Source organism: Enterococcus sp. 3C7_DIV0644, from assembly GCF_002141235.1.
GTDB lineage: Bacteria > Bacillota > Bacilli > Lactobacillales > Enterococcaceae > Enterococcus_D > Enterococcus_D entomosocium.
This window is the reverse complement of record NZ_NGLK01000001.1, coordinates 1,771,730-1,829,400: the sequence shown is the minus strand read 5'-3', so window position 1 is coordinate 1,829,400 and position 57,671 is coordinate 1,771,730. Positions and strand designations below refer to the sequence as shown.

The 57,671-nt window shown below is 44.3% G+C and carries 43 protein-coding genes and 1 riboswitch (2 of these 44 running past the window's edge); of the genes, 33 read left to right on the top strand and 10 right to left on the bottom strand.

The window, feature by feature from the left end; translation table 11 throughout:
- Together A5877_RS08595 and thiT are read left to right on the top strand one after the other, a co-directional pair.
- A protein-coding gene (locus A5877_RS08595; RefSeq protein WP_008381705.1) for a ribose-phosphate diphosphokinase crosses the window boundary here: on the top strand, window positions 1-680 show its 3' portion. 295 nt of this gene lie to the left of the window's left edge; only the last 680 of its 975 coding nucleotides appear in the window; the start codon falls outside the window, past its left edge; the stop codon is at window positions 678-680.
- Between the two features lie 181 nt (window positions 681-861).
- A riboswitch (TPP riboswitch) is annotated at window positions 862-963 on the top strand.
- Window positions 964-1,015: 52 nt separating this feature from the next.
- A complete protein-coding gene (thiT, locus tag A5877_RS08590) occupies window positions 1,016-1,588 on the top strand; it encodes an energy-coupled thiamine transporter ThiT (RefSeq protein ID WP_008381706.1) in 573 nt (190 codons plus the stop codon).
- A 54-nt stretch (window positions 1,589-1,642) separates the two neighbouring features.
- Here the strand turns inward: thiT and A5877_RS08585 are convergent, their stop codons facing one another.
- Window positions 1,643-2,431: a hypothetical protein gene (locus A5877_RS08585; protein WP_005232973.1), complete on the bottom strand. Its 789-nt coding sequence runs from the start codon at window positions 2,429-2,431 to the stop codon at window positions 1,643-1,645.
- Window positions 2,432-2,662: 231 nt separating this feature from the next.
- On the opposite strand from A5877_RS08585, the gene A5877_RS08580 reads away from it, so the two are divergent.
- The 18 genes from A5877_RS08580 to gor all read left to right on the top strand — a co-directional run bounded on the left by A5877_RS08580 (window position 2,663) and on the right by gor (window position 22,728).
- The gene (locus A5877_RS08580) at window positions 2,663-3,379 is read left to right on the top strand and encodes a class A sortase (RefSeq protein WP_005232974.1); all 717 of its coding nucleotides are present in this window, start codon (window positions 2,663-2,665) and stop codon (window positions 3,377-3,379) included.
- A 75-nt stretch (window positions 3,380-3,454) separates the two neighbouring features.
- Entirely contained in the window at window positions 3,455-5,119 is a 1,665-nt protein-coding gene (locus tag A5877_RS08575; RefSeq protein ID WP_016621103.1) for a patatin-like phospholipase family protein, read from the top strand.
- Window positions 5,112-5,327, top strand: a complete 216-nt coding sequence (locus A5877_RS08570; RefSeq protein WP_005230288.1) for a YdbC family protein — start codon at window positions 5,112-5,114, stop codon at window positions 5,325-5,327. Before A5877_RS08575 ends, A5877_RS08570 begins: the two co-directional genes overlap by 8 nt.
- 27 nt (window positions 5,328-5,354) lie before the next feature.
- Window positions 5,355-6,239, top strand: a complete 885-nt coding sequence (locus A5877_RS08565; RefSeq protein WP_008381708.1) for a YicC/YloC family endoribonuclease — start codon at window positions 5,355-5,357, stop codon at window positions 6,237-6,239.
- 13 nt (window positions 6,240-6,252) lie between these two features.
- Window positions 6,253-6,534, top strand: coding sequence for a hypothetical protein (locus A5877_RS08560; RefSeq protein WP_005230307.1), 282 nt, complete (start codon window positions 6,253-6,255; stop codon window positions 6,532-6,534).
- Window positions 6,535-6,658: 124 nt separating this feature from the next.
- A complete protein-coding gene (gmk, locus tag A5877_RS08555; RefSeq protein WP_005230308.1) occupies window positions 6,659-7,273 on the top strand; it encodes a guanylate kinase in 615 nt (204 codons plus the stop codon).
- Between the two features lie 5 nt (window positions 7,274-7,278).
- Window positions 7,279-7,584, top strand: a complete 306-nt coding sequence (gene rpoZ, locus A5877_RS08550) for a DNA-directed RNA polymerase subunit omega (RefSeq protein ID WP_005232977.1) — start codon at window positions 7,279-7,281, stop codon at window positions 7,582-7,584.
- Window positions 7,585-7,712: 128 nt separating this feature from the next.
- Window positions 7,713-10,115 carry a primosomal protein N' gene (priA, locus tag A5877_RS08545; RefSeq protein WP_086316705.1) on the top strand — a complete coding sequence of 801 codons (2,403 nt, stop codon included), beginning with the start codon at window positions 7,713-7,715 and terminating at the stop codon, window positions 10,113-10,115.
- Window positions 10,116-10,125: 10 nt separating this feature from the next.
- Window positions 10,126-10,617 carry a peptide deformylase gene (gene def / locus A5877_RS08540; RefSeq protein WP_005230314.1) on the top strand — a complete coding sequence of 164 codons (492 nt, stop codon included), beginning with the start codon at window positions 10,126-10,128 and terminating at the stop codon, window positions 10,615-10,617.
- Window positions 10,610-11,563 (top strand): methionyl-tRNA formyltransferase, encoded by a 954-nt coding sequence (gene fmt / locus A5877_RS08535; protein ID WP_008381712.1) that lies wholly within the window; start codon window positions 10,610-10,612, stop codon window positions 11,561-11,563. The genes def and fmt overlap by 8 nt, the downstream gene beginning before the upstream one ends.
- Window positions 11,553-12,911: a 16S rRNA (cytosine(967)-C(5))-methyltransferase RsmB gene (gene rsmB / locus A5877_RS08530; protein ID WP_086316704.1), complete on the top strand. Its 1,359-nt coding sequence runs from the start codon at window positions 11,553-11,555 to the stop codon at window positions 12,909-12,911. The genes fmt and rsmB overlap by 11 nt, the downstream gene beginning before the upstream one ends.
- A gap of 14 nt (window positions 12,912-12,925) precedes the next feature.
- Window positions 12,926-13,666 carry a Stp1/IreP family PP2C-type Ser/Thr phosphatase gene (locus tag A5877_RS08525; RefSeq protein ID WP_005230317.1) on the top strand — a complete coding sequence of 247 codons (741 nt, stop codon included), beginning with the start codon at window positions 12,926-12,928 and terminating at the stop codon, window positions 13,664-13,666.
- A complete protein-coding gene (pknB, locus tag A5877_RS08520; protein WP_086316703.1) occupies window positions 13,663-15,666 on the top strand; it encodes a Stk1 family PASTA domain-containing Ser/Thr kinase in 2,004 nt (667 codons plus the stop codon). Before A5877_RS08525 ends, pknB begins: the two co-directional genes overlap by 4 nt.
- Window positions 15,667-15,889: 223 nt before the next feature.
- The gene (locus tag A5877_RS08515) at window positions 15,890-16,357 is read left to right on the top strand and encodes a CtsR family transcriptional regulator (RefSeq protein WP_005230319.1); all 468 of its coding nucleotides are present in this window, start codon (window positions 15,890-15,892) and stop codon (window positions 16,355-16,357) included.
- Between the two features lie 5 nt (window positions 16,358-16,362).
- The gene (locus tag A5877_RS08510; RefSeq protein WP_008381720.1) at window positions 16,363-18,843 is read left to right on the top strand and encodes an ATP-dependent Clp protease ATP-binding subunit; all 2,481 of its coding nucleotides are present in this window, start codon (window positions 16,363-16,365) and stop codon (window positions 18,841-18,843) included.
- Window positions 18,844-19,112: 269 nt separating this feature from the next.
- On the top strand, window positions 19,113-20,033 hold the full coding sequence (locus A5877_RS08505; RefSeq protein ID WP_016612060.1) for a peptidase U32 family protein: 921 nt from the start codon (window positions 19,113-19,115) through the stop codon (window positions 20,031-20,033).
- 13 nt (window positions 20,034-20,046) lie between these two features.
- A complete protein-coding gene (locus A5877_RS08500) occupies window positions 20,047-21,288 on the top strand; it encodes a U32 family peptidase (protein ID WP_008381725.1) in 1,242 nt (413 codons plus the stop codon).
- 93 nt (window positions 21,289-21,381) lie between these two features.
- Window positions 21,382-22,728 carry a glutathione-disulfide reductase gene (gor, locus tag A5877_RS08495; protein ID WP_086316702.1) on the top strand — a complete coding sequence of 449 codons (1,347 nt, stop codon included), beginning with the start codon at window positions 21,382-21,384 and terminating at the stop codon, window positions 22,726-22,728.
- A gap of 164 nt (window positions 22,729-22,892) precedes the next feature.
- On the opposite strand, the gene A5877_RS08490 is transcribed toward gor, so the two are convergent.
- From A5877_RS08490 to A5877_RS08475, 4 genes are all read right to left on the bottom strand, one after another.
- Window positions 22,893-23,879, bottom strand: a complete 987-nt coding sequence (locus A5877_RS08490) for a polyprenyl synthetase family protein (protein WP_176257019.1) — start codon at window positions 23,877-23,879, stop codon at window positions 22,893-22,895.
- A gap of 11 nt (window positions 23,880-23,890) precedes the next feature.
- A complete protein-coding gene (locus tag A5877_RS08485) occupies window positions 23,891-24,451 on the bottom strand; it encodes a Gx transporter family protein (RefSeq protein ID WP_005232987.1) in 561 nt (186 codons plus the stop codon).
- 10 nt (window positions 24,452-24,461) lie between these two features.
- Complete coding sequence (locus tag A5877_RS08480; RefSeq protein WP_034878211.1) at window positions 24,462-24,869, bottom strand: NusG domain II-containing protein; 408 nt, start codon at window positions 24,867-24,869, stop codon at window positions 24,462-24,464.
- A gap of 206 nt (window positions 24,870-25,075) precedes the next feature.
- Entirely contained in the window at window positions 25,076-27,016 is a 1,941-nt protein-coding gene (locus A5877_RS08475) for an NAD(P)/FAD-dependent oxidoreductase (protein ID WP_005232989.1), read from the bottom strand.
- Between the two features lie 270 nt (window positions 27,017-27,286).
- On the opposite strand from A5877_RS08475, the gene pplA reads away from it, so the two are divergent.
- The 3 genes from pplA to menA all read left to right on the top strand — a co-directional run bounded on the left by pplA (window position 27,287) and on the right by menA (window position 30,527).
- Complete coding sequence (gene pplA / locus A5877_RS08470; protein ID WP_061053492.1) at window positions 27,287-28,225, top strand: extracellular electron transfer flavoprotein PplA; 939 nt, start codon at window positions 27,287-27,289, stop codon at window positions 28,223-28,225.
- 259 nt (window positions 28,226-28,484) lie between these two features.
- Complete coding sequence (locus A5877_RS08460; RefSeq protein ID WP_086316699.1) at window positions 28,485-29,561, top strand: FAD:protein FMN transferase; 1,077 nt, start codon at window positions 28,485-28,487, stop codon at window positions 29,559-29,561.
- 12 nt (window positions 29,562-29,573) lie between these two features.
- Window positions 29,574-30,527 (top strand): 1,4-dihydroxy-2-naphthoate polyprenyltransferase, encoded by a 954-nt coding sequence (gene menA / locus A5877_RS08455; RefSeq protein WP_005230333.1) that lies wholly within the window; start codon window positions 29,574-29,576, stop codon window positions 30,525-30,527.
- A gap of 333 nt (window positions 30,528-30,860) precedes the next feature.
- On the opposite strand, the gene A5877_RS08450 is transcribed toward menA, so the two are convergent.
- Window positions 30,861-31,823, bottom strand: coding sequence for a biotin--[acetyl-CoA-carboxylase] ligase (locus tag A5877_RS08450; RefSeq protein WP_086316698.1), 963 nt, complete (start codon window positions 31,821-31,823; stop codon window positions 30,861-30,863).
- A gap of 433 nt (window positions 31,824-32,256) precedes the next feature.
- Between A5877_RS08450 and rpoB the strand changes: the two genes are divergently transcribed.
- Together rpoB and rpoC are read left to right on the top strand one after the other, a co-directional pair.
- Entirely contained in the window at window positions 32,257-35,874 is a 3,618-nt protein-coding gene (rpoB, locus tag A5877_RS08440) for a DNA-directed RNA polymerase subunit beta (RefSeq protein ID WP_008381746.1), read from the top strand.
- An 87-nt stretch (window positions 35,875-35,961) separates the two neighbouring features.
- Entirely contained in the window at window positions 35,962-39,612 is a 3,651-nt protein-coding gene (gene rpoC, locus A5877_RS08435; RefSeq protein WP_034871965.1) for a DNA-directed RNA polymerase subunit beta', read from the top strand.
- Window positions 39,613-39,826: 214 nt separating this feature from the next.
- On the opposite strand, the gene A5877_RS08430 is transcribed toward rpoC, so the two are convergent.
- On the bottom strand, window positions 39,827-41,245 hold the full coding sequence (locus A5877_RS08430) for a helix-turn-helix domain-containing protein (protein ID WP_086316696.1): 1,419 nt from the start codon (window positions 41,243-41,245) through the stop codon (window positions 39,827-39,829).
- Between the two features lie 295 nt (window positions 41,246-41,540).
- Here A5877_RS08430 and A5877_RS08425 point away from each other — a divergent pair, with 295 nt between their 5' ends.
- Window positions 41,541-47,399 carry an FctA domain-containing protein gene (locus tag A5877_RS08425; protein ID WP_086316695.1) on the top strand — a complete coding sequence of 1,953 codons (5,859 nt, stop codon included), beginning with the start codon at window positions 41,541-41,543 and terminating at the stop codon, window positions 47,397-47,399.
- 81 nt (window positions 47,400-47,480) lie between these two features.
- Here the strand turns inward: A5877_RS08425 and A5877_RS08420 are convergent, their stop codons facing one another.
- Window positions 47,481-48,152 carry a prepilin peptidase gene (locus tag A5877_RS08420; RefSeq protein WP_086316694.1) on the bottom strand — a complete coding sequence of 224 codons (672 nt, stop codon included), beginning with the start codon at window positions 48,150-48,152 and terminating at the stop codon, window positions 47,481-47,483.
- Between the two features lie 125 nt (window positions 48,153-48,277).
- On the opposite strand from A5877_RS08420, the gene A5877_RS08415 reads away from it, so the two are divergent.
- Window positions 48,278-48,766, top strand: coding sequence for a Dps family protein (locus A5877_RS08415; protein WP_005230382.1), 489 nt, complete (start codon window positions 48,278-48,280; stop codon window positions 48,764-48,766).
- A gap of 40 nt (window positions 48,767-48,806) precedes the next feature.
- Here A5877_RS08415 and argH read toward each other — a convergent pair whose 3' ends face one another.
- On the bottom strand, window positions 48,807-50,186 hold the full coding sequence (argH, locus tag A5877_RS08410) for an argininosuccinate lyase (RefSeq protein WP_086316693.1): 1,380 nt from the start codon (window positions 50,184-50,186) through the stop codon (window positions 48,807-48,809).
- A gap of 54 nt (window positions 50,187-50,240) precedes the next feature.
- Window positions 50,241-51,455 (bottom strand): argininosuccinate synthase, encoded by a 1,215-nt coding sequence (locus tag A5877_RS08405; protein ID WP_005233014.1) that lies wholly within the window; start codon window positions 51,453-51,455, stop codon window positions 50,241-50,243.
- Between the two features lie 406 nt (window positions 51,456-51,861).
- Here A5877_RS08405 and rplM point away from each other — a divergent pair, with 406 nt between their 5' ends.
- From rplM to A5877_RS08375, 6 genes are all read left to right on the top strand, one after another.
- Window positions 51,862-52,308, top strand: a complete 447-nt coding sequence (rplM, locus tag A5877_RS08400; RefSeq protein ID WP_301280258.1) for a 50S ribosomal protein L13 — start codon at window positions 51,862-51,864, stop codon at window positions 52,306-52,308.
- Between the two features lie 15 nt (window positions 52,309-52,323).
- On the top strand, window positions 52,324-52,716 hold the full coding sequence (gene rpsI / locus A5877_RS08395; protein WP_003128901.1) for a 30S ribosomal protein S9: 393 nt from the start codon (window positions 52,324-52,326) through the stop codon (window positions 52,714-52,716).
- Window positions 52,717-53,117: 401 nt separating this feature from the next.
- Window positions 53,118-53,873, top strand: a complete 756-nt coding sequence (locus tag A5877_RS08390) for an AAA family ATPase (RefSeq protein WP_176273445.1) — start codon at window positions 53,118-53,120, stop codon at window positions 53,871-53,873.
- A 31-nt stretch (window positions 53,874-53,904) separates the two neighbouring features.
- Complete coding sequence (locus tag A5877_RS08385) at window positions 53,905-54,177, top strand: hypothetical protein (RefSeq protein WP_086316691.1); 273 nt, start codon at window positions 53,905-53,907, stop codon at window positions 54,175-54,177.
- The gene (locus A5877_RS08380) at window positions 54,158-55,576 is read left to right on the top strand and encodes an LlaJI family restriction endonuclease (protein ID WP_086316690.1); all 1,419 of its coding nucleotides are present in this window, start codon (window positions 54,158-54,160) and stop codon (window positions 55,574-55,576) included. Before A5877_RS08385 ends, A5877_RS08380 begins: the two co-directional genes overlap by 20 nt.
- A gap of 1,092 nt (window positions 55,577-56,668) precedes the next feature.
- Window positions 56,669-57,671, top strand: partial view of an alpha-glucuronidase gene (locus A5877_RS08375; protein ID WP_086317450.1) — the 5' portion only. The gene runs 956 nt beyond the window's last position; 1,003 of the gene's 1,959 nt are visible here — the first part of the coding sequence; its start codon is at window positions 56,669-56,671; its stop codon lies beyond the right edge, outside the window.

Below are 57,671 nucleotides of genomic sequence, written 5' to 3'. Positions count from 1 at the left end.
GTTATGCAAGACAAGACCGCAAAGCGCGATCAAGAGAACCAATCACCGCAAAACTTGTAGCAAACATGATCGAAAAAGCCGGTGCGAACCGTATGGTTACACTGGATTTGCATGCTTCACAGATTCAAGGGTTCTTTGATATCCCAGTTGACCACTTGATGGGTGCACCATTGATCGCCAACTACTTCTTGGAAAGAGGCATTCAAGGCGATGACGTCGTAGTCGTTTCACCAGACCACGGTGGCGTGACTCGTGCCCGCAAATTAGCTGAGTTTCTTAAGTCACCAATCGCGATCATCGACAAACGTCGTCCGAAAGCCAACGTAGCGGAAGTCATGAATATCATTGGTCATGTTGAAGGCAAAACTTGTGTCTTGATCGACGATATGATCGATACTGCTGGTACCATCACATTGGCTGCGAATGCGTTGAAACAAGCAGGTGCCAAAAGTGTTTACGCCTCATGTACTCACCCTGTCTTGTCAGGACCTGCCTTGGAACGAATCGAAGATTCGGCCATTGAGCATCTAGTTGTGACAGATTCGATTTACTTGCCAGAAGACCGTAAGTCGAAAAAAATCGATGAGATCAGTGTTGGTGCCTTGATGGGCGAAGCGATCAAACGAATCCATGAGAACAAACCAGTAAGTCCACTGTTTGAATCAAAATTATCAATTTAATCGTGCCTCATAAGCATGAGAACAACAGCCAATGGTCGGTCTTTAACCGCTCATTGGTTGTTTTTTTCTGAGGAGTTTCAGGATGTTTTTAGAAAAAACGATCGCAGTCATGTTTCTTTTCACCAATTTATGGTATTCTTGAAAGTGACTTGCGAAACGCAAGCACAAAATAAAATAGAATCTAATCACAAAGGGGAGTCTGCAAAGGCTGAGAATGAGAGTACTCTAAACCCTTCGTACCTGTTTCGATCATGCGAACGTAGGAATTGTGACGAGTTGAAGTGTCTAACACTTCTCCTTTGTGAATTGTGATGATTCTAAAGGAGGAGTTTTTTTTGAAACGAAAAATGTCGCTGCAAGTGTGGACGGAAGGAACGATGATTGCTGCTATCGGGGTCGTCTTGTCGTATATCCCGATCCAGACAGCCAATTCCAGTATCGACTTGTCTCTAGGGCTCGTGCCCTTGGTCTTGTATTCGTATCGTCGCGGGGTGCTGCCGGGAATGACGGCGGGATTTATGTGGGGCTTGCTGAATATTTTGATTGGTAGCGCCATGCGTAACTTTATCACCGTTCCACAGATCATCTTTGAATATCCCTTTGCCTTTGCTTTTGGCGGGATGGGCGGCTTGTTTGCTAATAAAATCCAGCAAGCGATCCGTCAAAACAGCAAAACCGTTACGTGGTATGTCGTCTTAGGGGGCATCGTGGCGGTGATTAGCCGTTGGTTTTGGCATTATTGGGCAGGGGTTTTTGTCTGGGGAATGTACGCACCAGAAGGACAAAGCCCGTATCTGTATTCCTTGATCTTCAATGGAACATCGGTCATCATCAATATCGTTTATGTGGGCGTTGTATTAGGTCTCTTAGTTAAGGCAGCCCCGAAATTATTTGTGCCGAAAGCTTAGTTTTAGAAATGAAATCATAAAAAATGTCTTGATGCTCTTTGAAAAAGAGAAGCATCAAGACATTTTTTTGTCGAAAAAGCCAAAAGCCAAATCTTCTTGATCAATTTCCAACGACCAGTTTTTTTTGCTGGCTGAGTAGCGCAAAACTGCAATTTGATCTAACTCTTTTTGATTGACCAATGTGCTTTTCAAGCCAGCATCTTCTGACAGATAGATCGGAATCGTATAAGTTTTATCGATCAGTTGTTCTTGTGTCAGACAGAAGACGATGCCTTCTTGCATGATTCCCCGCAACTCTTTCAGCAAATTAAAATCGAGTTTTTCCACCGGTGTTGCTTTTTTAAAAAAGGAGAGGCGATCATTGATTTTTTCTAAGACGATGCGGGTGATCCGATCCGCCAAGATTCGGTAATATTCATCTAAGTAGCGATAATAAACGCGGGAACGTGCATCTTTTAAGTCAAAGAAAACAAAGTTATTTTGCAGTTTGTAAAAGAAAGGGGAGTGGAGGTGTGTCTTCATGTGGCCAAAATATAACAATTCGGAGATCTCTAAAGGCGTCAATTCTTTGACCATCTCGTAATCATTAAAATCGATCCACTTCATTTCTTCGGCAATGCGACCTTTGTTGATTTGCTGAAAAAACAGTTGGACATCTTCCATTCCGCGTATCACTTTTAAGCCCGTATGACCGTCGAATTCGCCGAAATCACTGGAAGGATCAAGCAAGAGCAAATTCTTGGGCTGATGGACGATGCTCTTGTTAAAATCTTGGGGGGCAAGCCCGCGGGTCAAGACGGCATTGCTGGTTGTATCAATATGTACGTAAATCGTGTTAGACATGCCGATCGATCCCTCCTATATACTAAGTTCATTCTACAACAAAGCGCTGAAAATTGCTTGTATCTTTTCGTTTAAAGTTATATTACAAAATAACAGAAAAAACAATTTTTAAGTTCCCTTTTTCGACAAAAAAAGGCAAATCTTGTCTTTTCGTAAAAAAACTGGCCAAAATTGGCGTCTTTATGAGGATTTTGGTATGATAAAAGAAGAAACTAATGGAGACGAGAACCTATGAGAAAAAAGAAAAGCAGACTTTCGAATTGGCTGAGCAATCTCTTTTTGCTTGTGCTGTTATTGATTGGTTTAGCATTGATTTTTAATAATCAAATCAAAAATTATTTTATTAAACAAACAGGTGAAGCATACGCAGTCGGCACCATTGATCGTAGTGAGGTCGAAAAAAATATGGAAGCGGAAGCGACCTTTGATTTTGATGCCGTGGAGCCGGCAAGTTCAGAAGCAGTCTTACGGGCGCAGCTGAGCAACAAAGCTTTGCCAGTGATCGGCGGCGTGGCGGTTCCCAGTGTTGGGATCAATCTGCCGATTTTTAAAGGCTTGGCCAACGAGGCCTTGCTGTATGGTGCTGGTACGTTAAGTCCCACCCAAAAAATGGGGGAAGGCAATTACGCGTTAGCTAGCCATCGCGCTCAATCGCCAGAGCTCCTGTTTACACCATTGGATGATGTCGCGATCGGGGCGGCTATCTATGTGACCGATCTGGAAAATATTTACACGTATACTGCGACTTCTTCTGTGCGGGTCGACCCGACCGATGTTTATTTGCTTGACGAAGTAGAAGGCCGCAAAATGATCACGCTGATCACCTGTGGGGAAATGGGCGGTGTCACCCGTCGTGTGATCCAAGGTGATCTGGAATCTGTAACGCCTGTCGACGAAGCAACGGATGAGATGTTGGCAGCATTCAACATGGCACAACGAACATTTTAATCAAAAGAATAGCTCGAGTGGTACGGCAGCTGGCGTGTCATTCGTCTATTCTTTTTTGCATAAGGAGGCGTCTTGATGAAAGTGAAAAAACTGACTTCGATCGATTTTCTTGCACAAAGGGCAGGATTTCAAGAAAGCCGACTCGTCTTTTCCTTTTTTGAGTCGCATTCAAAAGCGCGACGAGCCTTTCTAGCCGATATAGCACAGCAGGGCTGGCAGATCGACAGCCGTTACGGACGTCTTTACCTTGCTGGGCAGTTTGATTTTGACCAAAAGACACTGACTATCACCAATCTGCTGGTGGAAGCGGCCGCCGAGTTTACTTGGAAACAACTGCTGGCCGTGACAGAAAACTTCGCCCGCAGTCGCTTTGTAGCAGCCGTCTTGTGGCAGCTTCCTCATCGGCCCCCCTTGGCTGAGTGGTTTATCCAGCAAGGGTATCAGGTGGTCCCTCAAGGGTATCAAAAAGCGCTAGCTTATCAGACGGCGCTGGTTTTAGGCGGTGGCGGTGCTCACGGGGCGTATCAAATCGGTGTTTGGCAAGCGCTGCAAGAACGGGGCATCACCTTTGAATGGATCACGGGAACTTCCGTCGGTGCCTTGAATGGTGCCTTGATTTTAATGAACGATGTGGAAGCGGCCGTCGATTTATGGGCAAATATCTCCAGCGAGCAAGTATTGCACTATCCGCTTGCTTCGGTACGAGCCCAAACACTGCGGGATTTGATGAATCAAGCCAACTCGCTGGTCCGTGAAGCGGTTAAAAGCAACGGCGCCAGTACCGAACCCTTGGCAAAGCTTTTGCAAAAGACCTTTGATCAAGAAAAATTCAGCCAAACTGCTTGTCATTTGCTAATCTGTACGACTCGTCTGCCAGATTTCAAGGAGACGGTTTATGCCTTTGATCCATCAGCAGTAGAAGAAAACCTGCATTGGTTATTGGCATCCGCCTCATTTTATCCAGCGATGCAGGCGCAAAAAATTAATGACGCCTATTACATCGATGGCGGCTATCGCAACAACCTGCCCATCGATGTCGCTCTACAGCAGGGGGCAACGGAATGTATCACTGTGGATGTCCAAGGACCCGGCATCAATAAAAGGACGGTTTTGACGGAAGAAACTGCGCAACTTTCGTTAGGGTCTCCTTGGTCCTTAGGCAGCTTTTTGGTTTTTGATGCCCAGCGTTCGCTGGATAATATGACCTTGGGCTATTTGGAAACCTTGAAAGTGTTCGGCAAATACCAAGGCCATTGGTATACCTTTGAAAAGACGGTTGATTTTCAGCCGTTATGGCGGGGCTTTTTGAAAGAGCTACGCCAGACAGACCCGTTGCTTTATCAGGAACTAAAGAAAAAAGAATTTTGGAAAAAAATGCGTAAATTCTATCAACAGGATGTGCCATTTGAGCAGTGGGGGCGTATACTGATAGAGTGTACCGCGAAAGTATTGTATCTAGCGCCTACGGTGATTTATGAGCAGGAAACGATTCTAACGGCTTTAGCTGAAAAAATTGCGCTAAAGGCAGTGGAAGAAGCCGATGCCTGGTCGATCACCGAGTGGCTGAGCTATTATCGCGACCGTTTTTTTGTCTTGTCCGAGCAAAACCGCTTTTTCTTTTTTTATCGGACGCAGCAATTGAATCTGCCCGCCCTTCAGCAGATTCGTCGGCGTTACCCGCTGACTGCTTTAATGGCAGCGTATAGTCACTATCTTTTGAAAGGAGCAGAAAATGGATAAATTTTCGTATGAAATCGTTGAAGAGATCGCCGTGCTTTCGGAAAATCAAAGAGGCTGGCGCAAAGAATTGAATTTGGTGAGCTGGAATGGGCGTCCGCCAAAATTTGATCTGAGAGATTGGGGTCCAGAGCACGAGAAGATGGGCAAAGGCGTGACCTTATCCAATGAAGAATTTGCAGAACTTAAAAAAGCCCTGCTTTCCATGTAAGAAAGCAAAACGGTTAGGAGTGATCAAATGAAAAGTATGACTGGTTTTGGCAAAGGCAGTGCAGAAACGCCAGATGTGCAGATCGAAATTGAGATCAAAAGTGTCAATCAGCGCTTTTTGGACCTGCAGCTGCGAATGCCTAAACAATTGAATCCTCTAGAAGGTGCTTTACGGCAGTCGATCAAGCAGACCCTCCAGCGGGGGCGAATCGAATTGTATGTGACGTTAAAAGAAAAAACCGCAAATACGAAACAGATCGAGATCCAATGGGACCTGCTGGAACGTTTCATGCAGGAGATCGATACCGAAGCCAACGCCCGTTTTGACCTGACAGAGCTGCCAAAAGCAGCATTGCTGGAACAATTCCTGCTCCATGAGGCTTTTCTAACGATCTCTGATCAAGAGCCAGAAGAAAGCACCTTAGCCGATGGCGTGATGGAAGCATTAGACCAAGCGTTGGCAGCGATCGACCAAAGCCGCTGGGTGGAAGGGCAAGGCATTCTGCAGATCTTACAAGAAAATCAGCGACAGCTGCAGGAAAAACTAACAGAACTCAAACAATTCGTGACCCTCTATGAAGCGGACTACCAAGAACGCTTTGAAAAGAAACTGACTGCCTATCTAGGGGAAGAAGTCGAGCGCGATCGTTTACTGACAGAGTTGGCGATTTTATTGGAACGCGGCGATATCCACGAAGAACTGGATCGTTTAAGTATCCATTTAACGACGATGACGGAGCTGCTGGCAGCTGAGACGCCGATAGGTCGAGAGCTGGATTTCTTGATCCAAGAGATGAACCGAGAAGTCAATACGATTGGCTCAAAATCAAGTCCGATCCAAATCAAAAACAGTGTCGTCCAAATGAAGACGATCATTGAGAAAATCAGAGAACAAGTTCAAAACATCGAGTAGGAGGAATGAACCAATGAAATATTACGATATCACCTTTCACGAACTGAGCGGAAAAAATGTCATCAAGCGCAGTATTCCCTCTGATAAAGAGAATTTCTCTGCGTGGGAAGATGCCTGCGTAGCCATCGAGCCGGATTTTCTTCATCTACTAGTTGATGGCGTAGCTGTTTCTTTGAATCGTCGGTACATCGTGCGTATCGATTGCCAAGAAGTGACGGATCCGACCGAAAAAGCGATCACTGCCAAAGACGAATTAGCAGGGGTCATCAATACCTTGAGCAACATGGGCTTTTAAGAAAGCAGCCGAAGTGTAGACTAGCAATTTCATGAAATTCCCATTATAATAAAGTAGTTCTTGAAAGTTGCTGAAAAAAAGTGCAAAATAGACGTTAAGCAAATGTCAGTGAAAGGACGTCATTATGTCAGAGCGAGGATTACTTATAGTTTTATCAGGACCTTCCGGAGTAGGGAAAGGGACCGTGCGCAAAGCAATTTTTGAGAGTGACGACAACGATTTTCAATATTCCGTTTCAATGACCACTCGTCAAAAACGCGAGGGGGAAGTGGAAGGGGTCGATTACTATTTCCGCACGCGGGAAGAATTTGAAGCCTTGATCGAAGCCGGTGAAATGCTGGAATACGCCGAATATGTCGGCAATTATTATGGCACCCCATTATCTTATGTCCAACAAACACTGGATCAAGGAAAAGATGTATTTTTAGAGATCGAAGTGCAAGGGGCAAAACAAGTAAAAGACAAAGTTCCCGATGGTGTGTTTATTTTTCTGACGCCACCTGATCTGGCAGAATTACGCTCTCGTATTACAGGAAGAGGAACCGACTCTGCCGAAGTGATCGATGAACGGATGCGTGTCGCCCGTGAAGAAATCGAAATGATGGCTTTGTATGATTATGCCGTTGTCAATGATGAAGTACCTAAGGCAGTCCAACGAATTCGCGAAATTATTTCGAGTGAACATTTTCGCGTTGACCGAGTGATCGGAACCTATATCAAAATGTTAGAGGAGCTGTAAGAAATATGATGTTAAAACCTTCAATCGATTCTTTGTTGGATCGTGTCAACTCAAAATATTCATTAGTGATCTTAGCAAGCAAACGGGCGCATGAACTTGATGCCGGTGCGCAAGCAACATTAGAAAACTTTGATTCAGTGAAAAGCGTGGGTCAAGCACTTGAAGAAATCGAAGCGGAATTAGTCGTTAATGATCCTCATCCAGAGATCAAGCGTGCCCGCTTGAAAATGGAACAAGAAGAGCGCAAAGCGCAAAAAGACCAAGAACAAAAAGAATTAGAAGCGCGTATCCGCGACGAACAAAAGCTATAGACAAAAGCAAGCTAGAGCACGCCTGTGTTCTGGCTTTTTCTTTTGAATGGCGATGGTTAAATTTTTGTAAGGGGTACAGACAAACCCCAGCCCATTTAGTAAAATAGAACCTAAAAGGAGGAGAAGAGATGGCGTACATAGCAGAAGTGATCGTGGATGTTCCCACGATGCAGACCGATCAGCCTTTTACTTATCTGATCCCATCAGAATTACAAGCCGCCATTGAGACAGGAATGCGGGTCGAAGTGCCATTTGGCAAAGGTGACCGTCATATCCAAGGGTTCGTCGTCGGGCTTTCAGAAGTTGCCGAACCGCAACAGACCTTAAAACCAATCGTTCGTTTGTTGGATTTGTCGCCTGTCGTCAATGAAGAACTTCTCCAATTAGCCGACTACATGAAGGAAACGACCTTTGCCTTTAAGATTACTTGTTTGCAGACGATGCTGCCTAGTGTGATGAAAGCCGAGTACCAAAAGCAGATCGTTTTGCTGGAAGGAAATCATCCCATCAAAGAATATTTTCCCGAAGACGGCATCCTCAGCTGGCAAGCCGCCGAAAGTGCAGGGCTGCTGCCACAGTTGAAGCCTTTGCGGGAAGCCGCAGTAGTTGAACTGCAGTACCTCGTGAAGAATAAAAACAAAGCGAAAATGACCCGTTATATTGAACGTAAGATCGAGCCAGCAGAAATCCCCGCCGTCCAGCAACAGCTGCGCAAAGGGGCCAAACGCAAGCTGGAAATCTTACAGATTTTGATAGAGGAAGCCCGCTTGCCGGTTTCCTTTTTTACCGAACAAGGGATTTCCACCGCGGCTTTGAACCAAGCGCAAGAAGCTGGCTGGCTGACCTTTACGGAAGTTGAAGCCTACCGTGATCCTTACAAAGACCGTCAATTTCAAAAAACGGTCCCCCTTGAATTAAATGAAGAACAGGCAGCTGCAGTAGCGCAAATCACTGCTTGTGCGGATAACCAAGAGGCGCAGACTTTTTTACTGGAAGGGATCACCGGCAGTGGAAAAACAGAAGTCTATCTACAAGCGATCGCCCAATTGCTGAAACAAGGCAAAACTGCGATCATGCTCGTACCGGAGATCGCTTTGACCCCGCAAATGGTCGAACGCTTTAAAAGCCGTCTCGGCGACGCAGTGGCTGTTTTACACAGCGGCTTGTCCCAAGGTGAAAAATACGATGAATGGCGTAAGATCGAACGTGGGGAGGCGCAGGTGGTGGTTGGCGCCCGCTCGGCGATTTTTGCTCCGTTGAAAAACATCGGGGTCATCATCGTCGATGAGGAGCACGAAGCTTCCTACAAGCAAGATGAAGCCCCTCGTTACCATGCGAGAGATTTAGCGATTTGGCGCAGCCAGTACCATCACTGTCCAGTGGTGTTAGGCAGTGCGACGCCGTCATTAGAATCTCGTGCTCGGGCCCAAAAAGAAGTCTACCGCTTATTGAAATTGAATCAGCGGGCAAAAACCAGTGCGCAATTACCGCAGATCGAAGTCGTGGATATGCGTACCGAATTTGCCAATAAAAAGTATCAAACTTTTTCTCGTCCGTTACAGGAAAAAATCACAGACCGCTTGGCCCGGAAAGAACAGATCGTCTTGCTGCTGAATCGGCGCGGCTACTCTTCCTTCGTGATGTGCCGCGATTGTGGGTATGTTTTGCCTTGCCCAAATTGCGACATCTCCTTGACGCTCCATATGGATACCAAAACGATGCGCTGTCATTATTGCGGACATGAAGAACACATCCCCCATCGTTGCCCCAACTGTAATGCAGACAAGATTCGTTATTACGGAACGGGCACGCAAAAAGTGGAAGAAGAGTTGAAGGAACTGTTTCCCGAAGCGCGGGTTTTACGGATGGATGTCGATACCACCCGCAAAAAAGGCGCCCACGAAAAAATCTTGACCTTGTTTGGGGAGAAAAAAGCGGATATTTTGTTGGGGACCCAAATGATCGCCAAAGGCTTGGATTTCCCTGATATCACACTGGTAGGGGTCTTGAATGCCGATACCGCCTTGAACTTGCCAGATTTTCGTTCGAGTGAACGGACGTTCCAGCTGCTGACTCAGGTCAGTGGTCGGGCAGGTCGGGCGGAAAAAACCGGCGAAGTGGTGATCCAAACATTCAACCCTGAGCATTATGCCATCCAGTTGGCGCAGTCGCAAGACTACGAAGATTTCTATCAAAAAGAGATGTGGATGCGGCACCAAAGCGGTTATCCACCGTATTATTTCACCGTCAAAATCACCTGCAGCCATCCCGAAGAGCAAGTCGCCGCTCAGAAGATGTTTGCGATCGCGCGGGATCTGCAGCAGGAGCTGTCACCGCGAAGTATTTTGTTGGGGCCGGCACCAAGTGCGATTTTGCGGGTGAAAAACCGTTATTACTACCAATTGATCATTAAATACAAAAATGAACCGCAGCTACCTGCTTTGTTGACCCGTCTGTTGGATCAAAGTCAAATCGATCAGCGCAAAGGATTGTACGTATCGATTGACCAAGAGCCGTTGAATTTTATTTAGAGGAGAAAATATGCGTTATCCTATTATTATCACCCCCGATGAACGCCTTCGTCGGCAAGCAAAACCCGTCAAAGTAATTACCGATGAGCTCGTTCAGCTACTAGACGACCTTTATGAAACGATGGTCGCCCATGACGGGATCGGTATTGCCGCACCGCAAGTCGGCAAAAACCTGCAAGTGGCGATCGTGGAAGTCGAAGAAGACGATCGCTTTGAAATGATCAACCCTGAGATCATCGCTTCTTCTGGTGAATCCCTTGATGTGGAAGGCTGCTTGAGTATTCCCCACACCTTTGGGACCGTCAAACGAGCAGACGAGATCACTGTCCGCTATTTCGATCGAGAAGGAGAAGAAATGGAAGTGGAAGCATTCGGCTACTTGGCGCGTGCGATGCAGCATGAGATCGATCATTTAAATGGCGTGCTGTTTGTCGACAAGCTCGTCGAGCGCATTCCTGAAGAAGACTTAGAAAAGTATATGGAGGAACATGAAAATGACTAAAATCGTCTTTATGGGTACCCCGGCGTTTTCCGTCCCAATTTTAGAAGGCTTGCTTGAAGCCGGCTATGAAGTGGCAGCAGTCGTGACACAGCCGGATCGTCCCGTCGGTCGCAAAAAAACCATCACTCCGACACCCGTCAAAGAAGCGGCGTTGAAGCATGGCTTGTTGGTTTTACAACCAGAAAAAATCAGTGGGTCACCAGAAATGGAGCAGATTCAAGCTTTAGCACCTGATCTGCTGATCACGGCAGCTTTCGGCCAATTTTTACCTAGTGCTTTACTAGAAGTACCGAAGTATGGCGCTATCAACGTTCATGCGTCCCTACTACCGAAATACCGTGGCGGAGCACCTGTGCATTATGCCATCATGGAAGGCGAGCAAGAAACGGGTGTAACCATCATGGAAATGATCAAAAAAATGGATGCTGGCGGTATTTTTGCTCAAGCTCATTTGCCCATCACGGCACAAGATGATGTGGGGACGATGTTTGATAAGTTGAGCCTGCTGGGCAAAGACTTGCTGCTGGAAACCCTGCCGAAAATCTTGTCAGGAGAGTTGCAGCCGGTTCCGCAAGAAGAAGCGAAAGTAACCTTCTCGCCGAATATCAGCCGTGAACAAGAAGCCATCGACTGGCAGAAAACGGCGGTGCAAATCGATGCCCAAGTCCGAGGCATGCGGCCATGGCCGATCGCCTTTACGACACAAAACGGCAACCGCTGGAAGCTTTGGCAAGTAACACCGCTGGAGCAAACGACGACAGCCCAGCCAGGAACGATCATTGAACGGACGAAAAAAACGTTGCTGATCGCTTGTGGGGAAGGCACGGTATTGGCTATCGATGAATTGCAGCCAGCTGGAAAAGGCCGACAAGACATTGCCGCATTCTTAAACGGCAGTGGACAACAGATTCAAAAAGGGGATCAGGTAGGTACCTATGAAGCGTAATCTTGGAGACATACAATATACAGTGCGTTTTGTGGCACTAGAAGCGTTGTTGCGAATCGAAAAAGGAGGTGCTTATTCCAATCTACTGCTGCGGGAATTGATGAATCAAGGGCGTTTAAATGACAAGGACGGTCGCTTACTGACTGAATTGGTGTACGGCACCATCAGTCGTCAGCTTTTATTGGATTATTATTTGGACCGGTTTATTAAAAATGCCCGCAAAGTCGACCCGTGGGTCAAAACGCTGCTGCGGCTTTCCTTGTATCAGATGCTGTATCTCGATAAAGTACCCGCCCATGCCATCATTCATGAAGCCGTGGATATTGCGAAAGCCAAAGGCAATCCGGGGACTGGTAAATTCGTCAATGGCGTGCTGCGCACGATCCAACGACAAGGAGTGCCAGACTTGGCATTGATTAAAGACCCAATGGAACGTTTAGCAACGGAAATCAGCCTGCCCTTATGGCTAACGAAGAAACTAGTCAAACAAATTGGGATCGAAGAAACCAGTGAGCTAGGCTATGCCTTATTTGAACCCAATCATGCCAGTGGTCGTATCGACCTGCAGCGCATCTCGCAAGCAGCAGCGATCGAACGGCTGCAAGAAGAAGGCATTGACGCACGACCAAGTGAGCTTTCCCCCTATGGGGTTGTGGCTGACAAAGGCTTTATGGCGGGCTCTTTCCTCTACAAAGAAGGCTTACTGACGATCCAAGATGAAAGTTCGATGCTGGTTGCCCCCGTTTTACAAGTAGCCCGGGACCATCAAGTATTGGATGCCTGCGCCGCACCAGGAGGCAAAACGACCCATATCGCTGCCTTCTTGTCTGCCGCAGAGGGCGGCAAAGTGACAGCACTGGATATCCATGCCCATAAGGTTAAGCTGATTCAGCAAAATGCCCAACGTTTAGGCGTAGAAGCAGTTGTGGAAACCCGTGTGATGGATGCCCGAGAGACGGCTCAAACCTTTGCCCCCGAACAATTTGATCGCATCTTAGTGGATGCCCCTTGTTCTGGATTAGGGTTGATGCGCCGTAAGCCGGACATCAAATACAGCAAGACGGAGGCCGATTTCCAACGCTTGCCGCAGATTCAGCGAGAGATTTTGGAAAGTGCCGCCCCAACCTTGAAAAAATCGGGTATAATGGTCTACAGCACATGTACGATTCTAGAGGAAGAAAATCAACAAGTCGTGGCAGCGTTTCTCGCTGACCATCCTGAATTTGAGCAAATGCCTCTTGCGGTAGGACCGCTGGCAGCCGAAGCGGTTCAAGAGGATATGTTGACGATCTATCCGCAAGATTTTATGACAGATGGCTTTTTTATCAGTTGTCTACGCAAAAAGTAACGAGGTGAAAGAAATTGGAGATTCGTTTTCAAACAGATGTCGGCAAACGTCGCAACACAAACCAAGATTTTGCAGCAACCTATGTAAATAAAGCCAATGTGACATTGGCCTTGCTTGCCGATGGCATGGGGGGCCACCGGGCCGGAGATGTCGCTAGCCGTCAAGCAGTCAGTGAGATCGGCACCGCTTGGGAACAGACAGAGCTGACAGACAGTGAAAAAACTGCCCAATGGCTGATCCAAAAAATCCAAGCAGAAAGCCAAGTGATTTTCCAAAAAGGACAAGAACAAGAAGAACTTAGCGGCATGGGCACCACGATCATTGCTGTGGCCTTATTAGGCGACCAGTTTACGATTGCCAATGTCGGGGACAGCCGTGCCTATCTTTTACGCAATCAAGTGCTGACCCAAATCACAGAGGACCATTCACTGGTCAATGAATTGGTGAAGTCAGGACAAATCACAGCAGAAATGGCCTTGAATCATCCTCGCAAAAACGTTTTGACCCGCTCGATCGGCATGCCAAGCGAAGTCGAAGTCGATGTGGCGATCCACTTTATTGCAGACGGGGATTATTTGCTGCTGTGTTCAGACGGATTGACCAACATGGTCTCAGATGAAGAGATCACAGCAACGATCCAAGAAACCCCTGTGCTGGAAGAAGCAGTGCAATCATTGATCGATCAAGCCAACGAACGCGGCGGTGTCGACAATATCACGGTATTATTGATTAAAGTTGGAGGAGAGCGCCCATGATCGAAATTGGGAAGAAGATAAACGGCCGATACAAAATCATCGGCAATATCGGCAGCGGCGGAATGGCAAATGTGTTTTTGGCGCATGACTTGATCTTAGACCGTGAAGTGGCAATCAAAGTGCTTCGTTTTGACTTCCAAAACGACCAAAGTGCGATTCGGCGCTTTCAACGAGAAGCATTGGCGGCGACTGAGCTGGTTCATCCCAACATCGTAACCGTTTATGATGTCGGCGAAGAAGACGGCATGCAGTTTTTGGTGATGGAATATGTCAAAGGGATGGATCTCAAGCGCTATATCCAAACGCACTATCCAGTACCTTATTTGCAGATCGTTGATATCATCCAACAAATCTTATCAGCGGTAGCGCTGGCCCATCAACACCGCATCATTCACCGGGACCTCAAGCCCCAGAATGTGCTGATCAATGAAGACGGCGTGGTGAAAATCACCGATTTTGGGATCGCGATCGCCCTATCAGAAACATCGATCACCCAAACCAACTCGATGCTAGGCTCGGTGCATTATCTTTCACCAGAACAAGCACGAGGCAGTATGGCGACCAATCAATCAGATATTTATGCGATTGGGATCATTCTCTATGAAATTTTAACCGGCAAAGTACCTTTTGATGGCGAATCAGCCGTAACGATCGCCCTGAAACATTTCCAAGATGAGATCCCTTCGATTCGGATCTATGACAAAAATGTTCCGCAATCGCTGGAAAACGTCGTATTGAAGGCGACCGCCAAAGAACCGGCGGATCGGTACAAAACTGCCGATGAAATGCGAGCGGATCTTGATACTGTATTGTCACCTGATCGACTCAATGAACCGAGATGGGAACCTCATGCCCTGATGGATGAAACGAGAGTGCTGACCCCTGTAGAAGCAGCCCAAGTTGAAACGCCGCCAGTGGAAGAACCCGTGGCAGAAACGGCTGCGGATCAAGCCGAAGAATCAGCGAAACCGAAAAAGAAAAAACGCAAACGCTGGCTGCTGCTGCCGGTCATTATGGTGATCGCACTGCTAGGCATAGGCAGTTATTTCCTATTCGGCGGTGGTCGGGGGGATGTAGCGATTCCTGAAGTCAACGGCAAGACAGAAGCGGCCGCCCGGGCCGAACTGGAAGCCGCTGGCTTACAAGTGGCAGACGAGGTGGAAGAAATCGAAGACGATGAAGTCGAAGCAGGCAATGTCGTCAAGACCGATCCGCCAGAAGGCAATGAAGTCAAAAAGAATTCCGTCGTGACCCTCTACATCAGTAGCGGAACCAAGAAAATCACCCTTGATGACTATGAAGGTCGCTCCTTTGATGATGTCAAAAAAGAGTTGATCGATTTGGGCTTTGATGAAGACAGAATCAAAGAAGAGCTAGAGTCGTCAGATGATGTCGATGAAGGGGATATTATCAGTCAATCACCAGCAGCAGGGCGGGAAGTTTCCCCAGCAGAAGACGAAATCACCTTTAAGGTCAGCTCCGGACCAGATAGCTTCGCAATGGACAACTATTATGGCATGACAGAGGCAGATGCACGAGCAGCATTGACTTCTCGTGGTGTCGACCGATCACAGATCGAAGTGAACTATCAATCTAGCAGTCAACCATCAGGCACGATCATCGCCCAAGCACCCGCAACAGGTGAAACGGTGGTGACTTCCCAAACGACCATCACTTTGACGGTCAGCAGTGGGCAGGAAATGGTCAATGTACCAAGAATCGTTGGGAAAAGCCAAGCCGATGCAGAAGCAGACTTGAATGAAGCGGGATTGGACTCAACTTTTGAGGAAGAGGACGGCTATAATGACTCGGTACCAGCTGGACATGTTGTCCGTGTCTCTCCAGGTGCTGGAACCTCCGTCGAAGTTGGCTCTACTGTAACGGTCACGATCTCTAGAGGACCTGAACCAGATGATTCGTCCTCATCGACGCCAAGCAGTAGTTCAGATGATTCCTCTGATTCAAGCGCTACGAGTGAAAGTAGCTCAGAAAGTGATTAGAAACTAGCTAAAACCAAATACTTTAACCAAGCAGCCTTCGGGGACCAAAGAATTCTCTTTTTGTTCCCCGTCCAGCTGCTTGTTTTTGTTTCTAAACCTTATAGTGAGGCACAGGTGTCTTTAAAATTTCCTTTAGTCCTGCCATTTGTGCAAGCGTACATCTTTCCAAGGATTCAAAAATTGGGTATAATGAAGGTCAGAATTAGTCAAGGGAGGGAATGAATTGAGTCATCACAATACTTCCGATTTGATTGAAGCATATTTGAAGAAAATTCTTGAAGATAGTGAAACCATTGAGATTCGTCGCGCGGAAATGGCAAATTTGTTCAACTGCGTGCCCTCACAAATAAACTACGTGATCAATACCCGCTTCACCGTTCAAAGAGGCTATGCGGTTGAAAGCAAACGCGGCGGGGGCGGCTATATTCGGATTGAAAAAGTCAAAATCACGGACAGCCACCACTACTTAAAAGAAATGAATCAACTATTCGATGAAACCATCTCGGAAAAAGATGCGTATGCAATAATCCAGAAACTTTATGAGGAAGGAATCCTGTCCAAGCGAGAAGGCAACTTATTATTGACCGTCATCGCGAAAGCAGTTCTAGGACGTTCTCCTTATGAAAATAGAACACGAGCTGATTTGCTCCATGCAATTCTAGAACGATTAAGTTACGAAGACAGGAAGTGAAAGAGATGGATGAATTATTCACCCAACGCGCGAAAGCCGTTTTGGCTATCGCCCAAGAAGAAGCAAAATACTTTAAGCACCAAGCAGTAGGTTCTGAACATATTCTATTGGCATTGGTCATTGAACAAAACGGGATTGCCGGCAAAACCTTGCGGGAAATGAATATCACAGAAAATGATATTCGTGAAGAAATCGAACATTTAACAGGGTATGGCACTGTCCGTCAATACCCAGAAAACGCCTATCTCGCGTATTCACCACGAGCAAAACATACATTTGCTTATGCAGGGGATGAAGCCAAACGCTTAGGGGCACCACAAATCGGTACTGAACATCTATTATTAGGCTTATTAAGAGATGAAGACATTTTGGCTTCTCGAATCATGCTGAATCTCGGCTTGAGTCTCGCGAAAATGCGTCAGCTTTTGAAGAAAAAAATGGGCTTCAATGAAAGCAAAACCAACGGAAGTGCTGGTCGTCGTCGTCCAGCCCAAGCCAAAGCGCAGCAAGGAACACCGACCTTGGATTCCTTAGCCCGTGATTTGACCAAATTAGCCCGTGAAAAACGGTTGGATCCTGTTGTCGGTCGTGCCAAAGAAGTCAAACGCCTGATCCAGATCCTTAGCCGTCGGACCAAAAACAACCCTGTTCTCGTGGGGGAACCTGGTGTTGGGAAAACCGCGATCGCCGAAGGCTTAGCCCAAAAAATCATCAATGGGGAAGTCCCAGAAGACATGCAAAACAAGCGTTTGATGATGCTGGACATGGGGGCTTTAGTTGCCGGAACGAAATACCGGGGCGAATTTGAAGACCGAATGAAAAAAATCATTGATGAGATCTATCAAGATGGTCAAATCATCTTATTCATTGATGAATTGCATACACTGATTGGGGCCGGCGGAGCAGAAGGGGCGATTGATGCCTCGAATATTCTGAAACCAGCCTTAGCCCGTGGGGAATTGCAAACCATCGGTGCCACAACACTAGATGAGTACCAAAAATACATTGAAAAAGATTCTGCGTTAGAACGCCGTTTTGCCCGGGTGCAAGTCGACGAACCGACACCAGAAGAAGCGGAAGAAATTTTACGGGGCTTGCGTCCTCGTTATGAAGAACATCATGGGGTGGAAATTTCTGATGATGCGTTACACGCCGCTGTGCAACTGTCCGTGCGTTACATCAATTCGCGCCAATTACCAGATAAAGCCATCGATTTGATGGATGAATCAGCTGCCAAAGTGCGTTTAGACAAAACCGATGAAAGTTCAGAATTGGCAGATCTGCAAAACGAGATCGCCAACTTGATCGAAGAAAAAGAAGCCGCTATTCGTCAGCAAGATTTTGAAGCAGCAGCTCGTTTACGGATCAAGGAAAAGAAATTGACCCAACAGCTGACGGAAGTAGCGTTTATGGAAGTCAAAGAAGCATCAGGCTATGCCGATAGTGTTACTGCAGAAGATGTTGCTACGGTCGTTTCCCAATGGACCGGCGTACCTTTGCAGCAGATGGAGAAAAAAGAAAGCGAACGCTTGTTGGATCTTGAAAAGATCTTGCATCAACGGGTAGTTGGCCAAGAAGAAGCAGTCAAGGCAGTCGCTCGTTCGATCCGCCGCGCCCGCAGTGGGTTGAAAGATCCGAACCGTCCAATTGGTTCCTTCATGTTCTTAGGCCCGACCGGTGTCGGGAAAACCGAGCTTGCCAAAGCCTTAGCAGAAGCGATGTTTGGTAGTGAAGATGCCTTGGTTCGTGTCGATATGTCCGAATTTATGGAAAAATACAGCACGAGCCGTTTGATCGGTTCACCGCCAGGCTATGTCGGCTACGATGAAGGTGGGCAATTGACGGAAAAAATCCGTTCAAAACCATACTCCGTCATCTTATTGGACGAGGTGGAAAAAGCCCATCCCGATGTCTTCAATATCCTCTTGCAAGTGCTAGATGATGGTCATTTGACGGATGCCAAAGGTCGGAAGGTCGATTTCCGCAACACGATTTTGATCATGACCTCTAATATCGGTGCCCAACAAATCCGCGAAGAAAAAAGCGTTGGGTTTAATGTCACTGATTTAACGAAAGATCACCAAGCGATGCAAAAACGGATCTTAGAAGAGCTGAAAAAAGCCTTCCGTCCAGAGTTCTTGAACCGTGTGGATGAAACAGTGGTCTTCCAATCCTTAGGTGAAGGGGAGATCCACGAGATCGTGAAGATCATGAGCAAAGCGATCATCAAACGATTAGGCAACCAAGACATCCAATTGAAGATCACGCCATCTGCCATTGATGTGATCGGTAAAGCTGGTTTTGATCCAGAATATGGGGCACGGCCGATTCGTCGGGCCTTGCAAAAAGAAGTCGAAGACCGTTTAAGTGAAGCACTCCTATCAGGACAAATTCATTTAGGTGACAAAGTAACGATCGGTGCTTCCAAAGGATCGATCACCCTCAATGTCAAAGAGGGACAAGCACGGGTCTTGCAACAAGTTTAAGTCGAGCCAATAACGGCAGTGGCGTTTCTATGGTCGAGCAATCGGCATCCATAGGAACGCCGCTTTTTTGTCTTGTTATGTCTAGTAGTGATCAAGAAGTCTCCACTGATTATGATTGATGATTCACAAAAAAATATCCTTCTAAATAGCTTTATGACAACGGTTGATTAATGATAAAAGCGCTATTCGTGAAAAAAAGAGTAACGAGACCTCTTGGAAAGAATCCTGCTGTGTGATACTATGAATGAGTTGAAAAAAGGAGGAGTATTATGGTTGAGATTATCGCCACGGTGGAATCGATCGAGCAAGCACAGCAGCTGATCCCTTATGTTGATACATTGTTTTTTGGAGAAGAGACATTTGGGCTGCGCCTACCGGCCTCTTTTTCTCGTGAAGAGCAAATCAGACTGATCGACATGGCCCACGAAGCTGGAAAGAAAGTGACGATCGCGGTCAATGGCATCATGCACCCAGAAAAAATGAAGCTGATTCCAGAATACCTAGCATTTCTGAAGACCAATCAAGCCGATCAAATCGCTCTCGGAGATCCTGGGATCATTTACCGCATGAAGCAAAATCCAGAATGTGCCTTGCCATTTATCTATGCAGGGGAAACCTTAGTAACAAGCGCTCGTCAAATCAATTTTTGGGGACAAAAAGGGGCAAGGGCAGCCGTTTTAGCGCGAGAAGTTCCTTTCGAGGAAATGAAAATCATGGCCCCGCAACTAAATATTCCTGTGGAAGTATTGGTTTATGGTGCGACCTGCATTCACCAATCGAAGCGTCCGCTTTTACAAAATTATTATAACTATACCCAACAATCGGAAGAAAAGAACCACGATCGTGGGTTGTTTTTATCCGAACCGAAAAAAGAAGAAACCCACTATTCCATTTATGAAGATAGCCACGGTACGCACATTTTTGCCAATAACGACATTAATTTGATGCTGCAGCTGGCGGAATTAGCCGAAACAGGCTTTCAAACCTGGAAGTTGGACGGAATCTATACACGAGGGGCAGCCTTTGTGGCAATTGCTAAACTGTTTGCCCAAGCCAAGACCCTTGTAGAAAGTGGGGAGTGGCAAGCAGAGCAAGCTGCTGTGCTCAGTGAACAAGTTGCCCAACTTCATCCGGCAGAACGTGGGTTAGACACTGGATTTTATGCCATCGATCCTGACGATATCAAGTAAGGAGCAAGAACAAATGACCGTTAAACAAGCATTGAAACGACCAGAAGTGTTAGCACCAGCTGGTACGTTAGAAAAATTAAAAACAGCGATCCACTATGGCGCTGACGCTGTCTATATCGGCGGCAATGCCTATGGCCTACGGAGTCGCGCGGGAAACTTTACCTATGAAGAAATGGCGGAAGGGGTAGCTTTTGCCAAAGCCCACAACGCAAAAGTCTATGTAGCAGCCAACATGGTGACTCATGAGGGCAATCAAGAAGGTGCAGGGGAGTTCTTTCGGGAATTGCGAGATGTCGGTATTTCGGCCGTGATTGTTTCTGATCCAGCTTTGATCCAGATCTGCGCAACAGAAGCGCCGGGTCTACCGATCCATTTGTCCACCCAAGCCAGTGCCACGAACTATGAAACGTTGGAATTTTGGCGAGAAGAAGGCCTAGAACGGGTCGTCCTCGCTCGGGAAGTGTCGATGGAGGAAGTCGCTGAGATCCGCAAAAATACCAGCGTGGAGATCGAAGCCTTTATTCATGGCGCCATGTGTATTTCGTATTCTGGCCGTTGTACTTTGTCCAATCATATGTCGATGCGAGACGCTAATCGCGGCGGCTGTTCGCAATCTTGCCGTTGGAAATATGATCTGTTTGACATGCCCTTTGCAACGGAACGAAACAGTTTGACCAAGAATGGGACAGTGGAAGAAGAGTTTTCTATGAGTGCTGTGGATATGTCGATGATTGAACATATCCCTGATCTGATTGAAAACGGCGTGGATAGTTTCAAAATCGAAGGCCGCATGAAATCGATCCACTATGTTTCAACCGTGGCGAACGTTTATAAAGCAGCCGTGGACAGTTACATGGCCGATCCAGAGAACTATGTCTGCAAACAAGAATGGATCGATGAACTGTGGAAAGTTGCGCAGCGCGAGCTTGCGTCAGGCTTTTACTATGATACCCCGAGTGAAAATGAGCAGTTGTTTGGTCCACGTCGGAAAATTCCACAATACAAGTTTATTGGGGAAGTCATGGCATATGATCCGGCAACGAAAACAGCTACGATCCGGCAACGGAACCACTTTTCCGTCGGCGATGAAATCGAATTTTACGGTCCCGGATTCCATCACTTTCACCAAACCGTCGAAGTCATGTATAATGAAGACGGTGAATCCATCGATCGTGCACCAAATCCTATGATGCTGCTGACGATGCCGGTCAAAGAACCGGTGGAAGTCGGAGACATGATTCGGAAGAAAAAATAAGGTCGAGAGTCTCTCTCGGCTTTTTTTGTTGAATCAATCCAGCCAAAAAGGATCGATGAGAACATAGACAATCTTAAGGAGGAAACAACAAATATGGAAACATACGACTACATAGTAATTGGCGGCGGCAGCGGCGGGATCGCCTCAGCCAATCGAGCAGGAATGCACGGTGCCAAAGTATTATTGATCGAAGGCAATGAATTAGGCGGCACCTGTGTCAATGTCGGCTGTGTGCCGAAAAAAGTCATGTGGCAAGCCAGTGAGATGTTAGAAATGATCAAGCGGGACGCAACTAGCTACGGTATTTATCCACATGTGGATAAATTTAATTTCACTGAGCTTGTGGATAACCGTGAAAAATACATTGATTTTTTACACACAGCCTATCAAAAAGGTTTAGATAGCAATAATGTAGAAGTTATCCACGGTTATGCACAGTTTGTGGATAACCACACGGTCACCGTCAATGGGGAAAACTACCATGCAGCAAATATTTTGATTGCCACCGGTGGAAAACCCAGCGCTATGAATATTCCCGGTGGTGAGTACGCCATTGACTCGAATGGTTTTTTTGCGTTGCGAGAAGCACCAAAGCGTATGGTCGTCTTAGGGGCAGGCTACATCGCAGCCGAAATCAGCGGGGTCAGCCAACAGCTGGGCAGCCAAGTGGCTTGGGCGTACCGCAAAGAGCGGCCATTACGAACCTTTGACAAGATGCTTGCGGATAATCTTGTGGAGATGTACCAAGAATCAGGGATCGAAACTTATGCAGGCTACGTTGCCTCTCGTATCATTAAAGAAGGTGACGAGTATCTCGTTCACTTTGAAAATGGTGAAACCTTGACCGGCGATTGCGTCCTTTTTGCTGGTGGTCGCGTGCCGAATACGGATAAGTTAGGCCTAGAAAACACCGATGTCCAATTGGATGAAAAAGGGTTTATCATTGTGGACAAATATCAAAATACCACAGATGACTCGATTTTTGCGGTGGGCGATGTCATTGGAAAATTGGATTTGACCCCGGTTGCGATCGCCGCCGGTCGTCGCTTGTCTGAACGCTTGTTCAACGGTCAAAGCGATGCGTACTTGGATTATAATTTAGTACCGACGGTCATCTTTACGCATCCACCGATTGCCACGATTGGTTTATCCGAAGAAGCAGCCTTGGAAAAATACGGCCAAGAGCAGATAAAGGTGTATCGTTCGCGCTTTACACCGATGTACTTTGCTTTAAATGAGTATCGCCAAAAGTGTGAGATGAAATTGGTGTGCTTAGGAGAAGAAGAAAAAATCATCGGTCTGCACGGCATCGGGATCGGTGTCGATGAAATGCTGCAAGGCTTCGCTGTAGCCATCAAAATGGGTGCTACAAAAGCAGACTTTGATCAAACCGTTGCCATTCATCCGACGGGGTCAGAAGAATTTGTGACGATGCGTTAAAAGAAAAAAAAGCCTCAACGGACAGATGAGTTGTCCGTTGAGGCTTTTTTTGCGTATAAAATTCTAGCTATCAACTAAAAAGTCCCCAAAAGTAGATCAGAAATCGAACCTTGGGGGCTTATTTCAGGATGATCCCAGCTGCTGGGTTTATCCTAGATCCTTGATCAGTTCTGACGCCCAAGGATCTGAGCAGTGATCTGATAAAGATATGTTTTGGTTTCATCTTTGGTCTCAGGCAATTTCTGGATCGCTTGCAAAGCTTTTTTCGTGTAGTCGGCAGCGAGTTTCTTGGCTTCGTCAATCCCGGCGCTTTCTTGGACGATCCGATAGACTTCATGGGTATCCGCCTCAGTCATGGCAGCTTGTTTTTCCAGCAGTGGCAACAGTTGTTGGCGGTCATTTTTCAATGCCATCAACAGCGGCAAAGAATAGACGCCTTGCCGAACATCTTCCAATACTGGTTTTCCTAAGGCAGTCGCATCTTGACTGTAATCCAAGACGTCATCCATGATTTGAAAGGCAAGGCCAATGGCTTCGCCGATCTCACGGGCTTGATTGGCAAAGCGCAAAGAAGTACCGCTTTCGTAAGCCCCGATGAAGCAGCTTAAAGCAAACAACTCAGCGGTTTTGCCGCGAATGTTTTCTAAGTAATCCTCGATAGTGACGGACAAATCGTATCGTTTGCTCATTTGTCCTAATTCGCCGGCCAGGATTTTTTCCATACTACGGGAATTCATCTGCAAGCTTTTCATGGAGCTGGCATAATCCGCCATCAATTTAAAGCAGCAGACAAAGAGGTAATCACCAGCATAGACAGCGACATCGTTGCCAAATTCGGAACGAATGGTCGGCAGCTTGCGTCGGGTGTCCGCATGATCGACGATATCGTCGTGAATCAGCGAAGCAGTGTGGAGCATCTCGATCGAAGCCGCCAATGCGACGGCTTTTTCGCGATCTTTGTCACTGCCATAAGCAGAAAAGAGCAGCTGATAAGCAGGACGCAGCAGTTTCCCACCTGAATGGATCATGGACAGGATCGCTTGTTCGACCTCTTTGTTTTTTAGTTTTAATGATTTTTCCATCAATTGCAAGGAGGCAGATAAGTCAGCTTGCAGTGCTGGATACTCTTGCCACATGGAATGAAGTTTCATAATTAACTCCTTTATTCTGAATCCGAGCGCCATTTGACTTTGGTCTGGCGTTCATAATCAATTTGAAAACGGCGCAGTGTTTCAACACGACGCAGCAAGTAGTTGGCGGCGATCCCGATAGCGATCCCGGACAAGATCCCAAAGAAAGACAGGACCGGCAAGTAGAGCATCACGCTCCAGGATTGAGCGATCCATGAGGCGGTGATCAACTGTCCGACGTTGTGCAAGAAACCGCCAGCCGCACTAATGCCGATGATACTGACACGCTTAGGCCCCAACTGTTTCACCAAAGACATCCCAAAGTAGCTCAGTAAGGAACCACTCATACTATATAAGAAGGTCGAAACCGTTCCTCCTAGTAACGTCGTTAAAATCAGTCTTAGCCAAATCAAGAGAAAACTGTCTTTTTTCGGCATGGTGAACAAAGCAATAATGGTAATTAAATTTGCCAAACCTAGTTTCGCACCAGGCGCAAAGGCAAATGGATAAGGGATCATATTTTCAACTAAACCAATCACGACCCCTTGGGCGACCAGCAGTGAGATGAAAATTATTCGTTGTAATCGACTCATAAGCAAACGATCAATAGATTAGATCGTCGGTCTCACTCCCATCTGCGGCTTGGATTTCGATCACCAATTTATGAGGTAGACAGACAATGGTTTCCCCATTTTTACTGGCCCAGCCACGGCGCACACAAATCTGGTCGCCGCAATCAGCTTCCTTGATTCGGATCCGATCGCCTTCGATCTCCAGTAAATTGGTATCCCCGTCTTCATCTTCATAAAGATAGGTGTACGTTTTTTGACCTTCAACTAAGTCAAAACGTTTGATTTCTGTCCCATCGACCCGCAAGACGGCTTCTTTCTCAGCCGTTTGCGTCTGGCCAAAAATAAAAATCGGTAAAAAAGAGCTGAGGATCAAAACAAGTATGATGACGCCATCCCATGGTTTTAAATGGGCATCGCGGATAAATTCTTTTAGTTTCATCAAAAAAGACTCCTGTTCTTTCATGTGATGTGTCTCATTCTAGCATAAGAAGACAAGATTCTACTAGCTGAATCCTCAATAATCCACCGATTTCTGTGCAAGGACGATCAAGAAAAAGTTCTGTACTTGGAAAGAGACCAAGACACTGATTGAAAATCAGAATGTCTTAGTCTCATGAAGTCGTACAGGTATTCTATTTTGCTGGCTTATTTATTGCCATATAAGGAGCGAGGGGTACCGTACCACCATTTTCCAAGGGTACGTTGCAACCATGGGATTACCCAACGATCTAAACCGACTGCGCGTCCTGAACCGTTCATCAAGGCAAACGCAACTGGAATGAACCAGATGTTTACCCAGTAGAACATACCAGACATACAGAAAGTCAACACTAAAACGATGGTCGTTGCGTTCACTAACCAAGTGAAGAGACCAGCCATCAATGCAAGAGCTAAAGCAATTTCAAAGAAGACCATGAATTTTTGGAAGAACATTGCAACGTCGTTGTTTGGCATAATAAATTGCATAACTTTTGTGAACCAGTCAGGTGATTTTTCGATCACGATCATTGGTTGTTCACCGTAAGCATAGCTCAAACCAAAGTGTGCGGCTTGTGTCGCTGCATCGGCTGCTTCACCGGCGCCACTAGCGGCACTTGCTGCATCGGCTGCTTCACTAGCACCACTTGCTGCATCAGCGACTGTTTGATATTCCCAAGTCCAAGGGAATACGCTGTTGCCTTGGAACCAAGAACCTTCACCGAACCAAGTACCAGGTTTGAAGACTTCCCCATTCGTACCTAAAATTTTCTTGAAGGCTTCAACGAACCAGACAAGACCATAGAAAATACGAAGCGGAACACTCCACAAGACGTTACCGTAACGAGACGTGTGACCACGAGCGACTGTCCGGTCATCTTTGATGTGGAAGATTTCATGCATCAAGTATTGGAACATGTAGTAACCAGAACGAATATCAAAGAAGTATTTCAAGTTAACGATGTGTTTCATAATGATCGCTAAGAAACCGCTCAGGTGAATCTTATTGAATAAGTTCGCCACGCCCCATTTGGCACCGATCGAAACCATAAATCCTTGGTAGTTTCCTTTGAATTTATGTTTTTCGCCGCCTTTGATGGCTGCAACGATGTTCGTTGCTGCAGTGTGACCTGTTTGTTCAGCTGCTTGCACGATTTGTGGTGTTGGTGTATTCGGGAATTCTTCGAAGTAAACCAAGTCACCAATAATATAGATGTTTTTGTCTTCGTAGCCTTTTGCTTCCATGTACTCATTGGCAACTAGACGGAAACCACGGGCTGTTTCTAAACCGAAATCAGCAGCATCGCTAGTTCCTTTGACACCGGCAGTCCAGATCAATGTGTGGGTTGGGATCGTTGAACCATCTTTTAGTTTGATGTGGTCAGGTGCCACTTCAACGATTGGTGCATTCAAGACAAGATCAACATTGTTTTTCTTCAAGTAGCGTTCTGCTTTGGCTGCATCGTTACGATCAAGCATGTTCAAGATCGTTGGCATTGCTTCAACGACTTTCAAGCTGATTTCACTTGGGTCCAATTTATAATCGGAAGCTAAACGATCTTTCCAATCGATCAGTTCACCGATCATTTCGATCCCGGTAAATCCAGAACCACAAACGACAAAGGTCAACATTGCTTTGCGTAATGCTGCATCTGGTTCGATCGCTGCTTTTGCGACAGTTTTTTCAATGTGTTCGCGAATACGGACAGCATCGTCAAATGACCATAAAGTAAAGCCGTTTTCTTTAACACCAGGTGTACCAAAGTCATTCGGTTCGCCACCCATCCCTAAAATCAAGTAGTCAAATGAATAGCTACCTAATTTTGTTTGGACGGTTTTATTTTCTTTATCGATCCCAGTTACTGTATCGGTTACTAAACGAACATTTTTCTTGCGTGAGAACAAGCGCTGCAAGTCATATTGAATTGCGGTAGGTTCTACACGTCCTCCAGCGACTTCATGCAGTTCAGTCATCATCGTATGATAAGAGTGACGGTCGATCAATGTTATCTCAACATCATTGTCTTTTTTCAATTTCTTTGCCATGTACTTCGTAGCAGAAACGCCTGCATAACCGGCACCGACAACGACAATGTTTTTCTTTGCCATTGCAAATCTCTCCTTAATAAAAATAATCTATGATAATAATTACACAATCGTTCCTATTATATAGACAAATGGTTCATTTGTCTAACGATTCTGATGAAAAAAACGCATATTTCCTGAAATTCGTGAAAACTTGCGAAAATCAAAAATTAAGTCCTTTTTCCGTAAAAAAGCGGAAAGGAAGCGGTTGACATATCGTAAATTTACTTTACAATGTTAGATGTATCACAAACTTTTTTGTGGGGAAAATAAACAAGTAAAAGGTGGATAATTATGAAAGCAAAGAAATTGATTGTAGGTATGGCGGTATTTTCATTCTCAGCAATGTTGTTAGGGGGTTGCGGAGCAGATGACAATAACACAGCTTCTTCGTCAACTAGTGAAAGTACATCACAAACTTCTGCAAGCGATTCAGCATCAACAGAAAGCACGGAAGCAACCATTGTTGCGGGCGAGCCAATGCAAGATGGGACGTATCGTTTAGAAGAAAAGAACTATAAAAACGACTACCGTGTCACATTTGAGATCACAGTCAAAGACGGCAAAATCGTTGAATCAAAATATGACAACGTGAATGCTGATGGCGAATCAAAAACAGAAAACACTGAATACAATGAAACGATGAAAGAAAAAGCAGGCATCAGTCCAGAAGAATTTATTCCTAAATTCAATGAAGAATTAGTTGCCGCACAAAGCCCTTCTTCAATCGAAGTAGTTTCTGGCGCGACTCATTCCTTTGATTCCTTCCAAAACTATGCACAACAATTGATTCAAGCGGCGCAAGCAGGCAACACGGATACCATTGAAATCGACAACGGTGCAGACTTGCAAGACGGAACCTATACATTAGAAGAAAAGAACTACTCAAACGGTTACCGCGTGGTCTTCTCAATGACTGTGGCTGACGGCAAAATCTCTGAATCAAACTACGACTACCTAAACGAAGCCGGCGAGTCGAAAAAAGATGATACAGAATACAATGAAAACATGGAAGCAAAATCTGGTACTGGTCCAGAAGAATTCATTCCAAACTTCAATGAAGCTTTTGTTTCTGCAGTCAATGCTGAAGATGGTTCTGTGGCAGACATGGACGTCGTTTCTGGTGCAACCCACAGCTTCCACAGCTTTGTTATCTATGCACAACAATTGTTGAATGCAGCTGAAAAAGGTGACCAAACAACCATTGAAGTCGATAACTTCGTTACTGAATAATCACAACTTTTTTGAATGAAGAGGACAGCATTCGTTTTGAATGCTGTTTTTTTTGTGGGCAACCATGAGAGGGGGAAAGTTCGTGCAAAAAAAAGCAATCTGGTGAGTACTTTTTTTAAAAAGAAATGGGTTCTTTAATGATGGAAAGCATCGATTAAGGATTCCTAAAATACCTTGAGAAATCACGGAATGCCCCTTTTCATTCTGCCAAAAAAAGGCTATTATATGAAGGTTGAAGACAATAGAAAAGAGGAAAATCATGAAAAAGAAAGTAACGTTTTTTCTGATGTTTGTTTTTTTTGGCACAATGTTGGCAGCTTGTGGCAGTAATCAGGAAGCAACGACGCTGCGGGAAGAACCATATTTTCAAGAAGAATTTTTATTAGGCACTTATACTCGAATCCGCATTTATGATGAAGGCAAAGAGGACGCTATGAAGCCAGCCTTTGACCGCATCAGAGAATTAGGCGATAAAATCACCATCAACCAAGCAGGATCAGAGATCGATGAAATCAATGCGCAAGCTGGCATCAAACCAGTGAAGGTTTCGGATGATATTTATTATTTGCTAAAAGAAGCTTACGATTACAGTGTGAGATCAGAAGGCGGCTTTAATATGGCCATCGGTGCCATCACCCAATTATGGCGAATCGGCTTTGATGATGCCCGCAAGCCAGAGCAATCTGAGATCGATGAAGCGTTGAAACATATCAATTATGAACAAGTCGAGTTTAACGATGAAGATCAAACCGTTTATTTAAAAGACAAGGACATGATCCTTGACCTTGGGGCGATCGCCAAAGGCTACATCACGGATGAAGTCGTCAAAGTGCTGAAGGACAATGGCGTGACTTCCGCGATCGTCGATTTGGGCGGGAATGTCTATGTGTTAGGTCATAGCAACCGCGGTGCAGATGAGCCATGGAATGTCGGAATCCAAGATCCAAACAAATCTCGCGGCTCGATTATCGGCAGTATCAAAGAAACCAATAAAACAGTAGTTACTTCAGGGATCTACGAACGCTACTTAGAAGTAGACGGCAAAACGTATCACCATATTTTTGATTCTGAGACTGGCTATCCTTACGATAGCGATGTAGCAAGTGTGACTGTGATCACTGACAAATCCATCGATGGTGACGGGTTGACTACGGTGGCGTTTGATAAAGGAGTCAAAGAAGGCTTGGCTTATATCGAACAGCATACCGAAAAGGGAACCGATGCGATCTTTATCACAAAAGAAGATAAAGTGTACGTAACAGACGGCATCAAAGATACCTTTGAGCTTTCAGAGGAATCAGGCTACACGATGGGTGATCGTGCTGATTTAGAATAGGAGGAGTGAAAGATGTCTCTTTCAGTGTTTTTAGAAGTGGTGGAGATCCGCACCAAGGTGGCGAGTGTCTTCCCCTTCATTATGGGTGTGTTGTTCTCGTTGGTGTATTTTCATGAATTTCATCCGTTGAATACTGTGATTTTTTTTCTGGGGATGCTGCTGTTTGATTTGACGACGACGTCCATCAACAATTATATGGATTTCAAAAAAGCCAAATCAGAGACCTACAAATACCAGCACAATGTGATCGGGCGCGAAAACATCTCAGAAGCTACTGTTCGCAATCTGATTTTTGCGATGCTGGCAGGAACCTTACTGATCGGTCTTTACTTGACCTTTGTTACCGGCTGGCTGCTGCTAGTGATGGGGCTGGTGGTTTGTTTTATCGGGGTCTTTTATACCTTTGGCCCCATTCCGTTATCGCGGATGCCTTTAGGCGAGGTATTCAGCGGTGTAACGATGGGATTAGGGATTTTTGCCATCACGATCTATATCAATACCATTGATCAAAAAGTTTTTTATCTGGCACTGGATTTTGCGAACGGAACCTTTGGCTTAGTGGGGAATCTCTGGGCTGTGTGTGCCATCGTGTTGGCATCCTTGCCATTGATTTTCACGATTGCTGACATCATGTTAGCCAATAACTTACGGGATCTGGAAGCTGATATCGAAAACCATCGCTACACGCTGGTGTACTACATCGGTCGCGAAGCAGGTATCCGTCTGTTTCAAGGAATGATGCTAGCTTCCTACGCCGCTATTTTATTGGGCCTCTTGTTTGGACTCTTTCAATGGCCGATTTTGCTCGTGTTTCTGACACTGCCGAAAATCCGTCAAAACTTGAAAGAACATCAAACCAGCCTGCCCCACCCACGTAGCTTCGGCTATTCGATTAAAAACATGATTTTATTCAACAGCAGCTATGCCTTGGGCTTGCTTTTGTGCCTGCTGTGGCAATTGCTATAAAAGAAAAGATCGACCCGCTCTTGAAAGAGCAGGTCGATCTTTTTTTGAGAACCAAAATAACGTAAAAAACTTCAGAAATCATTTGATAAAATAACGATCGTAATGCTTATTATGAAAAGATGAGGCTCGCTTTCTCTGCGATCCTGATTGCAACAGTAAAGTTTTGGTGACAGTGGCTAAACCCGATAGAAAGGGGAGCTGCCTAGGTTGTTCTTTTGTATGACTCCTCGGAATAAGCAGGTCTGTTTATGGAGCATGTGTGCTCGCGATTGCTTTGACTGATTCCCTGCGAAAGCAGCGAATCAGCAAGCGAATTTGCGACTTTTCGCAGCATCAATACCGTTCCAAACTGATTTCTCCAGAAGAAAGCACCTTGCGCTCCGTCGCTGTTTCCACCACTAATTCACCGGTGTTGGTAATGTCTTTGGCGATCCCTTCATAGGTCACACCTTGTTGCGTAAATTGAACGGTGCGGCCCAAAACAAAGGATTTCTGCCGATAGCGGGCCATATAATTCATGTCAGGCAGTTGCGCTAATAATTGGAAGAAACGGCGCCAAATTTCTTGGATCAACGCGGCCCGAGAAAAGGTTGGATACTCTTCACCAGGAAAGAGTGATGTCGCTTTTTCCCGAATCTCTGCTGGAAACTGCTGTTGCGGAATTGAAAAACTGATGCCGATACCGATCACAACCGAAGTAATACGGCCTGTCTCAAAGTCACTGGTTGCTTCAGACAAAATACCGCAGATTTTTTTTCCATCTAAGTACAGATCGTTGACCCACTTAATGGCCGTTTCCTTCATTAGAAGGGCATCGATGGCTTCGGCAACTGCTACCGCCGCCAGAACGGTATATTGCGGCAATTCTTGAAACGCTTGGTTTGGTTTTAAAAGCAAGCTCATATAGATCCCTTGTTTTTTCGGTGAGAAAAACGGTCGTTCGAAGCGGCCATGGCCGCCTGTTTGTGTTTCGGTCAAAAAAAGGGCGGGGGTTGCCAGTCCACTATCCAAAGCGGCGATCTTGGCTTCTTTCATAGTAGACTCAACAGCATCCTTGATTTGAATCGTGGGGATCATCGGCAAGGCGGCTGCAAGTGCTGCTTGATCGTAGCGATCATCCGAGACAAAGCGATAGCCGTTGGCCAAGTGTTCGAAATGATAGCCTTCTTTCTCGAGTTCTTTAATGGCTTTCCAGACTGCGGTACGAGAGATCGACAAAGCTTGGGCCAGTTTCTCTCCAGATAGCACAGTATCTTCTTTTTGTAATAAGGTCAGTATTTTTTCTTTTGTCGTCATAAGGATATCCTTCCTAATGTTTCACGTGTAACGTTTTCGTTAGCATAGCAAGAAATCGGCAAAAAGCAAAGTAGTTTCTTACGAAAAACAGTCCACACCAGCCTTGTTTTTTTCTTTAGAAAATCTTAGGAAATGGGTGCACCAGAAAAGCATTGTAACTTCCAATGAAAGCTTGACAGAGAAGTGCTTCATCTGTATAATAAGGAGTTGCAAAAACTATCTGAACGAAAAAAGCAGAAACGAAATATTGTCCGTTTCGGCTTAGGAATAAGGAAACAAAAGTAGAAAATGCCCAATGCATCCGTTCTATTTTTGGTTTTTTTTTGCCTAAAAGCCGCAAAAAATGCTTTCTGTAACCTATATTTAATATTTGTTACAGTTTTGTAAATAATCGGATAGCCTTTTTGAAAGACTTTATGAAGAGGTGAAGAGCTTGGCTGGACACGTAGTAAAATACGGAAAGCATCGCGAACGTAGAAGTTTCGCACGGATCAGTGAAGTATTAGAATTACCGAATTTGATTGAAATTCAAACCGACTCTTACCAATGGTTCCTAGATGAGGGCCTGAGAGAAATGTTTGAAGATATTTTGCCAATCGAAGGATTCAACGGTAACTTGTCCCTAGAATTTGTGGATTATGAATTGAAAGAACCAAAGTATACAGTAGAAGAAGCCCGTGCCCATGATGCAAACTATTCGGCACCATTACATGTTACTTTGCGTTTGACGAACCGTGAAACCGGGGAAATCAAATCCCAAGAAGTATTCTTTGGTGATTTCCCATTAATGACTGAACAAGGAACCTTTATCATCAACGGGGCAGAACGGGTTATCGTTTCTCAGTTGGTCCGCTCTCCAGGTGTATATTTCCATGGCAAAGTCGATAAAAACGGCAAAGAAGGCTTTGGTTCAACTGTTATCCCTAACCGCGGTGCGTGGCTAGAAATGGAAACTGATGCCAAAGATATCTCTTACGTACGGATTGACCGTACCCGTAAAATTCCTTTGACGGTCTTAGTCCGTGCCCTAGGGTTTGGTTCTGATGACACGATCTTTGAAATTTTCGGCGACAGTGAATCATTGCGTAACACGATCGAAAAAGACTTGCATAAAAACGCAAGCGATTCTCGTACCGAAGAAGGATTGAAAGATGTTTACGAACGTCTTCGTCCAGGCGAGCCAAAAACAGCAGACAGCTCACGCAGCTTGCTGAACGCACGTTTCTTCGATCCAAAACGTTACGACTTAGCAAATGTTGGTCGCTACAAAGTAAACAAAAAATTAGACTTGAAAACACGTCTATTGAACTTGACCTTAGCAGAAACCTTGGTTGACCCTGAAACAGGCGAGATCATTGTTGAAAAAGGCACTGTTTTGACTCACCAAGTCATGGAAACACTAGGCGCATTTATCGATAATGGCCTAAACAGTGTAACGTACTATCCATCAGAAGATGGGGTCGTTACCGAACCAATGACGGTCCAAGTCATCAAAGTCTTTTCACCAAAAGATCCAGAACAAGAAGTCAACGTGATCGGTAATGGCTATCCAGATACTGCCACACGTACCGTTCGTCCAGCAGACATCATTGCTTCAATGAGCTACTTCTTCAACTTGATGGAAGGCATCGGCAATGTCGATGACATCGACCACTTAGGAAACCGTCGGATTCGTTCTGTTGGTGAATTATTGCAAAACCAATTCCGGATCGGGCTTGCTCGGATGGAACGTGTCGTTCGTGAACGGATGTCGATCCAAGACACCGAAACCTTGACACCACAACAATTGATCAATATTCGTCCGGTTGTCGCAAGTATCAAAGAATTCTTTGGTTCTTCTCAGTTGTCACAGTTCATGGACCAAACAAACCCACTGGGTGAGTTGACCCATAAACGTCGTCTATCTGCCTTAGGACCTGGTGGTTTGACGCGTGATCGTGCTGGCTATGAAGTCCGAGACGTTCACTATTCCCACTATGGCCGTATGTGTCCGATCGAAACGCCTGAGGGACCAAACATCGGGTTGATCAACAGCTTGGCCTCTTATGCCAAAGTCAACAAGTATGGCTTCATTGAAACACCATACCGTCGAGTTGACCGCGAAACAGGCCGTGTTACAGACAAGATCGATTACTTGACTGCCGATACCGAAGACCACTACGTTGTGGCCCAAGCAAACAGCTTGTTAAATGAAGACGGCTCTTTCGTAAACGACGTTGTTATGGCGCGTGCTACTTCTGAAAACTTGGAAGTATCGATCGATAAAGTCGACTACATGGACGTATCACCAAAACAAGTAGTCGCAGTCGCAACCGCATGTATTCCTTTCTTGGAAAACGATGACTCCAACCGTGCCTTGATGGGTGCCAACATGCAGCGGCAAGCTGTACCATTGATCAATCCGAAAGCACCTTGGGTTGGTACTGGTATGGAATACAAATCAGCACATGACTCAGGAGCTGCTTTGTTATGTAAACATGATGGGATCGTAGAATACGTGGATGCAGCCGAAGTGCGCGTTCGTCGTGACAATGGCGCATTGGACGTTTATTCTGTTACCAAATTCCGTCGTTCAAACTCAGGAACCAGCTACAACCAACGTCCATTAGTGGCACTTGGTGAAAAAGTGGAAAAAGGCGACATCTTAGCAGATGGCCCATCTATGGAACAAGGCGAAATGGCACTAGGACAAAACGTCTTAGTCGCATTCATGACTTGGGAAGGGTACAACTATGAAGATGCCATCATCATGAGCCGTCGTTTGGTGAAAGATGATGTTTACACTTCTGTCCATATTGAAGAATATGAATCAGAAGCCCGCGACACAAAATTAGGACCTGAAGAAATCACTCGCGAAATCCCGAACGTTGGGGAAGACGCGTTGAAAGACCTAGACGAAATGGGTATTATCCGCATTGGTGCGGAAGTCAAAGATGGCGATCTGCTTGTTGGGAAAGTCACTCCAAAAGGGGTAACGGAACTTTCAGCAGAAGAGCGTTTGTTGCACGCAATCTTTGGTGAAAAAGCCCGCGAAGTGCGTGACACTTCTCTACGCGTGCCTCACGGCGGCGGCGGAATCGTCCACGATGTCAAAATCTTTACCCGCGAAGCTGGCGATGAATTGTCACCAGGTGTGAACATGCTGGTTCGCGTTTATATCGTTCAAAAACGGAAAATCCATGAAGGGGATAAAATGGCCGGACGTCACGGAAACAAAGGGGTCGTTTCTCGCATTATGCCAGAAGAAGACATGCCTTTCTTACCAGATGGCACACCAGTCGATATCATGCTGAACCCATTAGGGGTACCTTCTCGGATGAACATTGGACAAGTATTAGAGTTACATTTAGGAATGGCAGCGCGTCAATTAGGCATTCACGTGGCAACACCAGTCTTTGATGGAGCCAGCGATGAAGATGTTTGGGCAACGGTTGCTGAAGCAGGAATGGCCAGCGATGCCAAAACAGTGCTTTACGACGGACGTACCGGCGAACCATTTGATGGCCGCATCTCCGTTGGTGTCATGTACATGATCAAATTGGCCCACATGGTCGATGATAAATTGCATGCCCGTTCCATTGGACCTTACTCATTGGTTACGCAACAACCATTGGGAGGAAAAGCCCAATTTGGTGGACAACGTTTCGGAGAGATGGAAGTTTGGGCACTGGAAGCATACGGTGCTGCTTACACCTTGCAAGAAATCTTGACCTACAAATCAGATGACGTGGTTGGTCGTGTGAAAACATACGAAGCGATCGTCAAAGGGGAACCAATTCCAAAACCAGGTGTACCAGAATCATTCCGCGTATTAGTAAAAGAATTGCAATCACTGGGTCTAGACATGCGTGTCCTAGATATCGATGATGCAGAGATCGAACTGCGTGATATGGATGATGACGATGATGATTTGATCACCGTTGATGCCTTAACAAAATTTGCGGAGCAACAAACAGCCCGTGAATTAGAACAAAAAGCACAAACAGAAGCTAAAAATGCCGCCGACGCGTTGAACCAACAAATCGAGACAGCAGAAGATCGCTTGCAATAATAGACGGCCCTCGCTATTTCCGCCACTAGCGGAAATAGCCCCCGTTCTATCGGATATGTCCATGAAATGAAATGGAGGGAACCTTTTTTGATCGATGTAAATAAATTCGAAAGTATGCAAATCGGTTTGGCTTCTCCTGAAAAAATCAGAAGCTGGTCTTATGGTGAAGTAAAAAAACCAGAAACCATTAACTACCGTACGTTAAAACCTGAACGCGAAGGGTTGTTTGACGAGCGTATTTTCGGTCCAACCAAAGACTGGGAATGTGCTTGCGGCAAATACAAACGGATCCGCTATAAAGGCATCGTTTGTGACCGTTGCGGCGTGGAAGTAACACGTTCAAAAGTGCGTCGTGAACGCATGGGACACATTGAACTAGCAGCACCAGTATCACACATTTGGTACTTCAAAGGCATTCCTTCACGGATGGGTCTTGTCTTAGACATGAGCCCACGTGCATTGGAAGAAATCATCTACTTTGCTTCATACGTAGTGATTGAACCAGGAAACACCAGCCTTGAGAAAAAACAACTATTGACTGAACGGGAATACCGTGAAAAACGTGACCAATACGGTCAAGAATTTTCAGCAGCAATGGGTGCCGAAGCCATCAAACAATTATTAGATGGCGTTGATCTTGAAGGCGAAGTTGCTGAATTAAAAGAAGAATTGAAAAACGCGACTGGTCAAAAACGGACCCGTGCGATCCGCCGTTTGGATATCTTAGAAGCATTCCGTGCTTCAGGAAACAAACCAAGCTGGATGGTCATGGACGTTATCCCAGTTATCCCGCCTGATTTGCGTCCAATGGTGCAATTAGAAGGTGGACGTTTTGCCACAAGTGACTTGAACGACTTGTATCGTCGTGTAATCAACCGTAACAACCGTTTGAAACGCTTGTTAGATTTGAATGCACCAAACATCATCGTTCAAAATGAAAAACGGATGCTACAAGAAGCAGTCGATGCCTTGATCGATAACGGTCGTCGCGGCCGTCCAGTTGCAGGGCCAGGGAACCGCCCATTGAAATCTCTTTCTCACATGTTGAAAGGGAAACAAGGTCGTTTCCGTCAAAACTTGCTAGGAAAACGGGTCGACTACTCAGGTCGTTCAGTTATTGTCGTTGGTCCATTCCTTAAAATGTACCAATGTGGTCTGCCAAAAGAAATGGCGATCGAATTGTTCAAACCGTTCGTGATGCGGGAACTTGTTTCTCGTGAAATCGCGTCAAATATCAAAAATGCCAAACGCAAAATCGAACGTCAAGAAGACGAAGTTTGGGATGTCTTAGAAGATGTCATCAGAGAACATCCAGTGCTATTGAACCGGGCACCTACGCTTCACAGATTAGGTATCCAAGCATTTGAACCCGTCTTAGTTGAAGGCCGTGCCATTCGTTTGCACCCACTTGTTTGTGAAGCCTACAATGCCGATTTCGATGGAGACCAAATGGCCGTTCACGTACCATTGAACGAAGAAGCGCAAGCAGAAGCACGTATGCTGATGTTAGCAGCCCAAAACATTTTGAATCCAAAAGACGGAAAACCAGTTGTAACACCATCTCAGGATATGGTCCTAGGGAACTACTACTTGACGATGGAAGAAGAAGGCCGTGAAGGGGAAGGCATGATCTTCCGTGACATGGACGAAGCAGTTACGGCATGGCGCAATGGCTACGTGCATTTACACACACGGATCGCTATCAATCCAAACACTTTAGGGGACAAACCATTCACGTCTGAACAAAAACAACGCTTGATGGTAACAACGGTGGGTAAAGTGATCTTTAACTCGATCATGCCACCAGAATTCCCATTCTTAAACGAACCGACAGACTACAACTTGACGGTTCAAACACCAGACAAGTACTTTATTGAAGCTGGTACAGATGTGCCTGCCTTCATCAAAGAACAAGAGCTTGTTGGCCCATTCAAGAAGAAAAACTTAGGAAACATCATTTCAGAAGTCTTCAAACGTTTCCGCATCACTGAAACGTCACGCATGCTTGACCGCATGAAAGACTTAGGATACAGCCATTCAACAATGGCGGGTATCACCGTTGGTATCGCTGATATCATGAACTTGCACGAAAAACATGAAATCATCGACAATGCCCACAAACAAGTTGAAACGATCACGAAACAATTCCGTCGTGGATTGATTACCGATGACGAGCGTTATGAACGAGTTATTGGTGTTTGGAATGCAGCCAAAGATGAAATTCAGTTAAAACTGATGGAATCATTGGAAGCGAAAAACCCAATCTTCATGATGTCTGATTCCGGTGCCCGTGGTAACATCTCCAACTTTACTCAGCTTGCTGGGATGCGTGGATTGATGGCCGCGCCTAACGGACGAATCATGGAATTGCCGATCATCTCAAACTTCCGTGAAGGTCTATCTGTCTTAGAAATGTTTATCTCGACCCATGGTGCCCGTAAAGGGATGACCGATACCGCCTTGAAAACAGCCGATTCCGGTTACTTGACACGTCGTCTCGTTGACGTTGCCCAAGATGTTATCATCCGTGAAGACGATTGTGGTACTGACCGTGGTTTAGACATTCAAGCAATTCGCGAAGGAAACGAAATCATCGAATCCTTAGAAGAACGTTTGATTGGACGTTACACACGTAAATCAGTGATCCATCCTGAAACTGGCGAAGTCCTTCTAGGGGTCAATGAATTGATCACTGAAGATTTAGCTAAAGCCATCGTGGACGCTGGTATCGAAACAGTATCCATTCGCTCTGTCTTTACATGTAACACCAAACATGGTGTATGTAAACATTGTTATGGCCGCAACTTAGCTACTGGTTCTGAAGTTGAAGTTGGGGAAGCAGTCGGTACCATCGCTGCCCAATCAATCGGTGAACCTGGTACTCAGTTGACCATGCGTACCTTCCATACCGGCGGGGTTGCCGGAGACGATATCACGCAAGGTCTCCCTCGTGTCCAAGAAATCTTTGAAGCCCGTAATCCGAAAGGACAAGCGGTCATTACCGAAGTTACCGGAGAAGTCATCGATATCTCAGAAGACCCATCAACTCGGACCAAAGAAGTGACTATCAAAGGGGAAACCGATACGCGTACGTATACCGTTCCTTATACTGCCCGGATGAAAGTAGCAGAAGGCGACTTTATCCATCGTGGTGCGCCATTGACGGAAGGTTCGATCGATCCAAAACAACTGTTACAAGTTCGCGATGTCTTGTCTGTTGAAAACTACCTATTACGGGAAGTTCAACGCGTTTACCGGATGCAAGGGGTAGAAATCGGCGACAAACATATCGAAGTAATGGTTCGTCAAATGCTGCGTAAAGTCCGCGTCATGGATCCAGGTGATTCAGGCATCTTGCCAGGAACATTGTTGGATATCGCCGACTTTAAAGACCGCAACTACGACACATTGGTAGCCGGCGGCGTTCCTGCAACTAGCCGTCCAGTCCTACTAGGAATCACGAAAGCATCTTTGGAAACCAACAGCTTCTTGTCTGCTGCGTCCTTCCAAGAAACCACTCGTGTGTTGACCGATGCAGCGATTCGCGGCAAGAAAGATCCACTTCTTGGATTGAAAGAAAATGTTATCATCGGTAAGATCATCCCAGCTGGTACTGGTATGCCTCGTTACCGTGAAATGGAACCAAAAGAAGTAACAGTTGCCAGCGAAAATGTCTACAGCATCTCAGACATCGAAGCACAAATGGCTGCTGAAGACGCATTGAACAGCCAGAACTAATCAATGCCCAGCACCTGATTGACTCAGTGTGACGGAAAAGCTTGTCATTCTTCGGAATGGCAAGCTTTTTTTGTCTATATTATAGAAATTAATGTTATTAGGTCCATATGTGCAAAAGAAATCACCTTCGAAAGTATGATGAATCCCGACATGCGCTCAAATTGTTCCTTGGCGTACGTCATTCAACTCTTTCGAAGGTGATTTTTTTTGTTTATTAGTTTTCCTCTTGCCGTTCTTGCAGCATATGAATTCCCTTTTCCTGAACCTGCCGAGCGATAAACGCCAAGTCATTCGAAGTCAGATTGATGTCTGCATAATGAAATAAGTTTTTTCTGCAGGAGGGGGTCAGATTGCCGATGATCAAATCATACGTCTCATCCAGTTTGGTCAGAGAAAACGAGTCCAGAGGATTTAAAATCGTGATGGTTAGCTGATAAGGAATAAACTGTTGGATTTTCGTTTGGATAAATTCCGTATGGTAACTATTCGTATCATAAAACAAAGCTAAGCGAAAGCCAGCATTGGCATCGATGATTTCTTTAGCGAAATTTGGGAAAGATATATGGAAAATATAAATCAGGTAATTGATCGTACTTGGTCGAATGATCGGTAAATTTGAATGGGTCAAAAGGTGAACGATGTCTCGATTGACTGCCTGTTGGACCAAATCACAGTTGTTGACAAAACGAGCAAAGCGATCATCCAAGATGCAGTAAGGAACGCGCAAGTTGATCCCAAGAAAATAAGAAAAGACCACAGCGTCGAGTTTCTCTTCAAAGTCGGCTTCATGATAGTTGTACTTTTTAAATATACGTTTGGTCATTTGATAAAACTCTTGTTTGGTCTTACGAAAGACGTTGGGGTCCTGACCAATATGGGTCGTGACATAACCGACCATTTTCTCGACGTAGGCCCGACTGTAGCCGGTAAATTCGCTCAAATCGATTTTCTCTAAGAAATATTCGACGTGGTTTCCATTGGGGTTGGAGGCGTATAGGCGATCGCGCTTCGTGTTGATATAGATCACAAAAGCGATTTTTTTGATGTCGGAAAAATAAAGCTTTAAGGGTGTCGCTGCTGCCATGATACGAGCGATTTTCAAAAAATCCTGTTCTTGGTTGATGTTGGCATCCACAAATTCATACTGGTACTTTTCTAAGAAGAAAATCAGAAAAAACTGGCGAATGTTGTGTTCATTTCCTTTTAACTGGATGGGTTTGGTCGCGATGAAGAAATCATATGGTGCCAGAACCATGTTGATCCTCTTGATCAAACGAATGATCGACGATTTGCTTAAATTTAATTCTAGAGCCAACATATCATAACTAGTGAAACTTGATGAGAAGAGTAGTTCCAATAATTGAAATGCAGAAGAGCGAGTCAAAAACTGGCTGTATACGTCTAGCCGAGTAGCAAAGGGATGCAAGTGGAGGCGAACAGCTGAATAATTGTCAAATTGTAAGTCCAGAAACGAAAATTCATTGTCGATTTCCGCGATATAGGTTTTTGCTGCAGACATTGAAATGGAAAATTTTACTGCCAAATCGTGAAGACTCGTTCCCTGATCGTCTAATAAATACTCAATCAGCTGTAGTTTCTTTTGTGTCGTAGATGATAACAATTTCCGTAACATGATTGCCCCTGAGCCCCCTTTTAAGTAAATAGTATCACGTTTTTACATGTATTCAAAAAAATTGCGTGTTGTATTTTTTTTGAATACATCCCACCCCAAAATTTTGGGAAAATAGAAGTGTGGAATAGTAGTAATACGTTTGATACAAGTAGCAAAGACCAAAATTTTTGAATCATGGGGAGGAGGCAAAAAGCAGTTGTTTGTTGGGATATATTGCTCACTGTTGAACAATGTTATTCGTCGAGCGTTTCCGAGATCAATTGAAAAAATTTAAATAAAAAAGGAATGAACAATTATGAAAAAACAATTTTCTATCTATATATGTTTGCTAGTCTTGCTTGGCTCCATTTTTTGTGAACCAACGATCATACTAGCAGAAGCAATCAACGCAACCGAAAGTACCGAAAGAACGACTGAAACGCTGGAAAGTACCGATCCTGAGACGGGAACGATCGATACGGAAAAAGCACCTACGGATTCATCGACAGCGGGAGCAGTTCAGTCAGAAACGAGTCAAGCAGAAGAAGAACAAGCAACCGTCCCTAGTGAAAGTCAAGCAACCCAAGCATCTTCGACACTGAATCAAAACAGCATTCAACCCCGAGCACCAGATACTGAGGCGGAAACGGAAGCTTCTACTACCGCTGAGAATCTTAGTGCCAACCTAAACGAACGGGGAGTACAACTTTTTGACAATGTCCGAATTACTGACTTAAACGATCAACCCTTCACTGCCGAAAATCCACCGATGTATAACGGCAACATCAAAATTCATTTTGACTGGTCGTTAGCAGATACGGAAGAAATTCGCGCTGGCGATTATTATACGTATCAATTACCGGAATATTTTGCTATTCATAACACCGTTAGCGGCGAATTGACCCGTTCTGGTGGGCAATCGATCGGAACCTTTACCTTAGCACTCGATGGCACGTTGACTGTTACTTTTAACGAAGCGGCACAAACACTTTCCAACCGCTCAGGGACTATCGATCTAATTACGGAATTAAGTGTGAGCACTGTCACCGAAGAAGTGACGATTCATACTGGGATCTACGATGAAGATGGTCATGAGATCATCATTACATTGCCTATTTATGAAGTCGACATCATTAAGACTGGTAACGTGACTTCCAGCGGTTCAGTGGTTTGGGAAATTATTTTTAACCAAACCAGTCGTGAATTGCATGATGTGGTGATCACCGATAAAATGCCTCAAGGTTTGTCTTATAGTACTTCGACAGGCTACTTGTACGATGAAGCCACCGAGGAGTGGGTTCGTACCGATGGCTTATATACCTTTAACAGCGTCAACAACACGTTTACCTTCAATCAAACGGTTAATCAACCGGTTCGAATCGTCATCAATAGTGCAGTCACTGATCCAACGGCTTCTTCTTTCAAAAACACGGCAACAATCAAGGGCAGCGATTTTACAGAAAAAACTGCAGAAGCAACGGTTACTTACGATGAGCAATCGGAATACAAACGGTTCAAAGGCTATGATCAAGAAACGAAACGAGCATCATGGGAAATTTCCGTCACATTGGACAAAGACCAAGCCAGAGTTTTGGATCAGACCTATTCAGGAACGGATCCTGAAAAAGCCCTACATTTTTTTGTTCCAGAGACTTTGGTGATCACGGACAAAGATGGTAACTCTATCCCAGCAGAAGATTGGTCCTTTGATGGGACGTACCAGCTGGATAATGAGGGAAAAATCGTCCGCTTTGGCATCACGTTTGCCAAAGCTGGTTACTACAAGATCCAATACGATACCCAGTTGTATGAATCTGTTCTAGCTGATACTCGTATTTACAACTACGCTTCGATCCGCGACAATCAAAATACCTCATTGACGGGCAGTGGGACAGTGACGCCAACCAAAACGATCGGTGTCGTGAAAACAGCTGGCACCAAAGACTATGAAACGAAGACTGTCGCATGGAAAATTGATGCCAATACCAATCAGCAAAAAGTCAGTGACCTAATCATCGAAGACCGCTATCAATTGATCTCAGGGGCAAACAGCAGCGCACTGGCCTTGTTGGCGGATACGCTGGTAGTGACGGCAAGCGGAGTGACCGAGCCTTTAGAGCTCAATACCGATTATACGCTAGAGCTAATCACAGAAACGAAAACGCTAGCCGATGGCTCAACGAAGGAACTTGAGACTGGTTTTCGGATCAAGCTGCAAGGGGCGTACCAAACGACCTCGGCAACGATCACGGTTAATTTCAAAACTAGCTTCGATGTTTCACAGCAGATCGCATTAGGAAGTTCTAGTAGTCGTTTTAGTAATGCAGCGTTTGTCCATTATAAAGACGAAGCCGGCAATACGTTCACGGAAGCCTCTGAATCCAATACTTGGATGGATACCAACTGGTTAAAAAATGCCTTGAAATACGGCCTATTTATTGGTGAAGGGGAAGATGTCGCCAAAGCGATTACTGCCGTATTAGGTCGGAACTTAGGAACTATTTTTGATGAGCAGACCGCTTCCAGCGATCAAGTCTATTGGATGGGGCTATTCAATACGTACAAAGAAAAAATCAACAAAGATGCAGTCATCACTGACCAGCTGCAAGAAGGCCAAACCTTGAAAGACCTGGCGCTTTACACGGTCACAGTAAGTGGATATACGACGCAAGTCAGAGCACTAAAAGAGCAATTGGTGCTAAACGAGGATTACAGTTACACCTATGACCCTGACACGAAGACAGTTACGATCACCTTGCTGAAAGAAACCTCAGAAACACTGGCGGTCTTCTTGGCAACGGAAGCAGCGGAAGATGTATTTACCTACAAAAATACCATCACGTTGACAGACAACGATACAACGTTGACCGCGGATGGCCAAGCCGATAAGTCGGCGAAAACGGACTGGTTGATGAAAAACGGTAGTCAGAATGCCGAAAACAATCGGTTGATCGATTGGGAAGTCATGATCAATGCTGACAGCCGCAAAATCCACAATGCGGTAGTGACCGATACCATCAACTACAATCAACACACCTTTTTACGAGATGCCGACGATGCCGTGATCGTAGATGTGTATGAAGCGGTCTTAAACAATGGTACGTGGGAAAAAGGAGAAAAAGTCACCTTCACCAACGAAGACAATCCGAAAATCACCTCGGATGTGGTAGCAGGGACGCAATCGTTAGTGATCGCTTTTGAAGAAATGATTGATAAACCATACTTTATCGTTTATCAAACACAACTTGACCCCGGGATTTTGAACAATGAACGGGTGACCAATAATGTCAATTTGACGGGTAGTGAGATCGAGATTCACACAGTAACCAAAGAAATCACCATCAAATCGACAGATGGCAGCGGAACGTCTTCTGGGACGAACGGTTCCTTGACGATCGTGAAATACGATGCCGATGGCACCAAAGAACGAGGGATCGATGAAGAAGCGGTTTTCCAATTAAGCCGCAAAAATGTACAAAATACCTATGAAGTCATCTTGTCGAACCTGGTGGTGAAAAACAATCAGATCATGGAAAACGGCAACGCCATTGATCGGATCGACAATCTGCGTTACGGCGATTATATGATCCAAGAAATCACCGCACCGGAAGGATACGAACGAGATGCGACTCAGTACACCTTCACTATTTCTGATAAGCAAGTCAATTATGTCTTTGAACTAGCCAACAAGCGGGAAATCAAAGAAACGACCCACGCCTTGAATGTTCAGAAGCTGCTTGATGGGCGCGAGCTAAAAGACGGCGAATTTACGTTCCAACTAGTGGATGAAACTGGCTCTGTGATTTTAACACAAACTAATGATGGCAACGGTCAAGTTGCCTTTGACGCCATCACTTACAATGAGCCTGGCGAATACCATTACACGATTCGGGAAAAAGCCGGCGATGATCCAACCATCACCTATAGCGACAAAGAATTAAAGGTAACTGTGACCGTCACGGAAGAAGATAGCCAGTTGATTGCGAAAGCAGTCTATGAAGGCAATCAAGTCTTCGAAAATGACTATACGCCAAAAGCCGGTAGTGTCGTTTTGAATGCTGAGAAAGTGCTGATCGGTCGTGATTTGAAAGCAGAAGAATTTGACTTCGAATTAGTCAATGAAGCAGGAACTGTACTTCAAACAAAAGCCAATGATGCCACTGGCAAGATCTACTTTGACGCGCTCCCTTACGAGGAAGCCGGTGAGTATCACTACACCATCCGTGAGAAAGCAGGAACTGACGGTACCATCACTTACGATGCAAAAGAACTAGCGGTAGTCGTGACCGTCACCGATGAAGACGGACAATTGACCGCAGTGGCGGAATATGAAGGCAACCAAGTCTTTGAAAATGACTATACGCCAAAAGACGGCGGAGTGGTGCTGAATGCTGAGAAAGTATTGACCGGTCGCACGCTGGAAGCCAACGAGTTTGCCTTTGAGCTGGTAGATGAAGAAGGCAATGTACTTCAAACAAAAGCCAATAACGCAACCGGACAAATCTACTTCGATGAATTGACATATGGCGAAGTCGGCGAATACCGCTACACGATTCGAGAAAAAGCTGACGCAGATAGTACCATTACCTATGACATGAAAGAAATTGGCGTTGTCGTGAAAGTAACCGATGAAGACGGGCAACTGGTGGCAAAAGCAACATATGATGGCAATGCGATCTTTGAAAACGACTATCAACCAAAAGCTGGTAGTGTCGTACTGAGTGCCGAGAAAGTCTTGACCGGACGCACCTTACAAGCTGACGAATTTGCCTTTGAACTGGTAGATGAAGAAGGAACTGTTCTTCAAACAAAAGCCAATGATGCAACCGGACAAATCTACTTTGACGCGCTCACCTATGAGGAAACTGGCGAATACCGCTATACCATCCGTGAGCAAGCAGGAAACGATGGCACCATCACTTACGATACGAGAGAACTGGCAGTAGTCGTTACCGTCACTGATGAAGACGGACAATTGACTGCAGTGGCAGAATACGAAGGCAACCAAGTCTTTGAAAACAGCTACCAACCAAAAGCTGGCAGTGTCGTATTGAGTGCCGAGAAAGTCTTAACCGGCCGCACATTACAAGCAAATGAGTTTAATTTTGAACTAGTGGATGAAGACGGAACTGTACTTCAAACAAAAGCCAATGATGCCACTGGCAAGATCTACTTTGACGCGCTCCCTTACGAAGAAACAGGTGAGTACCACTACACCATTCGTGAGAAAATAGACAGCGATGGCACTATCACGTACGATACAAAAGAACTAGCGGTAGTCGTGACCGTGACGGATGAAGATGGACAGTTGACCGCAGTTGCCGAATACGAAGGCAACCAAGTCTTTGAAAACAGCTATCAACCAAAAGCTGGCAGTGTCGTACTAAGTGGCGAGAAAGTCTTAACTGGTCGTACACTACAAGCAAATGAATTCGATTTTGAACTAGTCGATGAAGCCGGAACTGTACTTCAAACAAAAGCCAATGATGCCACTGGCAAGATCTACTTTGACGCTCTCGCCTATGATGAAACAGGTGAGTACCACTACACCATTCGTGAGAAAACAGGAACTGACGGTACCATCACCTACGATACGAAAGAACTTGCAGTAGTTGTGACCGTGACGGATGAAGACGGACAGTTGACCGCAGTGGCGGAATACGAAGGCGATCGAGTCTTTGAAAACAGCTACCAGCCACAAGCTGGCAGTGTCGTACTAAGTGCTAAGAAAGACTTGACGGGTAGAGACTTGCAAGCCAACGAATTCGCATTTGAATTAGTGGATGAAGCTGGAAAGGTTCTGCAAACCCAACGCAATGACGCAAATGGAACGATTACCTTTGATGCATTGACGTATGACGATGCTGGGGAACATCGTTACACGATTCGTGAAAAAGCTGGCAATGACGCAACGATCATCTATGATGAAACCACCTATCAAGTAACGGTCACCGTCAAAGATCAAGACGGAAAATTAGTGGCTGAAGCGGAACAAACGGCAGAGATGGTATTCAACAACCGTGTCAAAGAAGGCAAAACAACGAAGCCGGGCACTGGCAACTTACCGAAAACCAATGACACCACGACCGCTGGTTGGGTCGTCCTTGGACTGTTGTTAGTAGTAATCGCAGTAGGCATCTACCTTGATCGCAAAAAACGGACGCCGTTATCATAGGCTGGGGAAGCAACAGAGCAGAAAGAGAAAGCGGGATGAGACCAACTTGTCCCGCTTTTTCCTGTCCTGTTTTTTTTCACTTCAAAGAAAAAGACCATCAAAAGTATGAAACGCTAGAAAGCGAACAATCAGCAAACCCAGACTCAAGAAGGGGACGAAGGGCAACTGCGCCAATCGTTTCTTCCAGATGCTTTGATAGCTAAAAAAAGCGAGGAGACCAAGACTGCTGGCTACTAGTAAGAGGGCCAAAAGGGTCGTTGGCGCTAGCCAAATGCTCCAGCCTGCCAGCACTAAGAGATCGCCGCCGCCCATTTTTTCCTGCCAGACAAAAAAGACCAGTGGAACCAGCAAGCCTAAAGACAGCCATTGAAAAGAAGCGCCGCTTCTAAGCTGTGCCAGCGCTAGCAGTAGGTGGGCGGGGTACAGCAGTTGCGGGTAGACGCTATAGTCTATCAAGTCGGTCAAGCTGAGTAAAAAGGCACTGGTCAGCCAGACAAAAGCCAGGAAGCTTTGGGAATCATGAAAGGCAACCCCGCAAAGTCCGCCATAGCACAAGCAGGCGAAAACCCAATAAAACGGGGGTGAAAGCCATCTCGTAGGAAGGCGAAAAAACCAATGGTTATCCGAAACTTTGTTCACTTTCTGGTAGTGAGAACGAGAATCACTTTTTAGTGGATTCCAAAACAGGGTATGTAAGAGCAAAAGCCAAAAGAAGCCGAGTAAAGCGCCTAAAAAAAACACGAAAATCGTCATTTTTCGATCCTCCTTATAAAGAAATACGTAAGAGAGTGAGAAATTTTCTCAAATAGATGATTTTGTTGTACTTTTTATTTGTTTCGTATTATCCTTAAAATAGATAATTTAGAGGAGGAATCGTTATGAAATTTGAACAAACAAAAGAAGTATTAAACCAACTTGTTGCTGATTTAAGCCAAATGGCTATGGTCGTTCACCAAACACACTGGTACATGCGTGGACCTGGCTTTTTGACCTTGCATCCAATGATGGACGAATTCATGGATGATCTAAATGAGCAATTGGATGAAGTTTCTGAACGCTTGATTACATTAGACGGTTCACCATATTCAACTTTGCGTGAAATGGCAGAACACACTCAAATCCCTGATGAAGTTGGCAACTGGGACCGCACGATTCCAGAACGCTTAGCTACATTGGTGGAAGGCTACCGTTACTTAGCGGACTTATACCAAAAAGGGATCGAAGTATCTGGTGAAGAAGGCGACGATCCAACCCAAGATATCTTCATCGGCTTCAAAACAGCCATCGAAAAACGTATTTGGATGATCCAAGCGCACTTAGGCGAAGCGCCATTGATCGATCCAGCGAAATCTCGCGTACGTCATTAATCAACAAAAAACCAGCGAAGAATTTTCTTCGCTGGTTTTTTTACTTGCTTGCTAATAACCCTTTGGCGGCTTCAATTTGCTGTGCTACTTGATCAAAACCGGTGCCGCCATAAGAATGACGATTTTTGACGGCGGTATAGGAGTCAAGTTTTTCAAAAATATCGCTGTCGATGGCAGGATGGATCGCTTGGTAGTCTTCCAAGGAAACATCTTGCAGATAGATGCCTTTGGTCAAGCACTCGCTGACGAGCTTGCCGACAATCTCATGGGCTTGTCTGAAAGGCACGCCTTTGCCGGCTAAGTAATCCGCTAATTCTGTTGCGTTGGAAAAATCCTTTTCAGTGGATTCTTGCATCCGTGCTTGATTGACCTTCATCGTTGCGATCATGCCCGTCATGATCTGCAAGCTTTTCGTGATGGTTTCGGCACTGTCAAACATGCCTTCTTTGTCTTCTTGGAAATCTTTGTTGTACGCCAGCGGCAAGCCCTTCATGACCGTCAAAAGACCAAAGAGATTCCCATAGACACGTCCTGTTTTTCCACGGATCAGCTCCGCCATGTCAGGGTTTTTCTTTTGAGGCATGATGGAGCTGCCAGTGGAGAAGGTATCGGTCAGTTCCACAAATTGGTATTCATGGCTGCACCAAAGAATCAGCTCTTCACAAAAACGAGACAGATGCATCATCAATAAAGAGGCGTTGCTTAAAAATTCCAAGATAAAATCACGATCGCTGACCGCATCTAGGCTGTTGCTGTAAATATTGCTGAACCCTAACTCTTGAGCGGTGAAGGCCCGATCGATGGGGAAGGTGGTTCCTGCCAAAGCGGCACTGCCTAAAGGCATCACATCGATGCGGCTCAAACTTTCACTGAAACGCTCTTGGTCACGCGTCAGCATACTGTAATAGGCTAAGAGGTGATGGGCAAAAGAAATCGGCTGTGCATGCTGCAGATGGGTATAACCAGGCATGATGGTGTAGATGTTGGCTTCGGCTTGTAAAACCAGCGCTTCTCGCAAATCAGCGATCAAAGTGATCACCTCTTGCACGACTTCTTTCAAATACAAATGCATATCGGTCGCCACTTGGTCATTACGACTACGGGCAGTATGCAATTTGCCTGCCACTGGTCCAATCAATTCATGCAAGAATGTCTCGATGTTTAAATGGATGTCCTCATTTTCAATCGTGAAGGTCAATTCGCCAGCGGCTAATTGCTGCTGAATCGTGGTCAAGCCGCCAATGATCGCTTCGCCATCGGGTTGACTGATGATGCCCGTATGGACCAGCATTTTGACATGTGCCAAACTGCCAAGAATGTCTTGCTTTGCTAACTTTTGATCAAACGTGATGGAAGCCCCAAAAGCATCGATCCATGCTTCGTTTTTCCCATCGAAACGTCCGCCCCATAATTTTGCCATATTCTCACCTCAAAAAAAGATTACGGCTGAAGCGGCAGCTTCAGCCGTGCATACTTAAATCAATGTTTCTGTTAGTTGCTGTTGTGCTTGGATCTCAGCGTGCACTTTGCTTGGCAGTCCCCATAATTTGATGAAGCCGATAGCCGCATGCTGATCAAAGGTATCTGCAGACGTGTACGTTGCTAAGTTTTCATCGTACAAACTATTTTCTGATTTCCGTCCTTCACAAATGACGTTGCCTTTGAACAATTTCAAACGCACGATCCCGTTGACGTAGACTTGCGTGCTTTTCAGGAAGGTAATCAAGGCTTCTGTCAATGGATTGAACCAAAGACCATCATAGATGACTTGCGCTAATTGCTGCTCGATGATTGGTTTGAAATGTGCCAATTCCCGTACAAAGACCAAATCTTCCAACTCTTTATGAGCCGTCATCAAAGCGATCGCTCCCGGACATTCATAAACTTCCCGTGATTTGATCCCCACCAGACGATTTTCGATATGGTCGATCCGACCAACGCCATGCTCGCCAGCCATCCGGTTCAGTTTCATGATCAATTCTGCTAGATTCATCGTTTCGCCATCAATGGCGGTCGGTACCCCTTGATCAAAGGTGATCTCAACGATCGTTGGTACGTCAGGAGTATCTTCTAATTCTTGCGTGATGGCGTAGGCTCCTTTTGGCGGTGTTGCCCAAGGATCTTCTAAGACGCCACACTCACAGGCACGTCCCCACAAGTTTTGATCGATGGAATACGGATTGTCCAAGTCAGCGGGAATCGGTACTCCTTTTTCAGCCGCATAGGCAATCTCTTCTTCCCGGGACCATTTCCATTCCCGAACCGGTGCGATGACTTTCAAGTGAGGCGCTAAAGCAGCGATCGCCACTTCAAACCGAACTTGGTCGTTGCCTTTACCGGTACAGCCGTGGGCGACGGTCGTTGCGCCAGTCGCTAATGCCAACTCCACCAATTTCTTGGCGATCAATGGACGAGACAAAGCGGAAACAAGAGGATAAGAATTTTCATAAAAAGTATTGCCTTGTAAAGCGATCAAAGCAAAATCTTGGGCGAATTCTTCGCGGGCATCGATGGCATAAGATTCAATCGCGCCAACTGCCAAAGCTTTGTCTTTAATGGATTGGGTATCGCGACCTTCACCGATATCTAGGCAGCAAGCCACCACATCATATCCTTGGTCCGTTAACCATTTAATTGAAACGGAGGTATCTAATCCTCCAGAATAGGCCAATATTACTTTTTCTTTCATACTTATTAACTCCTTTTCCGCATGTTTTCAAGTGATTGAAGCTATCTTATCAGAATAAAAATAATAAATCAAGGGTAAAATTAAATATTTATACACAAAAGCAGTGATTATCAGGTTTTTATACTATTTTCGGTGGTTGGAGAAAAGAAGTGGATGCTCACTTTGTTGATGAAAGTTTATACATAATATTCATTATGGTATTCAGTTTTAGAAACCTGCAACAACAAGTTTCGTTTTTCAGAGAAAATGGCAGAAAACGAATGGAGAAAATTTTCAAAAAGAGGCGGAATTACGTTGACATTAGGCTTTATAGAAGGTATTATGTTATATGGTATTGTTTGCCCCACAAGAGCCCCGGAAACTCAAGTGTATGTCAAACATTCGTGAAATTGAATTGGAGGAAAAAATTGTGCGTACAACATATATGGCCAAACCAGGCGAAGTAGAACGTAAATGGTACGTAGTAGATGCAACAGATGTTCCTATGGGTCGTCTTTCAGCAGTAGTAGCATCTGTCTTACGTGGTAAAAATAAACCAACATTCACACCTCATGTGGATACAGGCGATTTCGTAATCGTCATTAATGCAGAAAAAATCAAATTAACAGGTAACAAAGCAAGCGATAAAATTTATTACCGTCACTCAAACTTCCCAGGAGGATTGAAATCAGTCTCTGCTGGAGAATTACGTGCTAAAAATTCTCGTCGTTTGATCGAAACTTCTGTAAAAGGCATGCTTCCTAAAAACACTTTAGGCCGTAAACAAGGAATGAAACTTCATGTTTATGCTGGCGCTGAACACCCACATGCTGCACAACAACCAGAAGTATTGGACATCACAAACTTAATCTAATAGGAGGGAATTTCATTGGCACAAGCTCAATATATCGGCACTGGCCGTCGTAAAAATGCAGTAGCCCGCGTACGTTTAGTACCAGGTACTGGTAAAATTACTGTTAACAAAAAAGATGTTGAAGAATACATCCCACACGCAGACTTGCGTGAAGTAATCAACCAACCATTCGGCGTTACAGAAACTAAAGGTTCATACGATGTTTTTGTAAACGTAAATGGTGGTGGATACGCTGGACAATCAGGTGCAATCCGTCACGGTATCGCACGCGCATTGTTACAAGTTGATCCTGATTTCCGTTTAGCTCTTAAACGTGCTGGCTTACTTACTCGTGACGCACGTATGGTTGAACGTAAAAAACCAGGGCTTAAGAAAGCTCGTAAAGCTTCACAGTTTTCAAAACGTTAATCTTTTTATTGAAGATTTCAAAACACTCTCCTTTTGGAGGGTGTTTTTTGCTTAAATGTCGATCTTATTGCGGTTGCTCTTGAAATGGATATTCAAGAGTTATTCAGCGAAATAATTAATCTAATGTGGCTGAGACAAAACTTTCTAGTAATATTTGAATTGGCTCGCATTTTTAATTGTGATTGCCACAAGCGATTCTAAATAAATTAAAATTGATTGAAATGTGTATTGACTTCCAAATGTTTTCAAAACATTAATCTTTTTACTTAATTTTTAAGAGCGATTCCTATCATATAGAAGTGTCTTGTAATAATTAAATACCGACATAATTCCTATTGAATTTGATGTATGAGTAACTCCTGTCTCTTATACACATCTAGATGTTGTCATATAAAGAATATATGCAAGCTCCAGAAAAAACATCATATCAAATACAAGTTGAAGTTAAAAAGGAGACAAATGAGACTAGATTCTCCCCTAATTTGATTAATGAGGTCAGACAATATATTTATTTTGGAGCTCCAGGAACTGGGAAAAGTTATCAACTTGATAAAGATAGTAAGATGTTTTCTGAAAAAAATGTCGAACGTGTTACGTTTCATCCGAATATGACTTATGGTCAATTTGTTGGCGTATTCAAACCTACACCAATTAGAGAGGATAAAATAACATACAAATATGTAGAGGGACCACTGATGAAGCAGCTAGTCCAAGCTTTATTACATCCGGAATCTGCATTTCTTCTCATAATCGAAGAGATGAATAGAGCCAATGTAGCGGCAGTTTTTGGAGATATGTTTCAATTATTAGATCGAGGAGAAGATTTTATTAGTGAGTACCCAATATCAATAAGTCAAGATATGCAGTGGTATTTTGAGAATAACGTTTACTTAGCTAAGGAAAATGAAGAATATATTCTTAATATGAAAAAACAAATGAACCGTGGATTAATATTTCCGTCAAATTTTTTTATTTGGTCTACTATGAATAGTGCTGATCAAGGTGTAATGCCTATGGATACCGCATTTAAACGTAGATGGGAGCAAAAATATTTTGGTATAGACAAAGCGTATGAAGAAAATAAGGATCAGTTTGATAATTATAAAAAAATTATTGTGGGAAAAAATGATGATTCTAAATTGTTATATATAGAATAAACTTATTAAATTAAAAGTACCTGAGGATAAGTTGTTAGGACCATATTTTATTTCAAAAACTATATTACAGTCCACAAATGAGAATTTAACCGATTCTTTTAAGACAAAAGTTTTAATGTATCTTTTCGAAGATGCAGCAAAACAAAAACGGACAGAATTCTTTAGCTTAAGCAAAGAAGACATGATTTACTCTAAGTTAATTGAAAAGTTTGAGCGAGATGGTATTGATGTATTTATAGATTCGGAGGAATTGGTGGAGCATAAAAAAATAGGAGGGGGTTCTAATGCAAGTCCTACTATTTAAGGAAAATAGTCCAGTTACTTCTGAGTACTTGCATAATGTACTTCAATATAAAGAGAGCATTATTGAGAAATTAAAGTTAGCTAGGATTCTAACACATAGACTGCCTAAGATTGAACTATATGAGCAAAATGATGAGTACATTGAAGAATATGTAGTTGATAAAGAATGTTATTTATTTAACTTTGTGGGAATAATTATGATAGAAAATTTTTGTTTGGTCATCTATCCGAAATATATAAAAGATATTGAAAAGGATTATAATGGTTCTCAAAAGAAAATAATACAAATTTTAAATGTAATTGAGAAGTTTCAAACTTACCATGAAGGTCAATACTCTTCTGATGGACAAGTGGGCTTGTTGGCTATGATGATTAGCATCTTGAGAAATTATTTGGATTTTGGCCTATACTCAAGTGATAAAAGTGCTGTAGAAATTAATGGCGAAGGAAATATTTTATGGGAAAAAACAATCGATGAGAGTACGGCATATTTAATAAAAGATATTCCTTTTTATTTAGATGTTTTTACAGAAAAGAATACGTTGAATGAACTTGATATAATAAGAAAATTACATGCAGCTATTGTAAGTGAAATAGTTGCGCAACTACAACCTATATCTTCCATATTTAATCTTCCTGATATAGCTTTATCTGCGGAAAAAATAGAAGATTTTGGAGATGTTCATTATCTAGAGTATATTTTAGAGAAAGAACTCTCTATGCAATTTATAACATCTAAGCAAATAATTCTACGAGAATTATTGAGTTATATTTTAAAAAAGTATAATCAGGAAATGACTAATAGTTTTGAAGTGTATGGAACAAATTCGTTTAATTTAGTTTGGGAAGACATTTGCAAAAAAGTTTATAAAGATGATTTAAATGAAAAGTTATCTTCTTTAGGCCTCAAGTTGTTTTATGAAGTAGAAAAAAATGGTGAGAAAAAGATAGTGATTGATTATAGAGAAAAAAAACTATTAAAGCATGTAGTTGAAGCACCAGTTTGGAAAAAAAAAGATTCCGTTGAAGGGATAGAAGCAAGGAAATCTTTGGAACTTGATGTCTTACATGTTAATCATGAACGAAAACGTTTTGAAATTTTTGACGCAAAATACTATTCTATTACTTTTAGTGAAAAAGATATTTTTGGATACCCTGGTATTAATGATATTACGAAGCAGTATCTGTATCAATTAGCCTTTAAAAAATTAGCTCAAATAAATAATTATGAATTTACAAATATTTTTGTTATTCCTAAAGATGAACTTCATGAAGATAATGGAGATGGCGTTGAATATGCTATGGTAGAATTGAAAATATTGCGCGAATTGGGTTTGGAGAATATTAAAGTTATTGCGAGGGATTGTGAAGTTCTTTATGATCAGTATCTAAATGCTTAGATTTTTATTTGGTCTTATCGCAATAAATTAGGTGTATTAAATATCCTTTTTAGAATCCTATTATAAAAAGGATGATAACCTGATAGTAGCAAAATAAGGAATCGAAGAATGTTAATTCTAAAAGTAACGAAAAGTACAATAAGCCTCCCAAGAACAAAGGTTGTACTGAGAATACATTGATGTTAAATATTTAAAATTTTAGTAATTTGATATCGAGTTAAATCTTTATCTTAATGAAGATTGCTCATTTGCTAGAGGCCTCACATCCCCTTGATGCCTATCTAAATTATGCTCTTATCGTCGTATATTGGCTTTTATACATTTTACACATATCATAATTCTAATTACGCGAATAAGGTTTTTGATAATTCGTTAAATTAAGCAATAACGGGAGTAAGTAATTTGGCTGATATTCAGTAGTTTAGCAAGTTATTCTTGATTCAAGTCTTTGTCTTCGCGTAAGTCGCGAATTCTATGATACACAAAATCACCTCATATGATAATATTAATACGGTCAAAGAGATTACAGCATAATAACAAATTGTACACATCGATTACTTTATCCATCAAAAAACCATAAATCAATTCTGTTATTAAATCATTTCCCTCAGATTTGGTCTTGCTTTCCAAAACGGGTTTCTATACAATAGAGGGGAATAGAAACCGAATAAAAAAAGGCACCCCGTATCAGAGTTGGCGCTCCAATACGAGGCCTTGAAAAGTCAATAGGACTGACTAATCAAGTTGCCATAGTCAATACCCTAAGGTATCGACCTGTTTATTGTACCTAATATTCTGTTCTTTTTCTAGTAGGAAAAGCAGATTTTCTGGGATTTTATGCAGGATGCCTTATGCTTATTTCGCTATGTCAAAAGGATTGGACAGTCGTCCAATCCTTTTTTTGTGTTTCAGATGGGGAAGTTAAAATAACAGGTATTGACACATTTCATTTATAAAATAAAGTGTCGGCAAGCCTCGGTTTCTATTCGTCTATCAAATAGTCAAAAAGCTCTGAGGAGGGATTCACATAGAAAGTGAAGTTGCTTGGAAACTGCCGGAAGGGATTTTTTAGATAAAAGAGGGGATGAAGCAATGAGAAAGAAAGACGAGTGTTGGCTAAAAAAGCGTGTAGCAACTGATGTAGTTTCGACATATAGTTTCGAGCAGTCGGACCAATTGACGGATACGATCAAACGAGAGATGCAAACATTATTTCCAATGTGCCGTTATGTGGAAGAGGCAAATGCAGAGTTATATTTCAAAAAGGCAACGGATGCGCTGCTTGGGGATGAAGGATTTGAGATCAGTTATGAGCACAATCAGACAGTCGTTTATGCGAATGCTAGTAAAGGCTGGTTATATGGCTTCTTTGAACTTTACAAGCATGTGATTCGAACCACTGAGTTGCCAAAAAATCTGAGGTCGATTCCCGATCAAGCCATTCGTATGGTCAACCATTGGGATAATTTTGATGGGACGATTGAACGTGGGTACGCTGGAGAATCGATTTTCTTTTCAAACAATCAGTTTCGACAAAATCATGAAACGGTACGCGACTATGCGCGTTTCTTAGCTTCCATCGGAATGAATGCGGTTTCTATCAATAACGTGAATGTTCGCGGAGATGCCAAATGGTTTATTACGGAATCGTACTTGATCGAGATTAAAAAAATCGCAGATACATTCGCTGCCTATGGGATTCGGACGTTTTTAAGTATCAACTTTGCGGCACCTATATCCGTTGGAGGATTAACGACCGCCGACCCGTTAGCTGAGGAAGTTATTGCGTTTTGGCAAAAAACAGCAGATACAATCTATCAAGTGATGCCGGATTTTGGTGGGTTTGTAGTCAAAGCCGATTCTGAAGGGGAACCGGGACCGTTTGTATATGGGCGTGACCATAATGATGGTGCCAATATGCTGGCACGAGCGTTGCAACCCTATGGAGGACTACTGATATGGCGCTGCTTTGTTTATGATTGTTTACAGGATTGGCGAGATCGCTCAATTGATCGTGCCAAAGCTGCCTACGACCACTTCATGAAATTAGACGGTACGTTTGAGGAAAATGTTATTTTACAGATTAAAAATGGAC

Coding starts and splice junctions, on each gene's coding strand:
- A5877_RS08585 (WP_005232973.1), bottom strand. CDS start 2,431: ATGTCTAACACGATTTACGTACATATTGATACAACCAGCAATGCCGTC.
- A5877_RS08580 (WP_005232974.1), top strand. CDS start 2,663: ATGAGAAAAAAGAAAAGCAGACTTTCGAATTGGCTGAGCAATCTCTTT.
- A5877_RS08575 (WP_016621103.1), top strand. CDS start 3,455: ATGAAAGTGAAAAAACTGACTTCGATCGATTTTCTTGCACAAAGGGCA.
- A5877_RS08570 (WP_005230288.1), top strand. CDS start 5,112: ATGGATAAATTTTCGTATGAAATCGTTGAAGAGATCGCCGTGCTTTCG.
- A5877_RS08565 (WP_008381708.1), top strand. CDS start 5,355: ATGAAAAGTATGACTGGTTTTGGCAAAGGCAGTGCAGAAACGCCAGAT.
- A5877_RS08560 (WP_005230307.1), top strand. CDS start 6,253: ATGAAATATTACGATATCACCTTTCACGAACTGAGCGGAAAAAATGTC.
- gmk (WP_005230308.1), top strand. CDS start 6,659: ATGTCAGAGCGAGGATTACTTATAGTTTTATCAGGACCTTCCGGAGTA.
- rpoZ (WP_005232977.1), top strand. CDS start 7,279: ATGATGTTAAAACCTTCAATCGATTCTTTGTTGGATCGTGTCAACTCA.
- priA (WP_086316705.1), top strand. CDS start 7,713: ATGGCGTACATAGCAGAAGTGATCGTGGATGTTCCCACGATGCAGACC.
- def (WP_005230314.1), top strand. CDS start 10,126: ATGCGTTATCCTATTATTATCACCCCCGATGAACGCCTTCGTCGGCAA.
- fmt (WP_008381712.1), top strand. CDS start 10,610: ATGACTAAAATCGTCTTTATGGGTACCCCGGCGTTTTCCGTCCCAATT.
- rsmB (WP_086316704.1), top strand. CDS start 11,553: ATGAAGCGTAATCTTGGAGACATACAATATACAGTGCGTTTTGTGGCA.
- pknB (WP_086316703.1), top strand. CDS start 13,663: ATGATCGAAATTGGGAAGAAGATAAACGGCCGATACAAAATCATCGGC.
- A5877_RS08510 (WP_008381720.1), top strand. CDS start 16,363: ATGGATGAATTATTCACCCAACGCGCGAAAGCCGTTTTGGCTATCGCC.
- A5877_RS08505 (WP_016612060.1), top strand. CDS start 19,113: ATGGTTGAGATTATCGCCACGGTGGAATCGATCGAGCAAGCACAGCAG.
- A5877_RS08500 (WP_008381725.1), top strand. CDS start 20,047: ATGACCGTTAAACAAGCATTGAAACGACCAGAAGTGTTAGCACCAGCT.
- gor (WP_086316702.1), top strand. CDS start 21,382: ATGGAAACATACGACTACATAGTAATTGGCGGCGGCAGCGGCGGGATC.
- A5877_RS08490 (WP_176257019.1), bottom strand. CDS start 23,879: ATGAAACTTCATTCCATGTGGCAAGAGTATCCAGCACTGCAAGCTGAC.
- A5877_RS08485 (WP_005232987.1), bottom strand. CDS start 24,451: ATGAGTCGATTACAACGAATAATTTTCATCTCACTGCTGGTCGCCCAA.
- A5877_RS08480 (WP_034878211.1), bottom strand. CDS start 24,869: ATGAAACTAAAAGAATTTATCCGCGATGCCCATTTAAAACCATGGGAT.
- A5877_RS08475 (WP_005232989.1), bottom strand. CDS start 27,016: ATGGCAAAGAAAAACATTGTCGTTGTCGGTGCCGGTTATGCAGGCGTT.
- pplA (WP_061053492.1), top strand. CDS start 27,287: ATGAAAGCAAAGAAATTGATTGTAGGTATGGCGGTATTTTCATTCTCA.
- A5877_RS08460 (WP_086316699.1), top strand. CDS start 28,485: ATGAAAAAGAAAGTAACGTTTTTTCTGATGTTTGTTTTTTTTGGCACA.
- menA (WP_005230333.1), top strand. CDS start 29,574: ATGTCTCTTTCAGTGTTTTTAGAAGTGGTGGAGATCCGCACCAAGGTG.
- A5877_RS08450 (WP_086316698.1), bottom strand. CDS start 31,823: ATGACGACAAAAGAAAAAATACTGACCTTATTACAAAAAGAAGATACT.
- A5877_RS08430 (WP_086316696.1), bottom strand. CDS start 41,245: ATGTTACGGAAATTGTTATCATCTACGACACAAAAGAAACTACAGCTG.
- A5877_RS08425 (WP_086316695.1), top strand. CDS start 41,541: ATGAAAAAACAATTTTCTATCTATATATGTTTGCTAGTCTTGCTTGGC.
- A5877_RS08420 (WP_086316694.1), bottom strand. CDS start 48,152: ATGACGATTTTCGTGTTTTTTTTAGGCGCTTTACTCGGCTTCTTTTGG.
- A5877_RS08415 (WP_005230382.1), top strand. CDS start 48,278: ATGAAATTTGAACAAACAAAAGAAGTATTAAACCAACTTGTTGCTGAT.
- argH (WP_086316693.1), bottom strand. CDS start 50,186: ATGGCAAAATTATGGGGCGGACGTTTCGATGGGAAAAACGAAGCATGG.
- A5877_RS08405 (WP_005233014.1), bottom strand. CDS start 51,455: ATGAAAGAAAAAGTAATATTGGCCTATTCTGGAGGATTAGATACCTCC.
- A5877_RS08390 (WP_176273445.1), top strand. CDS start 53,118: ATGCAAGCTCCAGAAAAAACATCATATCAAATACAAGTTGAAGTTAAA.
- A5877_RS08380 (WP_086316690.1), top strand. CDS start 54,158: ATGCAAGTCCTACTATTTAAGGAAAATAGTCCAGTTACTTCTGAGTAC.